This is a genomic window from Streptomyces sp. N35, from assembly GCF_016464295.1.
Lineage (GTDB): Bacteria > Actinomycetota > Actinomycetes > Streptomycetales > Streptomycetaceae > Streptomyces.
This window is the reverse complement of record NZ_JAEIMH010000001.1, coordinates 51,608-109,278: the sequence shown is the minus strand read 5'-3', so window position 1 is coordinate 109,278 and position 57,671 is coordinate 51,608. Positions and strand designations below refer to the sequence as shown.

Annotated in this window: 43 protein-coding genes and 2 pseudogenes (1 of these 45 cut by a window edge); 23 read left to right on the top strand and 22 right to left on the bottom strand. The window is 69.3% G+C overall.

What is annotated here, in order from left to right; all coding sequences use genetic code 11:
* From JAO81_RS00455 to JAO81_RS00435, 5 genes are all read right to left on the bottom strand, one after another.
* Window positions 1-53 carry the 5' portion of a GNAT family N-acetyltransferase gene (locus tag JAO81_RS00455; RefSeq protein WP_199545682.1) on the bottom strand. Its footprint begins 685 nt before the window's first position, so 53 of the gene's 738 nt are visible here — the first part of the coding sequence; it begins with the start codon at window positions 51-53; its stop codon lies off the left edge, out of view.
* 46 nt (window positions 54-99) lie between these two features.
* Window positions 100-4,065 carry a trypsin-like peptidase domain-containing protein gene (locus JAO81_RS00450; RefSeq protein WP_199545681.1) on the bottom strand — a complete coding sequence of 1,322 codons (3,966 nt, stop codon included), beginning with the start codon at window positions 4,063-4,065 and terminating at the stop codon, window positions 100-102.
* Between the two features lie 6 nt (window positions 4,066-4,071).
* Entirely contained in the window at window positions 4,072-4,410 is a 339-nt protein-coding gene (locus JAO81_RS00445; protein WP_199545680.1) for a trypco2 family protein, read from the bottom strand.
* Between the two features lie 102 nt (window positions 4,411-4,512).
* A complete protein-coding gene (locus JAO81_RS00440; protein WP_199545679.1) occupies window positions 4,513-6,474 on the bottom strand; it encodes a GMC family oxidoreductase N-terminal domain-containing protein in 1,962 nt (653 codons plus the stop codon).
* Between the two features lie 50 nt (window positions 6,475-6,524).
* Window positions 6,525-8,111: a long-chain-fatty-acid--CoA ligase gene (locus tag JAO81_RS00435; RefSeq protein WP_199545678.1), complete on the bottom strand. Its 1,587-nt coding sequence runs from the start codon at window positions 8,109-8,111 to the stop codon at window positions 6,525-6,527.
* A gap of 217 nt (window positions 8,112-8,328) precedes the next feature.
* On the opposite strand from JAO81_RS00435, the gene JAO81_RS00430 reads away from it, so the two are divergent.
* A complete protein-coding gene (locus JAO81_RS00430) occupies window positions 8,329-9,489 on the top strand; it encodes a TetR/AcrR family transcriptional regulator (protein ID WP_199545677.1) in 1,161 nt (386 codons plus the stop codon).
* 101 nt (window positions 9,490-9,590) lie between these two features.
* On the opposite strand, the gene JAO81_RS00425 is transcribed toward JAO81_RS00430, so the two are convergent.
* Window positions 9,591-10,799, bottom strand: coding sequence for an oxygenase MpaB family protein (locus JAO81_RS00425; protein ID WP_199545676.1), 1,209 nt, complete (start codon window positions 10,797-10,799; stop codon window positions 9,591-9,593).
* Window positions 10,800-11,061: 262 nt separating this feature from the next.
* Between JAO81_RS00425 and JAO81_RS00420 the strand changes: the two genes are divergently transcribed.
* The 6 genes from JAO81_RS00420 (at window position 11,062) to JAO81_RS00395 (ending at window position 18,405) form a co-directional block, all read left to right on the top strand.
* Window positions 11,062-11,592, top strand: coding sequence for a DUF4334 domain-containing protein (locus JAO81_RS00420; RefSeq protein WP_199545675.1), 531 nt, complete (start codon window positions 11,062-11,064; stop codon window positions 11,590-11,592).
* A complete protein-coding gene (locus tag JAO81_RS00415) occupies window positions 11,589-12,644 on the top strand; it encodes an alcohol dehydrogenase catalytic domain-containing protein (RefSeq protein WP_199545674.1) in 1,056 nt (351 codons plus the stop codon). The genes JAO81_RS00420 and JAO81_RS00415 overlap by 4 nt, the downstream gene beginning before the upstream one ends.
* A 50-nt stretch (window positions 12,645-12,694) precedes the next feature.
* Window positions 12,695-13,858, top strand: a complete 1,164-nt coding sequence (locus tag JAO81_RS00410; protein ID WP_199545673.1) for an acyl-CoA dehydrogenase family protein — start codon at window positions 12,695-12,697, stop codon at window positions 13,856-13,858.
* Window positions 13,859-13,909: 51 nt separating this feature from the next.
* A complete protein-coding gene (locus JAO81_RS00405) occupies window positions 13,910-15,118 on the top strand; it encodes an acetyl-CoA C-acetyltransferase (protein WP_199545672.1) in 1,209 nt (402 codons plus the stop codon).
* Between the two features lie 106 nt (window positions 15,119-15,224).
* The gene (locus tag JAO81_RS00400; RefSeq protein WP_199545671.1) at window positions 15,225-17,387 is read left to right on the top strand and encodes a 3-hydroxyacyl-CoA dehydrogenase NAD-binding domain-containing protein; all 2,163 of its coding nucleotides are present in this window, start codon (window positions 15,225-15,227) and stop codon (window positions 17,385-17,387) included.
* Window positions 17,380-18,405 (top strand): nitronate monooxygenase family protein, encoded by a 1,026-nt coding sequence (locus tag JAO81_RS00395; protein WP_199545670.1) that lies wholly within the window; start codon window positions 17,380-17,382, stop codon window positions 18,403-18,405. Before JAO81_RS00400 ends, JAO81_RS00395 begins: the two co-directional genes overlap by 8 nt.
* Window positions 18,406-18,415: 10 nt before the next feature.
* Here JAO81_RS00395 and JAO81_RS00390 read toward each other — a convergent pair whose 3' ends face one another.
* Complete coding sequence (locus JAO81_RS00390) at window positions 18,416-20,083, bottom strand: DHA2 family efflux MFS transporter permease subunit (protein ID WP_199545669.1); 1,668 nt, start codon at window positions 20,081-20,083, stop codon at window positions 18,416-18,418.
* A gap of 119 nt (window positions 20,084-20,202) precedes the next feature.
* Between JAO81_RS00390 and JAO81_RS00385 the strand changes: the two genes are divergently transcribed.
* Window positions 20,203-20,694 (top strand): MarR family transcriptional regulator, encoded by a 492-nt coding sequence (locus tag JAO81_RS00385; protein WP_307813087.1) that lies wholly within the window; start codon window positions 20,203-20,205, stop codon window positions 20,692-20,694.
* Window positions 20,695-20,730: 36 nt separating this feature from the next.
* On the opposite strand, the pseudogene JAO81_RS42080 reads toward JAO81_RS00385, so the two are convergent.
* From JAO81_RS42080 to JAO81_RS00370, 5 genes and pseudogenes are all read right to left on the bottom strand, one after another.
* Window positions 20,731-20,841: pseudogene (locus JAO81_RS42080) on the bottom strand (DNA-binding protein); the annotation flags it as partial.
* Window positions 20,825-21,016, bottom strand: a pseudogene (locus tag JAO81_RS43890) (hypothetical protein); the annotation flags it as partial. The pseudogenes JAO81_RS43890 and JAO81_RS42080, both read right to left, overlap by 17 nt.
* A 378-nt stretch (window positions 21,017-21,394) precedes the next feature.
* Entirely contained in the window at window positions 21,395-21,820 is a 426-nt protein-coding gene (locus JAO81_RS00380) for a hypothetical protein (protein WP_199545668.1), read from the bottom strand.
* Between the two features lie 78 nt (window positions 21,821-21,898).
* Window positions 21,899-28,318 carry an RHS repeat-associated core domain-containing protein gene (locus JAO81_RS00375; RefSeq protein WP_307813086.1) on the bottom strand — a complete coding sequence of 2,140 codons (6,420 nt, stop codon included), beginning with the start codon at window positions 28,316-28,318 and terminating at the stop codon, window positions 21,899-21,901.
* A gap of 260 nt (window positions 28,319-28,578) precedes the next feature.
* Window positions 28,579-32,250 carry a LamG domain-containing protein gene (locus tag JAO81_RS00370; RefSeq protein WP_233414728.1) on the bottom strand — a complete coding sequence of 1,224 codons (3,672 nt, stop codon included), beginning with the start codon at window positions 32,248-32,250 and terminating at the stop codon, window positions 28,579-28,581.
* Window positions 32,251-32,391: 141 nt separating this feature from the next.
* On the opposite strand from JAO81_RS00370, the gene JAO81_RS00365 reads away from it, so the two are divergent.
* Window positions 32,392-32,613, top strand: a complete 222-nt coding sequence (locus tag JAO81_RS00365; protein ID WP_199545665.1) for a hypothetical protein — start codon at window positions 32,392-32,394, stop codon at window positions 32,611-32,613.
* A 669-nt stretch (window positions 32,614-33,282) separates the two neighbouring features.
* Here the strand turns inward: JAO81_RS00365 and JAO81_RS42075 are convergent.
* On the bottom strand, window positions 33,283-33,597 hold the full coding sequence (locus JAO81_RS42075; RefSeq protein WP_307813085.1) for a tyrosine-type recombinase/integrase: 315 nt from the start codon (window positions 33,595-33,597) through the stop codon (window positions 33,283-33,285).
* A gap of 10 nt (window positions 33,598-33,607) precedes the next feature.
* Window positions 33,608-33,961 (bottom strand): hypothetical protein, encoded by a 354-nt coding sequence (locus tag JAO81_RS42070; RefSeq protein ID WP_233414766.1) that lies wholly within the window; start codon window positions 33,959-33,961, stop codon window positions 33,608-33,610.
* Between JAO81_RS42070 and JAO81_RS00355 the strand changes: the two genes are divergently transcribed.
* Window positions 33,885-34,463, top strand: a complete 579-nt coding sequence (locus JAO81_RS00355; RefSeq protein ID WP_233414727.1) for a DUF5753 domain-containing protein — start codon at window positions 33,885-33,887, stop codon at window positions 34,461-34,463. The genes JAO81_RS42070 and JAO81_RS00355 overlap by 77 nt on opposite strands.
* Window positions 34,464-34,473: 10 nt before the next feature.
* Window positions 34,474-34,719, top strand: a complete 246-nt coding sequence (locus JAO81_RS42065; protein ID WP_307813084.1) for a DUF397 domain-containing protein — start codon at window positions 34,474-34,476, stop codon at window positions 34,717-34,719.
* A 325-nt stretch (window positions 34,720-35,044) separates the two neighbouring features.
* On the opposite strand, the gene ychF is transcribed toward JAO81_RS42065, so the two are convergent.
* Window positions 35,045-36,133: a redox-regulated ATPase YchF gene (gene ychF / locus JAO81_RS00345; protein ID WP_199545663.1), complete on the bottom strand. Its 1,089-nt coding sequence runs from the start codon at window positions 36,131-36,133 to the stop codon at window positions 35,045-35,047.
* Window positions 36,134-36,379: 246 nt separating this feature from the next.
* On the opposite strand from ychF, the gene ppgK reads away from it, so the two are divergent.
* Together ppgK and JAO81_RS00335 are read left to right on the top strand one after the other, a co-directional pair.
* Complete coding sequence (gene ppgK / locus JAO81_RS00340; protein WP_199545662.1) at window positions 36,380-37,135, top strand: polyphosphate--glucose phosphotransferase; 756 nt, start codon at window positions 36,380-36,382, stop codon at window positions 37,133-37,135.
* Window positions 37,136-37,293: 158 nt separating this feature from the next.
* Window positions 37,294-37,950 carry a DUF6542 domain-containing protein gene (locus JAO81_RS00335; protein WP_199545661.1) on the top strand — a complete coding sequence of 219 codons (657 nt, stop codon included), beginning with the start codon at window positions 37,294-37,296 and terminating at the stop codon, window positions 37,948-37,950.
* Between the two features lie 4 nt (window positions 37,951-37,954).
* On the opposite strand, the gene JAO81_RS00330 is transcribed toward JAO81_RS00335, so the two are convergent.
* Window positions 37,955-38,938: a 4-hydroxy-3-methylbut-2-enyl diphosphate reductase gene (locus tag JAO81_RS00330; protein ID WP_199545660.1), complete on the bottom strand. Its 984-nt coding sequence runs from the start codon at window positions 38,936-38,938 to the stop codon at window positions 37,955-37,957.
* Between the two features lie 75 nt (window positions 38,939-39,013).
* On the opposite strand from JAO81_RS00330, the gene JAO81_RS00325 reads away from it, so the two are divergent.
* The 3 genes from JAO81_RS00325 to JAO81_RS00315 are packed head-to-tail and all read left to right on the top strand — an operon-like array spanning window position 39,014 to window position 41,976.
* Complete coding sequence (locus JAO81_RS00325; protein WP_233414726.1) at window positions 39,014-40,378, top strand: APC family permease; 1,365 nt, start codon at window positions 39,014-39,016, stop codon at window positions 40,376-40,378.
* A 51-nt stretch (window positions 40,379-40,429) separates the two neighbouring features.
* A complete protein-coding gene (xseA, locus tag JAO81_RS00320; RefSeq protein WP_199545658.1) occupies window positions 40,430-41,755 on the top strand; it encodes an exodeoxyribonuclease VII large subunit in 1,326 nt (441 codons plus the stop codon).
* Entirely contained in the window at window positions 41,752-41,976 is a 225-nt protein-coding gene (locus JAO81_RS00315) for an exodeoxyribonuclease VII small subunit (RefSeq protein ID WP_199545657.1), read from the top strand. Before xseA ends, JAO81_RS00315 begins: the two co-directional genes overlap by 4 nt.
* Window positions 41,977-42,111: 135 nt before the next feature.
* On the opposite strand, the gene JAO81_RS00310 is transcribed toward JAO81_RS00315, so the two are convergent.
* Together JAO81_RS00310 and JAO81_RS00305 are read right to left on the bottom strand one after the other, a co-directional pair.
* Entirely contained in the window at window positions 42,112-42,702 is a 591-nt protein-coding gene (locus JAO81_RS00310; protein ID WP_199545656.1) for a malonic semialdehyde reductase, read from the bottom strand.
* A 149-nt stretch (window positions 42,703-42,851) separates the two neighbouring features.
* On the bottom strand, window positions 42,852-43,400 hold the full coding sequence (locus JAO81_RS00305; RefSeq protein WP_233414725.1) for a DUF4245 domain-containing protein: 549 nt from the start codon (window positions 43,398-43,400) through the stop codon (window positions 42,852-42,854).
* A 144-nt stretch (window positions 43,401-43,544) separates the two neighbouring features.
* Between JAO81_RS00305 and glpX the strand changes: the two genes are divergently transcribed.
* Window positions 43,545-44,582 carry a class II fructose-bisphosphatase gene (gene glpX / locus JAO81_RS00300; protein WP_165335795.1) on the top strand — a complete coding sequence of 346 codons (1,038 nt, stop codon included), beginning with the start codon at window positions 43,545-43,547 and terminating at the stop codon, window positions 44,580-44,582.
* Between the two features lie 64 nt (window positions 44,583-44,646).
* Here the strand turns inward: glpX and JAO81_RS00295 are convergent, their stop codons facing one another.
* Window positions 44,647-45,027 carry a WhiB family transcriptional regulator gene (locus JAO81_RS00295; RefSeq protein WP_199545654.1) on the bottom strand — a complete coding sequence of 127 codons (381 nt, stop codon included), beginning with the start codon at window positions 45,025-45,027 and terminating at the stop codon, window positions 44,647-44,649.
* Window positions 45,028-45,155: 128 nt separating this feature from the next.
* Entirely contained in the window at window positions 45,156-45,872 is a 717-nt protein-coding gene (locus JAO81_RS00290; protein WP_307813083.1) for a DUF1707 domain-containing protein, read from the bottom strand.
* Between the two features lie 159 nt (window positions 45,873-46,031).
* Here JAO81_RS00290 and JAO81_RS00285 point away from each other — a divergent pair, with 159 nt between their 5' ends.
* The 3 genes from JAO81_RS00285 to JAO81_RS00275 all read left to right on the top strand — a co-directional run bounded on the left by JAO81_RS00285 (window position 46,032) and on the right by JAO81_RS00275 (window position 50,274).
* Window positions 46,032-47,699 carry a fumarate hydratase gene (locus JAO81_RS00285; protein WP_199545652.1) on the top strand — a complete coding sequence of 556 codons (1,668 nt, stop codon included), beginning with the start codon at window positions 46,032-46,034 and terminating at the stop codon, window positions 47,697-47,699.
* Between the two features lie 127 nt (window positions 47,700-47,826).
* Window positions 47,827-48,666, top strand: a complete 840-nt coding sequence (locus tag JAO81_RS00280) for a hypothetical protein (protein ID WP_199545651.1) — start codon at window positions 47,827-47,829, stop codon at window positions 48,664-48,666.
* 12 nt (window positions 48,667-48,678) lie between these two features.
* The gene (locus tag JAO81_RS00275) at window positions 48,679-50,274 is read left to right on the top strand and encodes a hypothetical protein (RefSeq protein WP_199545650.1); all 1,596 of its coding nucleotides are present in this window, start codon (window positions 48,679-48,681) and stop codon (window positions 50,272-50,274) included.
* A gap of 61 nt (window positions 50,275-50,335) precedes the next feature.
* On the opposite strand, the gene JAO81_RS00270 is transcribed toward JAO81_RS00275, so the two are convergent.
* Window positions 50,336-51,250 carry a serine protease gene (locus JAO81_RS00270; protein ID WP_199545649.1) on the bottom strand — a complete coding sequence of 305 codons (915 nt, stop codon included), beginning with the start codon at window positions 51,248-51,250 and terminating at the stop codon, window positions 50,336-50,338.
* Window positions 51,251-51,362: 112 nt separating this feature from the next.
* On the opposite strand from JAO81_RS00270, the gene JAO81_RS00265 reads away from it, so the two are divergent.
* From JAO81_RS00265 to JAO81_RS00255, 3 genes are all read left to right on the top strand, one after another.
* Entirely contained in the window at window positions 51,363-52,760 is a 1,398-nt protein-coding gene (locus JAO81_RS00265; RefSeq protein WP_199545648.1) for an aspartate ammonia-lyase, read from the top strand.
* 36 nt (window positions 52,761-52,796) lie between these two features.
* Window positions 52,797-53,474 carry a DUF402 domain-containing protein gene (locus JAO81_RS00260; protein WP_199545647.1) on the top strand — a complete coding sequence of 226 codons (678 nt, stop codon included), beginning with the start codon at window positions 52,797-52,799 and terminating at the stop codon, window positions 53,472-53,474.
* A gap of 182 nt (window positions 53,475-53,656) precedes the next feature.
* A complete protein-coding gene (locus JAO81_RS00255) occupies window positions 53,657-55,786 on the top strand; it encodes an ATP-binding SpoIIE family protein phosphatase (RefSeq protein ID WP_199545646.1) in 2,130 nt (709 codons plus the stop codon).
* A 147-nt stretch (window positions 55,787-55,933) separates the two neighbouring features.
* Here the strand turns inward: JAO81_RS00255 and JAO81_RS00250 are convergent, their stop codons facing one another.
* Window positions 55,934-57,463 (bottom strand): hypothetical protein, encoded by a 1,530-nt coding sequence (locus JAO81_RS00250; RefSeq protein WP_199545645.1) that lies wholly within the window; start codon window positions 57,461-57,463, stop codon window positions 55,934-55,936.
* Window positions 57,464-57,671 lie beyond the last annotated feature (208 nt).

Below are 57,671 nucleotides of genomic sequence, written 5' to 3'. Positions count from 1 at the left end.
GCGGAGTTCCTCGCCTGGCGCCGGGCGGCCGCCTCACCGATCGCACGGGTCATGGACAACTCACTTTCGCTCCGGCGGGTCGACGCCCCAACCTACTGATCACCCGTTCTCACCGAAACGGAATTCGGGGAACGGAGCATCCTGGACGGTCGCGTACCACGCGGCCTCCGCCTCCTGCCGGTTCGCCCGCGCGGCCAGGCCCAGGACCTGCCAGGCCTGAGCCTCCAAGGCGGACAGCCCCAACTGGCGCGCGTACACGATGCCCTGCACCACCGCGCGGACCGCGTCGCCCACCCGCCCGGCCAGCCGGTAGCACTCACCGAGCATCAGCAGCGGCGGGATCAGACCCCGTCCCCCGCCTTCCCGGGTGCGCCGGTACAGGGCGGTGGCGAGCCGGTACGCCGTCTCGGCGAGGTCCACCGCGGCCTTCGGCTGATCGTTCTCCGTGGCCAGCCCGATCAGGCCGGCGAGCTTGACCCCGAACGCGTCGAGCAAGTCGTTGCCGAGGTCGTCGACGAGCCCGTCGCACAGCCGCGCGAACTCCACCATCTCCTCGAGGACGTACTGCGGCTCGGACGACTCCTCCACCATGTTGAACTGCGTGTACAGGGCGCCCGCCATGTCCCGCCGCCACTCGACGCCGGTCCGGTCCTTGAACTCCCGTAGTACGGAGACGAGTTCGCGGGCATACGGCACGGCCTCGTCGAACCGTCCGGCCTCGGCGAGCCGCCTCAACGCGTCGTTCACGGCCCACAGCAGGTAGGAACGCTGCTCGTCGGACCGGTCCGACGCCTTGCCGGTCGCGCCCGCCGGCGCACGCCTCAGCTCGACCAGCACTTCGATCGCCGTCAGCGCACCGGCCGGGTCCCGTGCCGCGTCCAGGTGGTCGGCCAGCGTCGTCAACGCCCGTGAGAGGTAAGGCTCGTACAGCGGCCGGTCGATCTTGCAGAGGTTGCGGTACATGCTGACGGCTTCGTCCGCCTGCTTCAGATCGCGGGGCTCGCCGGTGCCACGGTCCATGATCATGTGTACGCCCTTCTCCGCACCGTCCGAGCCGGTGCCCGGCAGATGCGTGGTCGCCACGAGCGCCGGCAGATACACCCAGGGCTTGGACTCCCGCAGCTGCCCGTAGAGCCGGCTCACCAGCGTGGTCACCCGCGTCACTTGGCCCCAGTCGTCGTCGGAGGCCCTGATGCTGAGGGACATGTAGCTGCGCACCGCCGAGACGAAATGGTGGAGATGGGCCGCGGGGTTGGCGAGGGTGAGGGACTCGTAGACCTCGACCGCCTCGAACGCGGCCGCCATGGTTCCCGGGTCGCGCGCCACCGAGCGGAAGCCGACCAGGTTGTGCAGGGAGAGGCCCAGGCCCGGCAGATGGATGTCCGGGCGCACCGCGGCCAGTTCACGGCGGACGGCCACGACCCGTTCGCCCTCGGCCAGCGCCTCCTCGTGGCGGCCGGCGTGGTGCAGCGCCATCGCCAGGTTCGCCTGCCACCGAGCACGATCGGCACGCAGGTCAAAGGTTGCTTCCTGCTCCCCGGGGTGTTCGGCTTCGGTCGCGGCGATGATCCCGTCGTACGAGTCCACGACCCATTGGATGCGCTGCACCGCCTCCTCGGTCCTGCCCAGTTCCATCAACCGGAGCCCGAGCGTGCCGACTGCACGGAGCAGGTTCCACAGCGGAAGATCCTCGTCCTCGAGGGAGTTGAGGGTCTCGAAGGCCTGCTGGGCGCACCGGGCCGCGTCCTCCGTGCGCCCGTTCACCGCCAGTTCCACCGTCAACGCCTGGTACAGGGATGCCAGTTCGAGCCTGTGTTCCGCGCTGTCGGCCGGCAGCGCCTCCCGTAGTGCGACGGCCTCCTCCAGGTTGCGCAGGGAGAGCCCGCGGCGGCCCACGCCCTCCAGCCGCGCGCTCTCGTCCTGCAGCGCCTCGGCCAGCCGGCGCCGGTTCGCCTGCGATCCATCGGCGGCAGCGGCGCTGCGCCAGTGAGCTGTGATGTCCGCGGCGACCTCGGCGGCGAAGTGTGCGAGCCGCTGACTGTGGAGCGGTATCGCCTCGGCGATCCGGGCGAGTTCCTCCGTGCCGAAGCGTCCTCGGTCAAGCGCCGTCAGCGCGTCGAGCAGCGGCCCCGGATGCTCGGTCTCCGCGACGACCCGTACCGCCTCCGGAAGGTTCTCCCCCAGCGCGGGAACCAGCGCCCGGACGCGGTCGTCGACATCGCTCTGGTGGAGCCCGGCCCGAGCGAGCACGGTGAGTCCCCTGCGTATCTGCTGAGGCACACAGTGCGCGACCACGGTCCCGAGCAGGTCTGCGCCCCGTCTGAGCTCGTCCGCCACGAGGTACTCGGCGAGCAGGTCCGGCTGCAGTGAGCCCCAGTACGCCGCGGACTCGCCACTCGGCGCGGGATAGAGATCCTTGAGCCAGAGGCGGATGCGCAGCTGCTGGTCCTCGTCAGTGGCGGACAGGCCGGGCAGCGCGGCGAGCAGCCGCTCCGCCTGCGGTTCGTCGGCCGCGCCGTACAGCGCGGCCGCGGCCACGGCCCGCCGCTGGGTGCGCTCGTGCACCTGGATGCCCGCGGCCCTCGCCGCCTTGCTCCAGTACCGCTCCTCATGGTCCAGGATCACTTCCTCGGCCCGGCGGTCGCCGATATCGCGTGCGGGCTCGAGCAGGGCGGCGAGCGCCTCCATCTGGACGGCGAGCGCCGTGTCGTAGCGCTCGTGCCGCAGATCGGGTGGAGTCGGATCGGGGCGCCGCCAGTCGGGCAGTGCGGTCTCCAGGCGTACGGCGAAGTCCGTCCAGGCATCCTCGTAGAGCTGCCGTCTGCCCTGCGGTGAGCGCTCCAGCGGGGCGAGTTCCGCCACCTCGGCGGCGTGCACCGGATCGCCGGCCTGGCGACGGATCTGCTCCCACCAGTCGCCCGCCGAACGGGATATGAGGAGCAGCCTGAGGGGCGTTCCGTGCTGCGCCGAGGCCATGGCGTCGACGAGTTCCTCGATCTGCCCGGGCCGGTCGAGTCCGCTGCGCGGCCGGGTCTCGGCGTAGTCGACGACGAGGAGTGTGGGCCGGGCGGCCTGCTTGATCAGCGCGGCGACGGCGACGTTGTCCGCGGCGGTCGTCGCGTCCAGGAAGCCGCAGCTCCAGTCGGCGCCGAGGCGTGTGGTCAGCTCGAGGGCGAGGCGGGTCTTGCCCTGCCCGCCGGGCCCGGTGACCATGCGAAGGAGTGGGCTTGTCTCCTCTGCGCACCAGTTCACGAGCTGCCGCAGCTCGTCCTCGCGCCCATGGAAACGGGCCGCCTTGTTCTCGGCCTGCAGCAGCGAGACGGGCGAGAAGGAGCCGGTGCGACCACGCCTGCCACGGCCGAGGAACGGGCTGAACTCCACTGGTTCGACCGCCGGTTCGCCGTCGAGTGCGGCCCGGAAGCCCGGATCGGCGAGCAGGGTGTCGACCGGGCGGCAGATCAGCCGGCCGTCGCCCGCGGGCCCGGTGGCGAGGACGACCGCCGTCACCAGTCCGTGGCTCAGCACCGCCGCACCCGACATGCCCTGCCAGGAGGCCGGGCCCAGGGAGTGGTCAGGCCGTACGAAGAGGTAACCGGCCCGCCTGCCGGTGCCGGGAACGATGCTGCCCGGCATCCGCTCAAGGTCTCTGACCACGGTCCCGGGGGTCTCCGTCGCGTACGACTGGACGGCCGCGTACCCCGTGAACTCGCACCGTACATCGGTGGAGAGCGTGCTCAACCGCCCCCAGCGGACCCCTGGTTCGCGTCCTCTCAGCACCTCCGTCAGTGGTCGCTCCGTCTCCAGGAGGGCCACGTCGTCGGCATCGGTGCCTCCAGGTCCCGGCCGGACCACCTCGGCCTCGCACCAGTCCCCGCCGGCCGCCGAACGCACCTTGAGTCCCTTGCGGTTGCTTACGGCCCGAGGAGCTTCCTGGAAGATCCCGTCCGTCGCGCGCACCCCGTCGGCGACCACGTGCAGGGCGGTCAGGACATGGTTCGGGCCCACCAGATAGCCCGAGCCGTAGCCGCCCTCGCACCACACCTCCACGACTCGGCTGTCGATCACGGCCGCCTACCTGGGGAGCCCTGAAACCGAAGGGTCCAAAACGTGAGGTGGCCTGCCGCCGTTCTGCGTGTCCTTGGGCTTGAGCACGAGCCTGACGCGGTGCTCGCTGGCCGTGGAACTGCCGCGGCTTGCGCCCGCGCCGACCACCCACACCTTGACGCCGCCTTCGCGCCGGTCGTCCTCGGTCACCGTGACAGCGAACTCCAACTCGATGTCACCGAGCTCGAATTGGATCCGCTGCCCCACGGATCTCTCCATGGATTGCGCGAGTTGCTCACGTATCGCATCGACGACCGTAGTCAGCTCAAGTCCCGGCATGATGCCCCCGCCCTCGTTGCCGATCACCCGACGTTCGGATCCTGCCAGTCGGGGAGGAATCCTGTCCGCCAAGGACGAAGAATCACCTGCCGAGGTCGCGCGGCGGCCGGGCGGCGGGCCGGCCGTGGATCACCCCCGGCCGCCGAGCCGTTCCGCCAGCCTCGTCGCGTTCATATACGCAATCGCCTCGATGGAGATCATGGGATTCACCCCGGACGAGGTCGGGAAGCAGGACGCATCGGCGACCACGACATTGGGCACCTCCCAGGTCGCGCCGTCCGGGTCCGTGGCGCTGGTGGTGCGGTCGCCGCCCATGCGGGCCGTGCCCATGATGTGCAGTGCGGCGATCGCGCAGCGGCCGGGGCGGTAGCCGGTCCTGCGGCAGGCGGCGGTGAACTCCTCGTACGAGCCGCTGCGTTCGGGCTCGTACGCGGGGCCCGACTGGTGGGCCGAGTAGATACGGCGGGCGCCCGCGGCGGCGAGGATCCTGGTGGCGCCCTCGACTCCGGCGTGCAGGTGTGCGGTGTCGTACTCCGAGAGCCGGTAGTGCGGTACGGGTTCGCCGTCGCGTGCCACCTTGACCTGGCCGCTGTCGCGGTCGCGGGTGATGACGCCGACTCCTGCGGTGTGGCTCAGGTCCTTGAGCGCGCCGAGGTGGGCAAAGGCGCCGCGCCAGTTCATGAATCCCTGCAGGGCGGCGGGGTTGCCGGGTCCGGTCTCGTAGATGACTCCGTGGCCCTGGCCGTCGAGGTCGCTGTGCTCGCGGGAGTAGCGGGTCTGCAGGCCGCCCTCCCACGGGCGGATCTCCTCGTCGAAGACGCCCCAGACGGCGGTGGCGGGGTGCAGGCGCAGGTAGCGGCCGATGGTCTCGTCCTTGAAGCCCGAGCGGCGCAGCAGCGCGGGCGTCTGGATCGCGCCCGCGGCCACCACGACGGCGCGGGAGCGCACCGTGACGGAGTGCCCGGAGGACGTGACCCCGCGGACGCCGACGGCTCGGCCCTGCTTCAACTCGACTGTACGAACTGAGGTGTTGATGACCAGGCGGGCGCCGGCGGCCTCGGCGTCGGCGAGCCAGGTCTTGGTGACGGACTGCTTGGCGCCGAGCCGGCAGCCGTAGCCGCAGCGTCCGCAGTCGGTGCCCATGTCGCAGCCCACGACGTTGCGCGGCATCGCGTCCACGTGCCAGCCGAGGGCGCGCAGGCCCCGTTCCATCACGGCGTCGCGGGAGGAGGCGGTGGAGTGGTCGTTGTTCACGGACAGGCGGTCCATGACGGCCTCGATGGCCTGGGTGTACTCCTTCTCCGCGAACTGCCGGGCGCCGAGGCCCGCCCATTCCGCGCGGATCTCTGCGGGCGTGGGGAAGGACGTCGTCCAGTTCACGACCGTGCCGCCGCCGAGGCAGGACCCCGCGACGAGGGCGATCTGGCCCTCCGCGGTGGCCGCGGGACCGGAGGCGTACAGGTTGGTGAGGCCCGTTGCCTCGCCGCCGTCGAAGTCGGCGTCGTCGAAGTATCCACCGCGTTCGAGCACGACCACGTCGAGTCCGACGCCGGCGAGGACGGCGGCCGCGGTGCCTCCGCCGGCGCCGGAGCCGACCACGACGACATCGCAGTCGAGGGTGGTGTCGGCGGACGGTGAGAGGGGGTTGAGGCGGGGGCGGGGTGCGTCCTCACGCTTGCCCAGCGGGCCGGGATAGCCGATGGCCTCCCACACCGGCGAGGTGTCGGCCGTCCCCGGGGCCAGCAGATACGCCGAGGTCGCGAGGGAGCGCAGCGCCTGGAACAGCACGCGTTTGCGCTCCGACGGGGCGTCTCCCATGCGCAGCAGCAGTGCCTCGCGGTCCGCCGGCGACAGCTGCGAGAAGCGGCGCCCGCCGGTGCCGAGGAACAGTCCGGCAAGGCGTGAATCCCACAGGGAGAGCAGGGTGGCGACCTGCTTGCGGTCCTGGACGCGCGGCATGTTCCGTACGAGGGCCTCGGCGAGGGGCACCGCCCCGAGCGCGCTCGCGGACGGGATCTGCGCACCGTCCCCCGGGGCGAAGGTGTCGCAGATCGCGGTGAGCGCCGCCTGCTGGCGGGGGTCGAGCTGCATGGAACCGTCCTCGTAGGTGGGAGAGTTCGAAGGGATGGGGGTGCGCGTGGTCACACCCGGTTCTCGTCCTGGGTGCGCAGGGCGGGCTTGACGACCTTTCCGCCCGCGTTGCGCGGGAGCCCGGTCGTCGCCACAAGATCCTTGGGCATCTTGAAGGAAGCAAGCCTTCCGTCGAGAAAACCGGTCAACTCCGTGAGAGACAGGGCGGTTTGGGGTGCGAGCGTCACGTACGCGACCGGTATCTGCCCCCAGCGCTCGTCGGGTCGGCCGATGACCGCGACCTCGAGGACCGACGGGTGCGCGGCGATGGCGTTCTCCAGCTCGGCGCAGTAGATGTTCTCGCCGCCGCTGATGATCATGTCCTTCTTGCGGTCGACCACCCAGACGAAGCCCTCCTCGTCCATCCTGACCAGGTCACCGGAGTGGAACCAACCGCCCTCGAAGGCGTCCGCCGTCTCCTGCGGCTTGAGCCAGTAGCCCTTGGTCACCGTCGGACCGCGGTAAACGATCTCGCCGACCTCGCCCACGGGGACGTCATTCATCTCCGCGTCGACGATGCGGTACTGGATGGTCGGGATCGGCCGGCCGACCGAGCCGAGCTTGCGCAGGGAGTCCTTCCCGCGCAGCACACAGGTGATCGGCGAGGTCTCGGTCTGGCCGAACACGGCCACGTTCAGGGCGTCCGGGAAGGCCTCGCCCATCGCGCGCAGCGTCGTGTCACTGGCGGGCGCGGCTCCCCAGCTGATGACGCGCAGTTTCAAGTCCCGCTTGTCGATGTCGGGTTGGGCACAGAGCAGGTCCCACTGCTGGGGCACGTTGAACACCACGGTGGCGCCTTCGCGTTCGTACGCGTCGAGGACGGCCGCCGGGTCGAAGGCGCCGAGCGGGTGGATCACGACCGTGCCGCCGACCAGGATGTTCGCGACGATGGAGCCCAGGCCCGCGATGTGGAAGAAGGGTGCGGTCAGGAAGCCGACATCCGAGTCGTCGAAGACCTCCATCGCCCGGATGCAGGTGATCGCCTGCACCTGCATATTGCGATGGGAGAGCATCACGCCCTTGGGCTGCCCGGTGGTGCCCGAGGTGTACATGATCAGCGCCGTGGACTCCTCGGGGATGTCGGGGAGCTCGATCGGCTCCTGTGCGGCGAGGAAGTCCTCGTATGCGAACTCGCCGTCGTGAGCGCCCTGCTGGTCGCTCGGACCCTCCGGCTCCCCGCCGATCACGACGACCGTGCCGATCGACGCCGCCGCCGGGACCGCACGCAGCAGCGGGAGCAGGCGGGCGTCGACGATCACGGCGGACGGGGTGCAGTCGGCGAGGATGTAGCCGAGTTCGAGGGGTGCGAGCCGGAAGCTGAGCGGAACGGCCATCGCGCCGAGGCTGTTGGCGGCCACCACACTTTCCACAAACCACGGGTGATTGAGCGTCAGAAGCGCCACGCGGTCGCCCGTGCCGATACCGCGATCCGAGAGCGCTGCGGCCAACTTCAGTGAGCGGCGCGAGAGTTCGGACCACGTCGTGGTGTTCCCGAGGTGGCGCAGCGCGGGCTTGTCGGGGCGCATGGTCGCGTGGGTGGCCACCTGCGCCATCCAGTGGTGCCGGAAGGACCAGGCGGGAGCCGTAACGGTGGACATGCCACTCCTCGGGTTCCGGATGGGCGGACGGGGGTGGGGATCGGTGGCCATTGTGCCCGCGGCGGCACCGCCCAGGAAGCCCTTTGTTAATGGAAAATCACATCGGATGTGAACGGCCAGTCACGTGCGGATCACGGTGGCGAACGGCTACGGACCGCCCGGGGCCGTGTGATTGACTTGTGCGCATGGTCCTGTCTCTGCGTCCCTCGTCCTGCCGGTGACGGCCGAGCCGATCGCGGCCACGCGCCCGCGCAACCGCAAGCAGCTGATCGTCGAGGCGGCCGGCCGCGTGTTCAGCGAGCGCGGCTACCACGCGGCCTCCATGGAGGAGATCGCGGCCGCCGTGGGCATCACGGCCACGGCCCTGTACCGGCACTTCCCGAACAAGTACGCCCTGTTCGCCGAGTGTGCGAACGTCATGGTGGACCGGCTCGTCGCCACGCTCGACGAGCTGCCGCCCGAGGCGGACCTGGCGGAGGTGCTCGGCGCCGTCACGGGGGTCGCCGTGGAGCATCGCGCGTCGGGGGGCCTGTACCGCTGGGAGGCCCGCTACCTCGACGCCGAGGACCGGCAGGTCCTCAGGGGGAAGTTCGCCCGGGTCGTCGGGCGGGTCACCGAAGTCGTACGGCGTGAACACCCGGGGCCCGACGAGGAGTTGCGGGCCGTGGCCGCGCTCGGCGTGATCGGATCCGTCACCCAGCACCACAACTCCATCGCCCGGCGGCGGCTCGAGGAAGTGCTGCTCGCCTCCGCGCTGCGGGTCGCGGCGGGGGCCCCCGCGGCCGTGCGCACTCCCCGCCCGGTCGCGTTGCCCGCGCAGCCCGTGCCCCGTACGCGCAGGGCACAGATCCTGGCCGCCGCGATCCCGCTGTTCGCCCGCGACGGGTTCGCCAAGGTCACCAACGGGCAGCTCGCCCAGGCCGTGGGCCTCGCGCCGTCCGCGCTCTACCGTCACTACGCGACCAAGGTGGACATCCTGGTGGCGGCCTGTCTGCAGGCGGCGGGGCTGCTCGCGCAGGCGGTGGACCAGAGCCTCGACGAGGTGACCGATCCGCGCGACGCGGTCATCGCGCTGGCGTCGGCCTACGTGGGCTACAGCTTCGAGCACACCGAGCTCACCAGCGTCGCCGAGGCCGAGGTCGCCGGGCTGCCGGACGATCTGCGGCAGCCGCTGATCCTCGCGCAGCGCGAGCACATCGCCGTATGGGAGCAGCAACTGAAGCTGGCCCGGCCCGAGTTGGACCCGCGTCAGGCACGGGTCCTTGTGCACGCGGGGTTCGGGGTGGTCGTGGAGGCCGGACGGCGGCTGCACTGGCGGGACAGTCCCGGGCACCGGAGCAGCGTGACCCAGCTGGTCGTGCAGGCGCTGGGGCTGTAGTCGCCCGGACGACAGGACAGGGCCCTGGGTCTGCGGCCGCCGCCGCAGACCCAGGCCGCCGCCACAGACCCAGGGGGCCGCCACAGACCCAGAGCGCCGGCTCAGCCGCCGGGCCGGTTCGCGGCCGGGAGCGTGATCGGAGTCTGTGTCGCGGAGGTCCCGTTGTTCAGGTACAGCATCGAGATGCCGCGCAGCGCCCGGTCGAACAGGTAGCCGCTGCCGGGCAGCACACTCGACGTCCCCTCACGGAAAGCGACGTACAGCGGCCATTCGAGCCGGATCAGCGCGGCCTGCACCCAGTCACGGCGCAGGTTCAGCCAGTCGCCGATCTCGTTGCCGAGCAGATAGCGCACGAACTCGTTGACGAACCCGGTGGCAAGCCCCAGCGTCGGGTCGCTGACATAGCTGAGCAGCGTCTCGGCCAGGTCGTTGCCCTCGGTGGTGGGGGCCAGGTCCGGCCACAGCATCTGCTCGGCCTGGTCCACCGCGGCGGCCCAGGTCGCGGGGATGAACTGCTGCTGCACACCGAGCAGATGGAGTGCGACCTGCCAGGCGTGCAGATCCGCCTCCTTCTCCGCCGCGGAGAGCCGGATGCCCCACTTGAGCAGGTTGGTGTGCGCGTACGTGGCCACCGAGTGGAAGGTGCGCAGGATGTCGCCGTTGCTGATCGGCTTCGGCTGGTCCGCGCTCCGCATGAAGCCGGCCGAGGTCGGCAGCAGATTGCGGACGACGGAGTGCACGAGACGGGTCTTGTTGGCGGTGACGATGAAGTGCCCGGTCGGCTGCCAGGCCGTCTCCGAGTTGAGGTCGTAGCCGAAGGTGAACGTCTTGGCCGCGCGGTCCTTCATATCGGCGCCGCCCGCCGACCAGTAGACCGCTCTGGCCTCCCGCGGGATCACGGTGCTCATCATTCCGCTGCCCAGGCCCTGGGACACGAACAGATAGCTGGCCAGGCGCTTGTAGTAGCGCTCGGAAGCGGCGAGTTTGGCGGCGTCGGCCCAGGACGGCAGCCGGTTGACCTTCTGCAGGTAGCTGGTCAGATAGCCGGGCATGCCGGCCGGCAGCGGGTCCGCGTTGTCGACCCACGAACGCCAGACGGTGTTGACCGCCGGGATGACGCCGTCGGCGAGCAGCCGCGCGGCCACCTCGTCCGGCTCGGGGTCCCAGACCGTGAACGGGTCGGCTACCGCGTCGACACCGGCGAGCGATCCCGCGGACGACCAGGCCCACGCCTTGGGTGCGGAGGCCACACTCACCAGGCCGAGCGCCGCACCCATCGAAAGGGCGCGCCTCCTGCTGATATTCGTCATTCACTTACCCACTTCCAGGCAGGTCGGATCTCACCTTGATTCGCCGCTGAGGCTTGCGAGTTGGGGCGATCTACAAGGTTGTCCATGGGTGTGATTTTTGATTAACATAACGACGCGTGCCGCGGTCGGCAAGGCTTCTGCACGGCCCTCTGTATGACCCCTGCACGACCTCTGTGCGATCTCTGTACGACCTCTGCGCGGCGCCACTTGACGCTCGCCACGCCTCCGGCACTCCCCCGGCACCCCCTTTACGGAGCCCCGTATGAGCCAGGAGCAGGACCAGAACGACGCACCGTCCGTCCTCGACCGGTGGCGGACACTGCGGGCCGCGCCAGGCCCCCTCGACCCCGAGGAACTCGACGCCCTGTGGGCGGATCTCGCCGTGGTCGAGGCCGCGGACGTCCTCGGCTCGTGGCGGGGGTTCGCGTTCCCGACCGGCCATCCGCTCGAACGCCGCCTGGCCCGCAGCCGGTGGCACGGCAAGCGGTTCGCCGCCCTGGACGACGCCAAGCCGCTGATCTGCCGGGCCGAAGACGGCGGCCTCTACTCCGATACGGAGGCGGGCCAGGGCGAAGCCAGCCTCTGGAACGTGGAGTTCCGCGGTGAGGTGACGGCCACGATGGTGTACGACGGCATGCCGGTGCTCGACCACTTCAAGCGCGTGGACGAGCACACGCTGATGGGGGTCATGAACGGGAAGCCGGGGCTCGTCCTCTCGCAGGGACGGCACTTCTACTTCGGCCTGGAGCGCGAACCGGGCTCGGATGGCGGACCCGCCCCGGACCGCCGATGAAAACCTCCGCGCTCCTGTCCCGGGGCTCCGCCCCCACCGAACTCGTCACCGCCGAGCTCGACGACCCCCGCCCCGACGAGGTCATCGTCCGGATCGAGGCCGTCGGGGTCTGTCACACCGATCTCGTCACCCGCGAGGCGCTGGGGAACACCCCTGCCGTGCTCGGCCACGAGGGCTGCGGCATCGTCGAGCGGCTCGGCTCGTCCGTCACCTCCCTGCGTACGGGAGAGCGGGTCGTCATCTCCTTTGCGTCCTGCGGCAGGTGCGGCCAGTGCCGGGCCGGCCACCCGGCCCACTGCGGCTGGGCCACCGCGCTGAACGGGTCCGGGCGCCGCCTCGACGGCTCACCGACGATCCGAGTGGCGGGCGAGCCGGTGTACGGGGCGTTCTTCGGGCAGTCGTCGTTCGCCACGGCCGTGCTGGCCGACGCCCGCTCGTGCGTGCCGGTCGGTGACGTACCGCCGGAGGTCGCCGCGCCGTTCGGCTGCGGATTCCTGACGGGTGCGGGCGCGGTGCTCAACGTTCTGCGGCCGGGGCCCGACGACCGTCTCCTGGTGATCGGCGGGGGCGGCGTGGGCTCCGCCGCGGTGCTGACCGCCCTGTCGGAGGCGGTCGAGGTCGTCGTCGCCGAGCCCGTCGCCGCGCGGCGCGCACTCGCCGCCCGGTGCGGAGCCACGGCCGTCGCCTCGCTCGACGCAACGCTGCCGCCCCTCACCCACGCGCTCGACACCACGGGCCGCCCCGAGCTGATCCGCCGCGCCCTCGGACTCCTCCAGCCACGCGGCGTGCTGGCCCTTGTCGGGCTCGGACCCGCCGAACTCGCCCTCGAGGCAAGGGCGTTGCTGCTGCGCGGACTCCACGTGCGCGGCTGTGTCGAAGGGGACGCCGAACCGTCGGTCCTCGTACCGGAACTCCTCCAGCGCTACCGCCAGGGCCGGCTGCCCGTCGACCGCCTCGTGACCACGTACGCCCTGAGCGACTTCGACCGGGCGGTGGCCGACCAGCAGGCGGGCCGGACCTTGAAGCCGGTGCTGCTGCCGGACCGCGGCTGACCTTTCCCCTTCCTCTGACGAACCCGATCCGGATCAGGAGTGGTGTCCGAATGACCAGTGCGCTCTCTGCCCAGCGGTCCCTCTACGACGAGGAGCACGAACTCCTGAGGGACACCGTCCGCGCCTTCGCCGACAAGCACGCCGCGCCCCATGCCGAGCGGTGGCGGACCGAGGGCAAGGCCGACCGTGAGCTGTTCCTGGAGGCCGCCCGCGCGGGCCTCCTCGGCTTCAGCATCCCCGAGGAGTACGGGGGCGGCGGCATCACCGACTTCCGCTTCAACGCGGTCATCGGCGAGGAGTTCTCCCGCCATCCCGCCTCGGACGCGCTCGCCGGCGTGGGCCTGTCCAACGACATCGTCATCCCCTACTTCACCGATCTGACCGACGACGATCAGAAGGCCCGCTGGCTGCCCGGAATCGCCGCCGGTGAACTCATCGTGGCCGTCGCGATGACCGAACCCGGCACGGGCAGCGACCTGGCGGGTATCGCCACCACCGCCGTGCGGGACGGCGACGACTACGTGGTCAACGGCAGCAAGGTCTTCATCTCCAACGGCCAGAACGCCGACCTCGTCGTCACCGCCGTACGGACAGGGCCCGACCGGCACGCCGGACTCAGCCTCCTCGTCATCGAGGCCGACCGCCCCGGCTTCGCGCGCGGCCGCAATCTGGAGAAGGTCGGTCTGCACGCCCAGGACACCAGCGAGCTCTTCTTCCAGGACGTCCGGGTGCCGGCCGCCAACCTGCTCGGCGAGGAGGGCGCGGGCTTCAAGTCCCTGATGCGCAACCTCCCCCAGGAGCGCATCTCGATCGCCGCCAACGCCCTGGCCTCCATCGAGGGCGTCCTCGAACGCACTCTGGAGTACGTCAAGGAGCGCAAGGCCTTCGGCAAGCCGATCGGCTCGTTCCAGAACACCCGCTTCGAGCTGGCCGAGATGGTCACCACCGCCCGCGTCGGCCGCAGCCACCTCGACGACCTGCTCGCCCGGCACTCGCGCGGCGAACTGACTGCCGTGGACGCGGCGGCAGCGAAATTCTGGGCCACCGAGAGTTACGTCAACATCGTCGGCCGCTGTCTCCAACTCCACGGCGCCTACGGCTACATGCTCGAGTACCGCATCGCGCACGACTACCTCGACTCCCGCATCACCACCATCTACGGCGGCACCACCGAGATCATGAAGGAGATCGTCGGCCGCGACCTGGGCCTGTAGCCCTCTCCCGCGGAGCACCCACCCACGTCCCGTACCCAGAAAGGGGGCGTCGTGGCCGACGCCTACATCTACGACGCCGTACGCACGCCCCGCGGGAAGAACCGCGGCGGCGCACTCCACGGCACCAAGCCGGTCGACCTGGTCGTGGGCCTGATCCACGCGGTCCAGGAACGCAACCCTACGCTCGACCCGGGCCTGATCGACGACATCGTGCTCGGCGTCGTCTCTCCCGTGGGCGAGCAGGGCGGTGACCTCGCGCGCACCGCCGCGCTGGTCGCGGAGCTGCCCGAGACGGTGGCCGGCGTGCAGGTCAACCGGTTCTGCGCCTCCGGCCTCGAGGCGGTGAACCTCGCCGCGCAGAAGGTCGCTTCCGGCTTCGAGAGCCTGGTGCTCGCGGGCGGGGTCGAGTCGATGTCGCGGGTCCCGATCGGCTCGGACGGCGGAGCCTACGCCCAGGATCCGGCCACGGCGTACGACGCGTACTTCGTGCCCCAGGGCATCGGCGCCGACCTGATCGCGACCCTGGAGGGCTTCGGCCGCGAGGAGGTCGACGCGTACGCGGCCCGTTCGCAGGCGCGGGCCGAGACCGCGTGGCGCGAGGGCCGTTTCGGCAAGGCGGTCGTCCCCGTACGGGACATGAACGGCGTGCTGCTCCTCGACCAGGACGAGCACCGCAGGCCGTCCACCACGGCGGAGAGCCTCGCGTCGCTGCCGGCCGCCTTCGCCTCGGTGGGCGCGCAGGCGGGGTTCGACGCGGTGGCGCTGCAGAAGTACCACTGGCTGGAGCGGATCGACCACGTCCACCATGCGGGCAACAGCTCCGGCATCGTGGACGGCGCCGCGCTGACCCTGGTCGGCTCGGAGGCGGTCGGCGAGCGTCTCGGGCTCGTCCCGCGCGCCCGGATCGTCGCGACCGCCGTGACCGGTTCGGAGCCGACCGTCATGCTCACGGGGCCAACTCCCGCCACACGCAAGGTTCTTGAGCGTGCGGGCCTGAACGTCGACGACATCGACCTGTTCGAGCTCAACGAGGCCTTCGCGGCGGTCGTCATGAAGTGGCAGCGCGACCTCAAGGTCCCCGACGAGAAGGTCAACGTCAACGGCGGCGCGATCGCGCTCGGCCACCCCCTCGGCGCCACCGGCGCCATGATCCTGGGCACCGTGCTCGACGAGCTGGAGCGCACGGGCGGGCGCCGCGGTCTGGTGACGCTGTGCGTGGGGGCCGGCATGGGGATCGCCACCGTCATCAAGCGGGTGTGAGCCGCGTGCACCTCGCGCGTGAGTCGCCCCCGCGCGTGAGTCGCCCTCATCCGCGGCCGACAACTCCCGTATCCAAAGCCCTTGTTGCCCAAGGAGAGCCATCACCATGACCGCATCCGCCATCGCCTACGCGCGAGGAGGGGACGGCATCGTCACCCTCACGCTCGACGATCCGGACTCCGCCGCCAACACCATGAACGACGCCTTCATGGCCGGCCTGGAGGAGTGCGTCCCGCGCCTGGAGGCCGAGCGCGAGGACATCACCGGCGTACTGCTGCTGTCCGCCAAGAAGTCCTTCTTCGCCGGCGGCGATCTGAACCGGCTGCGGGCCGGCAGCGCCGACAAGGCGGCCGAGGAGACCGCGTACATCAACCGTATGAAGGCCTTGATGCGCCGCCTCGAACAACTGGGCCGGCCGGTCGTCGCGGTGGTGAACGGCAGCGCGCTCGGCGGCGGCCTGGAAGTCGCCCTGTGCGCCCACCACCGGATCGCCGCCGACACCCCCGGCAGCCGCATCGGCTTTCCCGAGGTCGGCCTCGGCCTGCTCCCCGGCGGCGGGGGCATCACCCGCACCGTCCGCATGTTCCGCCTGCACAAGGCGCTGTCCGAAGTGATCCTGCCCGCAAAGAAGTTCACTCCGCGGGCGGCACTCACCATCGGCCTCGTCGACGCACTCGTCGACGACCCCCAGGAGGCCGAGGCCCGGGCACGCGCCTGGATCGCCGAGCACCCCGAGGCCGTGCAGCCCTGGGACACCAAGGGCTTCAAGCTCCCGGGAGGCGACGTCCGCAGCCCGTCCGTCGCGTCGACGCTCCCCGCGCTCTCCGCTCTCCTGCGCAAGCAGACCAAGGGTGCTCCCCTGCCCGCGCCGCGTGCCGCGCTCGCCGCCGCCGTCGAGGGCGCGTACGTCGACTTCGACACGTCCTCGCTGATCGAAACCCGGTACCTGGTCAGCCTGTTGACGGGCAGGACCACCAAGAACATGATCAAGGCGTTCTTCTTCGACCAGCAGCAGATCGACTCCGGCGCGAGCCGCCCCGCCGGCTTCCCCCGCCACACGGCGCGCAAGGCCGGGGTCATCGGCGCGGGCATGATGGGCGCGGGCATCGCGTACGTCGCGGCCAAGGCCGGCCTCGACGTCGTACTCAAGGACGTCACCGCCGAAGCCGCCGAACGCGGCAAGGACTACGCGCGCCACCTGGAGGCGAAGGCCGTCGCGGCGAGCCGTACGACACCCTCCCGCTCGGAGGCCCTCCTCTCCCGCATCCTCCCCTCCACCACCCCCGCCGACTTCAAAGGCGTGGACCTGGTCATCGAGGCCGTCTTCGAATCGGCACCGCTCAAGCAGCAGGTCTTCCAGGAGATCCAGACCGTCGTGAAGCCGGACGCGATCCTCGGCTCCAACACCTCCACCCTCCCCATCACCTTGCTGGCCAAGGGAGTTGACCGTCCCGGCGATGTCATCGGCATCCACTTCTTCAGCCCGGTCGAGCGGATGCCCCTGGTCGAGATCGTCCGCGGCGAGCAGACCGCCGACGCGACCCTGGCCAAGGTCTTCGACTTCGTACGGCAGCTCGGCAAGACCCCGATCGTCGTCAACGACTCCCGCGGCTTCTTCACCTCGCGTGTGATCAGCCGTTTCATCGCCGAGGCCGTCGCGGCGGTCGGCGAGGGCGTGGAGCCGGCGACCGTCGAACAGGCCGCGCTCCAGGCCGGCTATCGGGCCGGCGCCCTCCAGCTCCTCGACGAACTCACCCTGTCGCTCACCCACGAGATCACCCTCGGGAACCGCGCCGCCGAGGAGGCCGAGGGCAGGACCTGGGTCGCCCACCCCTCGGAAGCCGTCGTGGACTGGATGGTCGGGCAGGGCAGGATCGGCCGGCGGGAGCGCGCGGGCTGGTACGAGTACGACGCGTCAGGCAAGCGGCTCGGCATCTGGCCGGGCGTACGCGAGAAGTACGCATCGGGCCAACGCCGTATACCGCTCGAGGACCTTCAGGAGCGGATGCTCTTCGCCGAGGCTCTCGACGCCATCGACTGCCTCGACAGCGGAGTGCTCACCAGCGTCGCCGATGCCAACGTCGGCTCCATCCAGGGCATCGGCTTCCCGGCCTGGACGGGCGGCGTCCTGCAGTACGTCAACCAGTACGAGGGCGGTCTGCCCGGCTTCGTCGCGCGCGCCCGCGAACTCGCCGCGGCGTACGGCGACCGCTTCCTGCCCCCGGCCTCGCTCCTGGCCCGCGCGGAACAGGGAGCCGTCTATGCCTGACGCCGCCACCGCCACCGCCTCCACCGCTCTGCGCACCCGGCTCACGGACCTGCTCGCCATCGAACACCCCATCGTCCAGGGCGGGATGATGTGGGTCGGCCGGGCCGAACTCGCCGCGGCCGTCTCGGAAGCCGGGGGCCTGGGCATCATCACGGCCCTCACCCAGCCCACCCCGGCCGGCCTGGTACGGGAGATCGAACGCACCCGCAAGTTCACGGACAAGCCCTTCGGCGTCAACCTCACGATCCTGCCGACGATCAATCCGCCCCCGTACGACGCGTACCGCCGCGCGATCGTCGACGCGGGTGTGACGATCGTCGAGACGGCGGGCTCGAGTCCCGAGCCGCATATGGACTTCTTCACCGACCACGGCGTACGCGTCATCCACAAGTGCACCAGCGTCCGGCACGCCGTCACAGCCGAACGGGTCGGCGTGGCGGCGGTCTCCATGAACGGCTTCGAGTGCGCCGGCCACCCCGGCGAGGACGACATCCCCGGCCTCGTCCTGATCCCCGCGGTCGCCGACCGCCTGACCATCCCGTTCCTCGCGTCGGGCGGCTTCTGCGACGGCCGCGGCCTCGCCGCCGCCCTCGCCCTCGGCGCGGACGGCGTGAACATGGGCACCCGCTTCCTCTGCTCGACGGAGGCCCCGGTCGCCGACACGGTGAAGCGGCGCATCGTCACCGCCACCGAACGCGACACCCACCTGATCTTCCGCGAACTGCGCAACACCGCCCGGGTGGCCCGTAATTCGGTCAGCGACGAGGTCGTCCGCATCCTGGCATCCGGCGGCACATTCCCCGACGTACAGGCGTTGGTGTCGGGTGCGCGGGGTCGCCGGGTGTTCGAGGAGGGGGACTTGGAGGCCGGGATCTGGTCGGTGGGGCTGGCGCAAGGGCTGATACGGGATATCGCGCCGGCCGGTGAGCTGGTGGGGCGGATCGTACGGGAAGCGCGGGCTGTGATCGCACGGTTGGGCGGCCTGCCGACCGGAGCCTCCGGCTCGGCCAACGGGTGACCACGCCGCGTCAGCCACGGCAGGACGGTTCGGCCCCGGCCTCGGCCTCTTCCTCTGCCTCTGCCTCTGCCTCTGCCCCTTCGCTCACGGCCTGCGCTTGCGCCTGTGGCGGCATGGCGGGGATCAGCAGGGAAGCGAGCAGGCCCAGAGCGACGAACCCCGCCGCGACGTAGCCGCCGATGGCGACACCCTCGGACATCGCCGAGCGGGCCGCATCGGCGACCGAGGCCGTCTGCGGGTTCCCGGCGAGCGGGCCGATCGCGGCGCCCGCGCTGTCGGTGACGGCGTGGCTGAACTTGTCGGCCGCGGCCCCGGACAGGCCGGAGGAGACCAGGCTGTCGTGCAGCTTGGAACTGAGGGTCGTGAAGAACACCGTGGTGAGCGCGGCGATGCCGAGGGCGGAGCCGAGTTGGCGGAAGGCGCTCTGAATGCCGGAGCCCTGACCACTGCTGTCGTCGGGGATGTCGGCGAGGACGACGTTGGTGACCTGGGCGGTGGCGAAGCCGACGCCGATGCCGTACAGGAAGAGCATCGCCGATACAGCCCACCACGAGGTGTCCGGGGCGGCCACCAGGGCGACGCCGGCCAGGCCGACGACTTCGAGCGCGAGGCCGATGCGCAGCTGGATCAGCGGCGAGATCTTGGCCGTCATCCCGAAACTGGCCCCGCTGGCGACGAAACTGCCGATGGCCACCGGCACCAGGGCGAGCCCTGCCTGCAGCGCGCTGTAGCCGAGCGTGAACTGCAGCCACAGCGGGAGCACCGCGACGATGCCGAACTCCCCGACACCGATGATCAGGGTGGCGATGTTGCCGTTGCGGAACGAGGCGATGGAGAACAGCCGTACGTCCATCATCGCCCTGGAGGCATCCCCGCCGCGCGTCAGCTGCGACTGGCGGCGTACGAACAGGCCAAGGGCGAGGGCGGCGAGGATCAGCGCGACCAGGACGGGCGAGGGCCCGCTGTCCCAGGTGAAGCCGAGGAACGTGAGCGGGTGGATGGTGGTCACCCAGCCGTAGATGCGGCCTTCGACGAGCCCGAAGGCGAGCAGTCCGAGACCGATGACGGACAGCACGGCGCCGAGCACGTCGATGCGGCCCTTGGTCCGCGGCGAGCGGGCCAGACAGCGCACCACGCCGAACGCGACCAGCACGGACAAGGGCACGTTGATGCCGAACGCCCAGCGCCACGAGACGTGTTCGGACAGCCAGCCGCCGAGCAGCGGACCCAGCGCGGCGGCGGCTCCGATGGTCGAGCCCCAGACCGCGAACGCCTGACCGCGGGCCTTGCCGGTGAAGTTGGCCTTCAGCAACGCAAGCGAGGTCGGCAGGATCATCGCCGCACCCGCGCCCTGCAGGAAGCGGGCCAGGATCAGCAGCTCACCGTTGGGCGCCAGGCCGGCGAGCACGCTGGTGGCGCCGAAGACCACGACACCCCAGGTGAAGATCTGGCGGGCGCCGAGCATGTCGGACAGTCGGCCGGTGAGCAGCAGCAGCGCGGCGAAGACGATCGCGTACGACTCCTGGATCCACTGCGCCTGCGAGGAGTTGACGCCCAGGTCCTCGACGACCGACGGCGTGATCACGTTGACGATCGTCGTGTCCACGACGATCAGTGCCACACCCAGGGCGATGGCGATCAGTCCGAGCCACCGCCTGGTGGCAGCCGAGTCCGGCATCTCAATACCTCCATGGTGAAGTAATTCCACGGTGAAGGTAGATCGAGGTGGGTAGATTGTCAAAGGCGATCTGCGGGTGCGGGTCCGGTGATGTTCACGCAGGGGAAGGACGGCTGCCGGTGACGGAGCAATCGGCGCTCGACGGCGCGACGGCGCGGCGCGAGCTCCTTGTGGAAGCCCTCAGGACCTACGGCGGGCACTATGCCGAGCTCAGCCGCAGCTTCGCCGCCCACCTCGGCCTGTACGCCACGGACGCGACCGCACTCCTCGAGATCATCGCGGCCGAGGAGCGGGGCACCCCGATCTCACCGGCCCGCCTCAGCAAGCGCATCCTGCTCTCGTCAGGCGCCACGACCGCACTGCTCAACCGCCTGGAAGGCGCCGGGCACATCGTCCGCAGCCGCGAGCACAGCGACCGCCGCGTGGTGACCCTGCGCAGCAGCAACCACATCCAGGAACGCGCCGACGAGTTCTTCCGCCCGCTTGCGGCCCCCATGGACGCCATCATCGGCCGCTACCCACCCGAACTGCTCGACCAGTTCAGGGACTTGCTGGGAGAGATGTGCGCCGCCATGGACACGCACCTCGCACAGGTGAATCAGGACACGTAAACGCCGTCGCGGCGCCGACGGTCCTCCGGAGGGAGATCACACCGCCACGAGTCGGCCCCGATCGCCGCAGAGCTTGACCATGTCGTCCATATCGGAGGTCAACATGACCACCGGGCGGTGTTGACGCAGCGCGGCCTCGGCGATCGCCCAGGTACTCGTCCAGAACCCGCCCGCGCAGCTCACACTCGACCGCCTCGGCGATGAACGCGGAGAACTCCCGCTTCCCCACCCGCGCGCGGATCGCCTCCGCGGTCCCCTCCGGCAGCGACAGGCTCACCCGCGTTGCCGGACCCTCGCCGATGCCGTACGTCGTCTCAGCCATGCATCCCAGCACGGGAAGCACAAAGGGCCCGACCCCGAAGAGTCGGACCCTCTTTGACCTGCATGCTTGCCAGATCAGCGACGTGATGACACGTCAGCCGCTACACGTTGAAGCGGAACATCGACGACTTGGCAGTCGCCTGCAGAAATGTTGTTTCGGGGCGACGGATCCAGCAAGGATCCAGAGACCTGGCGGGCATGCCCGCCAAATCAGCACTCGGACCGCCAGCCGTGTCTACAAACAGGGGTAGATCCCATCCAGAAGGGACGGACCTCGGCGGGCGTACATCGGCACAGTTCGTAGCCATACGTGACGGCGATCGCCTCACGGGGCACCGAAGGGTGCGCAGTCGCTGTGGTCACGCGCCGGCAACTGCATCTACCAATCGTCACCGATGTCGAAGTTCGAAGCGATCGGCATGCCACCCTCCTCGAAGACGATCAGCAGATAGCGGCCCAGGTCGTCGAGACGCGTATACAAGTGCTCCGCCATCTGCCAGTTCTCCAAGGTCTCCGACCGGGACCAGGGAGTCAGCATCGCGGGAACCTTCTCCCACGGAAAGCCCGGATTGTCGTCGTCGACGAACATGGTCACGAGCATCGCGTCGCTGTCGACGCTGTACCGATAACCACTCGCACCGTCCGGCTTACGGTGGCCACCCAAGGCGGGGACGCCCAGGATGTCCATTACGTCGCCCCAGAGCCGGTCAGCGAACTCCGCACAGTTCCAAGATTCCTCCGCCACCGGACCGACCCTGAAGTCGAAGTCCCGCTTTCCGCCGCCGTATTGCTCGAACGAAACCATGCTTCCAGTCTGCTTTCTGGTCAAGACCGTGCCGGGTGCCTGGGACCGGGCGTCCCAGGCACCCGGCTCCTACGGGCGCTACACGTCGTACTCGATCATGTAGCCCCTGCCGTAGATCACGATCTTCTGAACATTCCTGGCGCTTCTGGCGAACTGCCGAATGCCGTCCCTGGCGTCGTCCTCGTCCATACCGCCCGGCCGCAGGTCGATGACAGCCATGTCCACCTCCTGCTCCCGGTCGGCCTTCTTCAGATGGTTCCTGAGGCCGTCCGATCGCCGGCTGGTCATCGCCTTGAAGTCCGCGCGCTTGTCGTCGACCCAGGCGTCACCGGCATGCGGCGGGTCCTGTCGGTCGTTTCTCGACATCACGTCGTGCCCGTGGATGGCCAGCGTCAGCGCTATTTGGAACTCCGCGTCATCGTCGAAGCCGAAGAGGCTCTTCGCACTCTTGTTGGGGTACTTCCACGACTCGTCGATACGCTCCATGATCTCCTTGGCATCGGCCTCCGGGTCGCTGGCCAGCCAATCCGCGAGGTCACCGCCCAGGTTGGCGGCAGCACAGCCGTCCCGGGCACCCCGCTTGCAGCTGTCCTCGATCGCATCCTCGAGGGCCTCCTCCTTGTAGTCCGTCAAGTCGAACTTGCCGGCCAGGATCTGCTTGACCCGTTCCTTGCGCAGCTGAGCCGCAATCTGCGCGTTGGTGAAGAGGATCTCCTCCATGGACCGCCCCATCCGAGGGGATCCTGGGGCAGCGCTCCCGGACCTGCCATTGTTGTACACAGGCGCGGTTCCGCGGCTCTGCTGCTGCTTCTGGGCCGCCTTCTGCTCGCGCTCCTTCTTGGTGTCGGGAATGCCTCCGGTGCACGAGATCAGCCCTTGCAGACACTCGGGCACTGCCATGCCTGTGGGGTCGCTCAGGGTGGCCGGATTGTTGTTGGCGTAGCTGTAGCCGTTGAGCGACTGGTGCTGATCCAGGCTCAACAGGGGGTCAACGCTGATGAACTGGCCGGTGGAGGGGTCGTATTCACGTGCCCCGACGTGGGTCAGGCCGGTTCCGCTGTCGACGGACTTGCCGAGGAATCTCTTGCCGTCCGGCCAGGTACCGATGGCGGTGCCCCGGTCGGCGCCGAAGGGCGTGGTGTAACGCTTGCTGAGTTTCTGGGTGCTGTCACTGGTGACGGCGATTCCAGACGTCCCGTGGTGGTCCGCGGAGAGGAACGACAGAGTTTCCGTGCCGGACTTGTTGCTGCGTACCGCGATCGTGGATCCTGCCGCGGAGTAGCGGCGGTCAGCCCACTTCTTACCCGACTTGAGATGTACCTCCGTGGCGCCGAGGTACAGGACGGTCTCGCCGGCGGCCGCGGTGTCGCGGCGGATGAGGAGTTCTCCGTCGGCGTCGTACACATAGTTGGTGTCCGTACCGGCCTCGGTGAGTTTGGTCAGCTTGCCTTCCTGGTTCCACTTGAGCGACTGCTTCACCGTGGATCCGGCCTTCTCGGTCCGGGTATCGGTGTTGCCCGCGTCGTCGTAGGTGTACTGCGCCGTCGCGGTGTCGCAGGCACCAGCCGCGGTCGACGTGACGACCGCCTTGAGCCGGTGCTTGCGCGCGGAGTCGTAGCAGTAGGTGGAGGTGACCGGTGTCGCCGTGTTCTGCTTCTCGGACTTGCGCTGACCTGAGTCGGTGTAGGTGTAGCTCGTCCAGTAGGCCGCAGGGCCGCCCAGGTTGGTGACGGTGCGGCCGGCCGGCGCACAGTCCGCGGTCTTGGGCGTCCACCCGTCGGTCATCCGGCGCTGGCCGTCGTAGCTGAAGCACTGCTGGTCGGCACCGGCCCCCGTGTCGGCGCGGTCGAAGATCGACGTGACGTTGCCCGCCTGGTCGTAGCCGTACTGCAGATCCTGGATCGGGCCACGGGTCTGGTCGTCGGTGGACGAGGTGAGCAAGCGCCCCGTTCCCGGCTCGTAGGTGCGGGAGATGAACACCCGCTTCGCCGCGGCCGAGGTGCCCAGCTCCATCTGGTGGACCTGGCCCAGTGCCGAGTAGTCCACTCCGAGCAGGTAGCCGGAGATGCCAGACTGCTGCACGGGCAGGCCGGCGTCGTTGTAGAGGGTCTCTACGGTCTCTGCCGCAAGGCCGGCCGCCGCCGGTTCCTTGGTGTTGTTCAGCGTGCCGTCGAGGCGGTACGCCGTACCGAAGGTCGTGGTGGCAGTGACGGCACCTGAGGTGACCAGCGGGTCGTCGGACGGCAGCGTCAGTGTGGTGGAGGTGGGACGGCTCTGTGTGTCATAGGCCGTGACCTCCTTGGTGTAGGCCTTGCTGTTGGTCTGGTTGACTCCGTTCTCAAAGCGGGTGGACTTGACAGGAAGGCCCTTGAGCAGCCCGTCGAAGGTCCACTCGGCGAGCTTGTTCGCATCGGTACGGCTGGTGTGCCACAGACCTGTCTTACGGCCCAGTTCGTCGTAGCCGAAGTAGACCAACTGCCCCTTCGAGTCCTTGGTGTAGTCGACCTGGTCGAGCGTGGTCCATGCGGTGGTGACGGTGCCCTTGTCCGGATCGGTGGAGGAAACCTCCCGCCCGTACAGGTCGTATACGTGCGACCAGACAGAGCCGTCAGGGCCGGTGACCGTGAGCGGCTTCGCGTCCCGGGTATAGGTGTCGGCGACGCGGGTGTACGCATTGGTGAGCGCGGCGCCGTACTCCGTGTCGTTCGGGTACTGGCCGACGTAGGTCCGCGTCTCCGTCGTCCTGCCGAGCGCGTCCGTGATCACGCGGGTCGCGTTGCCGCCGTCAACCGCGGTGGTAGCGGTGGAGTCGCCCGTGTAAGTGGTCGCGGTGTCCCATTTCTTGGTACCCCACGACGACAGGGTCGTGATCACCGACCGGCCCGCGCCGTCGTACACCGTGTCGTTCTGTACAGGTGCCTGAGCGTAATCAACGCCCATGTAGGTGCTGTTGGGCGCCTTGGAGATGTCGAAGGCGTCGGACTGCGTTCTGACCGCAAGGCCGCGTGAGTCGTACCGCGTGTCGGTCAGGACACGTCCGCCGGTGGCCCCGGGGGTCTGGGTCTGAATCTGACGCAACAGTGAGTCGTAAAGTGTGTAGCTGGTGCTGTAACTGGTGCCGTCCGCCTTGAGCTTGGAGACCGAGGTCCAGGACGGTTTGGTCTGGCTCACGCCGTAGTCGAAGGTACCGCTGGCACTGTCGCCGCCGGACTTGGACCGGCCGGGCAGCCAGGTCGCGGTGACCCGGCCGAGTGCGTCCCGCGCGTACTCGGTGCGCTTGAGGTTGGCATCGAGCGTGTACGTGACCGAGCCGCGTGTCGCGTCGAAGTACGTGTAGTTCTTGTGGGTCTGTCCGTTGGAGGACAGCTTCGGGAGGGTGACGATGACGCCGGTCAGCGGTCCTGCCGCAGCCGGGTAGTAGGTGGTGGTGGTGACCCTGCCCTCGGCGTCGGTGACCGTCAGCGGGCGGCCGAGCTTGGCGGTGTCGGTGTCGAATTTCGTGGTAGCGACCGTCCGCCAGGCTCCGGCGCCGGGGTTCCGGTCGGCCGTGCCGTTCGCTGCCGGGTAGCCGGTGGGCATGCCCGTCCAGGTGGGCAGGCCCAGGACAGGGGTCTGGTCGGCGGTCCAGGCCGTCGCGGCCGGGTTGTCGAAGACGGTGGCCGCGTCGGAGAGCACGTCACCGCGAGTGGCGATCGAGGTGGGCAAGGTCAGCTTGTCGTCGGTGTCCGCGCAGGACTTACCGACCGTGCGGGTGCGTGAGACCAGAGAGGTCAGGCCCTTGGCCGCGTTGCGCGCGTACCAGGTCCGGGTGCAGGTCTCATCTCCCCCTGCACCCCACTCTCCGTGGTTCTCCGTCTGGGTGACCATGCCGTACGTGGGGTCGTACGTGTGCGAGGTGGCAGCCGTGCGCCACTTCTTCTGGGCGGTCAGCCACGTGTGCTGATACGTCCGCGCGGTGCGCACGAAGTGCGCCTTGGTGTGCGCATACGACTTCTGCTGGCTGGCGGTCTGCCGGTCCCACAGGTCGTTGACGCTGAACGAGATCGCGGTGTTCCCGTCGTACGTGATCTCCTGACGCAGTTGGCCGGCGTACTGCTCGTGGTCGGTCACCGCCGGCACGCTCGCGCCGGGCAGCGCCACGGGCGGGACGCTCGCGCTACGCGTGGAACCGTCCTTGCGCTTGTCGCCGTTCATGCCCAGGTGGAAGACCTTGACGGTCTTCGAGCGGGTTGCCCCTGCCTCTCCGGTGTACGCGGTGACCTTCTGATAGCCGCGCCAGACCGACCAGGTGCGCTCCTTCTCCTTGGTGAAGGGATCGTCGTTGTGGTGCCAACCCGGACCGTCATAGACGTAGCTGTTCTCGACGGCGGGATTCTTGCCCGTCGGGTCACTCGCTACGACCGAGGTCACCCGGTACTTGTGGAACCAGTCGAGTGCGGTGTCCCCACCGTTGATCTCCCAGTTGACCGGGTAGCACGACAGGTTGTTGTCGTCCTCGGCCGCCGGCATGGTGGTGCCGCGGACGCACTCCGGGTTGGAGAGCACGATCGTCGTGATCGCACCGGTCTCCGAGGTGATCGTGGACATCCTCGGCCGGGTCAACGGCAGGATGTTCGCCCCTCCTGGCTGTGTGCCGCCCGCAACGCGATTGGGACGCTGCTGGTAGGTGAAGCCGACCGGCGGCAACGAGATGGCGGTGCCGTCGAGTCCGGTGCGCTTGAGCGAAGTCAGGGTGAGGACCTGGTCCGAGCTGTTGCCGATGTCCTGCCCGTCGAAGAACTCCTGGGTCAGCGCGTACGCATCGACCGGCTTGAACGCATCGGGCTCAGCGGCCGTGGACCAGGCATGCGTCTCGATGCCGGTCATCCGCTTGCGGGTGAAGAACGACGGGCCGGTGGAGAGGCAGTCGGTCTCGGTGGCCGAGCAGATTCCGTCGAAGGGGACGTCGGGCCAGTTGTCCGCCGTGTCCTTGTTAAGGGTCTCGCAGGAAGCGGCGGTGCAGCGCTCCTTGTACGAGAACTCGACCTTCCCCGACGGATTGCCGGTGAACAGGCTCTCCACTCGCTGCCCATAACGGATCTCGGTGGGATGACCACCCCGGACGTACGAAGCGAGCTTCTTCTTGTCGCCGTTCTGCGCGTAGTGGTTGGTCTCCTTCGCGTACCAGTACGTCGAGGCGTTGCCGTGCACGTCCTGGACGAGGTCGAGGTTCCAGCGCCACGCCTGGGTCTTGGCACGCTCCGCGAAGGCGGTGCCCGACGAGTAGCCGGGCTCACCGCTGTCATCGCCGAATACCGGTACGGTCCAAGTGGAGTTCGTGCGCTGGGCGTCGGCACCGGGGAGCTTGTTCAGACCGAACGTGTACGTGGTGCCGTCACCGGTGATGACCTTCCAGTACTCGCCCTTGCCGTCCCCCTTGCCGTCCTTGATGTCATCACCGTCGTCACCGTTGTCCGCACCGGTGACATGGACGACCTGCGAGGCGTCGTCGTTCTTCAGACGCCACTTGCCGGTCGTGTCGTCCTTGACGAGTTCGGTGGAGGAGCCGTTCAGGACCAGTGAGGCGTTCTCGTACTTCCAGCACTGGTCGGACTTCTCGCTCTGGCCGTCGTCCTTGCAGCTGCCGTACTTGCGCTCTATGTACGACTCAGTGAGGGAGAACCCCTCACCGATCAGCGAGCCCTGGTTGTTGGTGTTGGCTGTCCGGCCGTCAATGCTGCCGGAGTCGTAGGCCAGGTTCAGCGGGGGAACCGGCCCCGCGACTGCCGGAGGCAGGGTGATGGGGTAGGACCAGGTGAACGAACCAGAGGACGCGCCCGCTTCCCACGTCGCGGAGGGGGTCAGCGCGGTCGCCTGGAAATCGCCGGCGCCGGTGGGGGACGTAGTGGTGGACAGCGCCGATACCGCCAGCACGGTTGGTGCCTCGGCGGTGGAGACGGTCGTCCGGGCTGTGATCTTCTCTGCCTGGGCGTCGTTGACCGACCCCACCGGCGTGGTGGTGCGGCAGGCCACCTTCTCGGGGGTGGTCAGCGCACAGGCCGGAAGCCTCACCAGACCGAGCCGAGTCGACCAGTTGCCGCCGATCATCGAGGCGAACGAGCTGTAGTCCACGGTGACTTCGGCGGCGCCCTGCTGCTCGGCCCCCACCGTGAACAGCACACCGGTGACTCCTGCCTGCTCTGCGGCCCGCTGGTCCAGGACTCGGATGTTCGCCGTCCCGGAAGCCACGGCACGCGCCTGCTTGCGGGTGGCCTCCTGCGGTTCGGCACTGACATCGACCAACGCCGAACTGTCGGGGTGCGCCGTGAGCGCGTCTCGCGACGTAGCGGCCTTGGGCCAATTTGCGCGGCGCTCGTTGCGGGCCTGCTCGATCAGGCGCTGGTTGGCGCCCTTGTCCCGCGCGACGCGGGACCGGGCTTCCTTCGCGCCCAGGCCCGACACCTTCTCGACCTTGCTGACCCGGCTGTCCGCGGCTTCGGGTGCGGTCGGGCCGCTCACGGCGACTGCCGGCGACGGCAGGGTTGCCGGGACGGCCAGGGCCAGAAACAGCGCGCTGACCACAGGCAGTCTGCGGAGGCGGCGCCGGTCTCCCGGCGGCCGTGATCTCAACAGGGTGTGCCAACTCTCCAAAAAGACAGGGTGGCGCGGCGGCCCGGAGACCGGGCCCCCGCGGAACGGATACGCAGATGTGTCCGGGCGCGGGCAGAGCTCGCCGCCACGCCCAGGTCGCTCACGCGACGTCGTGTGAGCAGGCCGGCTCAGTCGCCGACGACGGTGGACTTGTGGTGGGCGCTCTGGAGCGCACCCGCCCAGACCCGGATGCGGTCGACGCGGCCCGGCACATGGCTGGTCCATGCGCTGTTCAGCCAGCCCTTGCCAACAGCCACGCCGCCGGTGTTCGCCACGGCGGTGAACTCGGTGGGCTGCCCCTGGCGGTCAACCAGGAACAGGCTGACGGTGCCCAACTGCGCGTCGTACGAGCCGACCAGCCGAACCTCGGTGCCCAGTACCGCGGTCTCGTCGCTCTGCACCGAGGTGCCGCTGCCGTCAGCGGTCAGCCTTCCGAAGTGCCAGCGCCCCAGAGCCCAGGTCTCCGACAACGGCTCACCCGTCGTCTCGTCGATCACCGGGTCACCGTTGGCGTCGAGAACCTCGTGACCGGTCGGGTCGACCCCAGTCTTCTCGAACCACAGACCCCACGACGACCCGGTCGCCGTCCGCTGGCCCAGAATCTGGACCGCGTGGCCGTTCGGCTTGTTCACGAGGGCGGCGCCGTCGACCAGAGCATCCACGGCCACGCTGAAGGAGCCGGTCGCGTCGACGAGCGGAGTGTCAGTGAACTCCGCGCCACCGGTGCCGTTGAGGACGATCGACTCGCCGTTCAGGCTTGCGCCGGTGCCGAGGGTCATGGTCGCGTTGTAGTTCGAGGTGGTGTCCTTGACGGTGGTGCCCGACGCACCGGACGCACTGAGGTCCGCGACCAGTTCGAGGTGCGGCAGACCGTCACCGTCGGGACCGTCCGTCAGCCGTGCCTCGGTGGCGATCTCCTCCTCGGACTTGGCTGCCTGCCAGACCACCATCTCGTCGATCTCGCCGGGGAAGTGGTCGACGTACGTGCCCTTGTACTTCACCCGGCCCACCTGGAAGCCTCCGTTCGACGCCCAGTTGCTGGTGATGGTGTCGGTGCCCTGGAGCTTCCCGTTGACGTAGAGGGACATGATGTTCTTGTCGTGGTCGACGACCCCTGCGAGGTGTGTCCAGACCTTGGCGTGAGCCGTGGACTTGCTGTTCACCCGCTGGTTGTCGAGGGCAGTGGCAGCCACATCTGCGTCCGCGAGGCGCATGCACCACGTCTTCGTGCTCTCGCAGTAGCCGAGGAAGAACGGACTGTAGTAGGTGCCGTCCTGTCCAGCCACGGTGAAGTTGTGCCCAGTGGCGTCCAGCCTGACCCACGTGGACACGGAGTACGAGGCCGCCGTTTCCAGGACGGGTTTCGTGGAAGCGGCATAGGCCGAGTTCTCCAGCCACAACCCCTGGTCCTGACCGAGAACGGCGGGCGTGGTCTCGGTCGCCGGAGTCTTGACGATCTCGCCACGACGGCCGTTGGGAGTACGGGCGGCCCCGGACAGGGTCAGGTTGTTGCGCAAGACCGGGTCCGTGGTCGAACTGTCCACGGCCGCACCGCTTGTCTCGTCGAAGGTCCAGCGACCGATGGCCTTCGGCCCCTCACTGACCAGGAAGCGGACGATCTGCTCGTCGCCGCCCAGCGGGTACGCGGCGGACTTCGCCTGAACGTGAAGGAGTTTGGTGCCCGACGACAACGGGGTGATGGTCGCCCGGTAGGTGGCTCCGTTCATCCACGGCGACCAATCCGCATCCGTGGAAAGCCTGTAGCGGTAACCGGTGTTGGTGCTGGTCTCACCGGCACCCGGGCCGAAGAGGACGGTGCCTGCCTTGCCAGGCCCACCGCCGGCGGAGCAAGCACCACCGGACACGCATTCGCTGTAGACCGTCCAGGAACTGACAGTCGGCTTCTGAGGGGCCTTGCTGTCGACCAGGAAATAGCAGAAGGGGGAAGCCGAGCTGCCTAGGTAGCTGGCGTCGCTGTTGTAGAGGGACCGGGTGTAGGCGGCGTAGCGGTAGAGCTTGCCGTCGACGAGAGGCGTGTCCCAGTCCTTCGTCTGTGCAGGGAAGTTCTTCAAACTGCTGCTGTACGAGACATAGCCGGACGTCGGCTTGAGTGATCCTGTGGTCGGCTCCGGCGCATCCGACCACGCGGTTCCGTTCTTCACATCGAGGTCGAAGTAGGTGCGCAACCGCCCCTCCGCCTCGCCGCCGGACGCCGTCTCGGGTGTGGCCAGGAGGTCCGGCTTGGGGTCGGTGATGACGCTGGGCGACGACTCCGACTTGCTGCAGACACGACTCGCACCGGCCTTGAGACCGTAAGCACTCGGCACGGCGGGCAGGCTCACATAGCTCACCGTCAGTACCGCGTCGTCATCGAACCGCTTCCAGGAAACGGTGTCGCCCTCGTCCTTGGCCATCAGCATGAGCGTGAGCCGAGGGAACTTGCCAGCTGCGAAGGACTTGACGGTCGAGGTGAGATTCTCGTCCGTCTCCTCGGGGTTGTCGTTGAAGTTGATGGGTGCCTTGGGCTGGGACGGGGAACAGTTGGAGCCGCGGCCGGCTGACACGTGACGGTCGCCCATCTGGTCCAGCTTCGTGGGGCCCGGCCACTTGGTGGAGGAGGAGATGTTGTTGGTGCGCTCCAGATCGACCCACCGCGCATCGCACGAGAACGACCAGGTCTCCGTCACGGAGAACGTGGCGTCCAGGACGTGCTTGCCCTTGAGCTTGTCCGGCGCGAACTCGAAGTACATCCGGTTCACATAGCCGTTGCCGCAGTAGTACGACACACCGCCGATCACCGCTGTACCGCACTTGCCGACGCTCATGCCGTTGGTACCGCCGGAGAAGTTGTAGAACACGTCCCCGTCCGAGGACAGAACCGTACGCTCGGACTCGTTGAGCTCGACTGACGGATCGATGTAGAGCGGCAGTTCGGACTCGGCGGTCTGCGCGACGAGCTCGGCGTCCGGGGTCACCTTGACGGAGTCCTCGTCGAGATCGACATCCATCACGGCCGACTCGTCACCGGCACTGGGACCGCCCAGCGGTTCACCCTCCTGCGGAGGAGCAACCGCAACCGGGTCACCGGCATCAGCCGCACCGGCCCCCAAGGCCCGCGCTCCGCTGGCCTGGGGCGTCGGACCGGCGTCCGATCGGGCACCCGCAGAGTTCCACATCTGCGCACTCGGCGAGCGGAACACCACCTGGCCGTTGGCGTCGACCGCCTCCATGCTGCCCGCGGCACCCGACCGCACCGCCAGCCCGTCCGTGTCGAGTGCGTACTCAATGCTCCGCAAACCGGGATCGGCAGCGGCTTCGAGCGTCTCGACCTCCAGAACCTGCCGGAAGCCCTCGGTCGTCGCGGTCAAAATGAGGTTGACGTCAGGGCGCACGTTCTCGTAGACGGCACGTGGGCCGTCCAGCTTGGGTGCGGGCAGCTTGCCCGGCCAGCCCATGGTCACCGATCGGCCATGCTCGCCGATGGTCACCAGATCGCTGCCGGCGCCGCCACCCGAGAACACGACGTCCGCGGCCGAGGCCTTGGGGACGACCGAGCCGTCGGCACGCCTGATGAGTGTGGCGTCCGGGGTGGTCCAACCGCCATCGGAGGTGGCCACTCGAACCGGGACGATCGACTTCTTGAGCGTGAACGTCTCACCATCAGGATTGGCGAACACCGTTTCCCGCTCCGTACGTTCACCGATGACCTCCACCTGCTCGCCAGACGCTTCGGCCTGGGCGAGGGCGGACTCGGACGGAGTCTGCCCGGCGCTCTCAGCGGCACGCGCCGGTTCCGTCATGGGCGGCGTCGCCTGGAGAGCCAGCACAGTGATCGCCAGAGCCGTCAGCGAACCGCACACGCGGGAAATGCGCCCTCTTCGGGACTTCATGAAAGGCCCCCTGTGTACGCGACCTTCAGGCCGGTGGGCAGGGACTGGAGCGTGGACATACTGGAAGCCGTTTCGCGTGAAGCCGCCCGCGAGATCACCCTGGGCGGGGCATGGAGTGTCGTACGACGGGACAAGGCGACAGGGATGGACGGCGCCAACAATGCGAAGTCTTGCGTTCGTGCCCTACAGCCCGCACTCCAGCGGAAGATGGGCTACGACGTTGTCGCGCCCGGGCAGATTCAGAACATTCCACATCGCCCGGCATCCGACTGACGCGGGTAAGGCCCACAGGCCTCTCGGCCGGATTCGGGCAGCGGGAAACAGGGCTACCAGGCCGCCTCGGCACGCACAAATATCCCCCCACCCCACATGCTTTCCCCACCCCTGAGACACATGACCTTTACAGGTAGGGCGAGTTAACGCCGGAGCGAGTCCACGCGTCAATGTGGCGTGAGCCACAAAGAGCCACCCCGAACCCACTCTGAACAGGTACTTTTTCCATCCCTTGGGCAAGTCCACACCGTCCCCCGGGAGGGCTGGCGCGGGTGGAGTCAGCTAACCGAGGTGTAGCACGAGGGGATTGCGTGGACCCTGACCGCAAAGCGGTGGAACGCAGCCATCGACGCCGCGCCCAATTCGCCGCAGCGGAGTCTCCGGGCGTGAAGGAGTTGATCAACTCACCATTATTAGCATCGAATTGAGGGCCGATGAGGCCAACCGCTAGTCCCCAAAGGTCTGTTCATACCACGGGCAACACAGCGCAACCGCAGCCGCAACCAGCTCTGGGCGCGGGTCCACTCCATTCGAAGACCTCCTGGCAGCGCACTCCCTGCCCCAACCGTTCGTCGTTCCACCGCCGTAGCTGTCCTTGAACCAGGTATCCGGGGACCGGTATGAATCCGCTGCTTGTCGCCGACCGTCTACTGCACTGCTCGCGCGGCCCTACGTGCCTGCCACTCGCACGGGACGTAGCGCGTCCTGCATCACCATGCGGCAGCGGTCCCACGCCTGTGGCACGAGGCGCCCGTACGTGTCGACGGTGGTCTTGATCGATCTGTGGCCGAGCCAGCGGGAGACCTCATGGATCGGGATGCCGTTGGCGAGGGCGGTAGAGGCGAAGAAGTGGCGCAGGCTGTGCGGTGTGTATCTCGGCTTCCTCGCTGGGGTGTTGAGGTCTGCGGCGGTCAGGGTTTTGCGCCAGTGATAGCCGTAGGTGGAGGCGGTGGGCATGGTGTCCTTGCCGCGCTCACGCGGCACGACCGGCACCTCATGCCCGGCGCTTGGGTAGGTGCCCCAGCGCTTGAGGTGGGTGGAGATCTCGGCGGTCAGGAACGCCGGGGTCGGGATGTCCCGGTACCCCCCCTGCCCGGTGCTTGAGTGGCACGAAGCTGGCGCGGCAGTCCTGCCGGTGCGCCTTGGCGCTGACCTGCAGGCGGATCCGGATGAAGTCCTCGCGTACGCAGTCGAGGGAGAAGGCGAGGGTTTCGCTGATCCGTAGGCCCACCGCCGCCTGAAGGTAGACCGTCAGTCGGTACTGCGGCGCCATGTGCCTTGCGATCAGGTCGACTTCGGCCAGGTTGGGGAACGCGTCCTCGTCGAAGCGCCTGAGGGCAGGAATCACCGCACACATCCCTGGGCTCCTACAGATCCACGACCACGCCCGGGAGGTCTTCCGCCAAGTCGTCCCCGACCTGTCACCGCCCGAGGTAGAGCACCGACTCTCGTTCCGCATCAAGCGGCAAGTCGTGCTCTTCGGCGAACGGTCCGTCCCGTATGAGGCGATCATTCACGAGGCGGCGCTGCGTGTGCAGTTCGGCGGGGTCGCGGTCACCAAGCGCCAGTTGCAGCACATCCTGGAAATCAGCGAGCGGGACGACGTCCAGGTGCGAGTGATCCCGTTCTCGGCGGGCGCCCATCCGGGATCCGGGCAGTCGATCCTCTACGCCGAAGGACCGGTGCCCCAGCTCGACACCGTGCACCTCGATCAATCACATGGCGCCGCCCTCATCTCCGCAGAGGCCCAACTCGCCAAGTACCGCCTGCTCATGGCCCGCACGCAGGACAGGACCCTGCCCCCCAGCGCTTCGCGAGACCTGATCCACTCCATCGTCCACGACCTGTGAAGGAGCCGAAGTGCCCACCCATCACTGGCAGAAGTCGTCCTACTGCGGCGAAGGCGAAGCCTGCCTGCACGTCGCCGAGGCACCGAACGGCATCCTCTTGACCGAGTCCGCCAATCCCCAAGAGACCATAGTCAGCACCACCCCAGCTGCCTTCGCCACGCTCCTCACAGCGATCAAGCGGAACGTCATCGCCCCCACCCCCGGATCGAAATCACCTACGGTGACGACGATTTGGTCTTCCTGTTCGAGACATTAGCCCCCGACACCGTCGTCACCACGACACGCAAGAAGTGGGACGCCTTCGCACGCGGCGTCCTGGCCGGAGAGTTCGACCACTTCACGCGCGGCACACAGACCGCCGACGCTCCCCAACTGACTCGCCGTTCAGCCCACCCAGCCACCATCCAGCCGCGGTAAAGAGAACGACGCACGACGACGGATGATGACAGGTGATGACGATCCGTCAGTTCATCCAGTCAGCATCCAGCCACGGGTACGCGAACGGGGCCGCCCCGAAACCGAGCCGACCCCATCTGACCTGCGAACTTGACTAGTTCACCGGATTCGCGCTAACGCGTGGCCTATACATTGAAGCGGAACTCCACCACATCCCCGTCCTGCATCACATACTCCTTGCCCTCCATGCGCGCCTTCCCCTTGGCGCGGGCCTCGGCCACCGAACCCATTTCGACGAGGTCGTCGAAGGAGATGACCTCGGCCTTGATGAAGCCCTTCTGGAAGTCCGTGTGGATGACGCCGGCCGCCTCGGGGGCCGTGGCGCCCTGCGGGATGGTCCAGGCGCGGGACTCCTTGGGGCCTGCCGTGAGGTAGGTCTGGAGGCCCAGGGTGGCGAAGCCGACGCGGCCGAGGGTGGCGAGGCCGGGCTCTTCCTGACCCATGGACTGGAGGAGTTCGAGGGCCTCGTCGTCCTCGAGCTCGATGAGCTCGGACTCGATCTTGGCGTTGAGGAAGATCGCCTCGGCGGGGGCGACCAGGGCGCGCTGCTCGTTCTTGAAGTCCTCGTCGACCAGTTCGTCCTCGTCGACGTTGAAGACGTAGAGGAAGGGCTTGGTGGTGAGGAGGTGGAGCTCGTGCAGCAGGTCGCCCTGCTCGGTGCCCTTGGTGATGCCGGCGGAGAACAGCGTCTCGCCGGATTCGAGGATCTTCTGGGCCTTCTCGACCGCCGCCAGGACCAGGACCTTCTCCTTCTGGAGACGGGACTCCTTCTGGAGACGGGGGATCTGCTTCTCGACGGACTGGAGGTCGGCGAGGATCAGCTCGGTGTTGATCGTCTCGATGTCGTCCTTGGGCGAGACCTTGCCGTCGACGTGCACGACGTTCTCGTCCTTGAAAGCGCGGATGACCTGGCAGATCGCGTCGGACTCACGGATGTTCGCGAGGAACTTGTTGCCCAGGCCCTCGCCCTCCGAGGCGCCGCGCACGATGCCCGCGATGTCCACGAAGTCGACCGTCGCCGGCAGGATCTTCTGCGAACCGAAGATCTCGGCGAGCTTGGTGAGCCGCTCGTCGGGCACACCGACCACACCGACGTTGGGCTCGATCGTCGCGAACGGGTAGTTGGCCGCGAGGACGTCGTTCTTGGTCAGGGCGTTGAACAGGGTCGACTTGCCGACGTTGGGCAGACCGACGATTCCGATCGTGAGCGACACGTTTGACCGACTTCCCGTACGTACGTAATGGGTGATGAGTGAGGGCTACACAGGCAGCCCTCGCGGGCGGGCCGACACACCAGTTTAGGGCCGCCGCGGGGTGGGTGCGGTCCCGGCTGTCAAGGCGGGCGGTCCGGACGCTGCGGAACGGGCGGTCCGGGCGCCGGGACGGCCGTTCTCGGCGCTGGGACGGGCGTTCTCGGCGCTCCGGACGTGACCGTCCGTGGTCCGACGTAACGTGGAGGAATGGAGACAGAGATCTTCGGTGTGGACATCGGCGGGTCCGGGATCAAGGGCGCCCCGGTCGATCTGGCGCGCGGGGACCTGGCGCAGCCCCGGCACAAGGTCCTGACACCGCATCCGGCGACGCCCGAGGCCGTGGCCGGGTGCGTCAGAGAGGTCGTCGAGCATTTCGGCTGGTCGGGGCCGGTCGGTGTGACATTCCCCGGGGTCGTCACGGGCGGCTCCACGATTCGTACGGCCGCCAATGTGGACAAGGGCTGGGTCGACGTCGATGCGCGCGAGCTGCTGAGCGGGGCCATCGGGGGTCTGCCGGTGACCGTGCTCAATGACGCGGACGCGGCCGGTCTGGCCGAGATGCGGGTCGGCGCGGGCAAGGGCCGCGGCGGGACCGTGATGCTGCTGACATTCGGTACGGGGATCGGCAGCGCGCTCTTCGTCGACGGACGCCTCGTGCCCAATACGGAGCTGGGGCACCTGGAGCTGCACGGGCACGACGCCGAGAAGCGGGCGTCCACGAAGGCGCGTGACGACGAACAGCTGACCTGGGAGCACTGGGCCCGGCGGGTGCAGAAGTATCTGGCGCACCTGGAGATGCTGTTCTCGCCGGAGCTGTTCATCATCGGCGGCGGTGTGAGCCGGAAGTCCGCGAAGTTCCTGCCGTTGATCGAGGGGATCAAGGCGGAGCTGGTGCCGGCCGAGCTGCTCAACAACGCGGGGATCGTGGGCGCCGCCATGGCGGCGCACGAGGACCACGCCTAGACCACGAGGACCACGCCTTTAGACCACGAGGCCCCACGCCTGGACGACGAGGCCCACGCCCACGCCCAGGACGGGGTCATCCGAACGCAACGCCAAGCCGTGCCAAAAGCGCGTGTCCCATGCCCGTAATGCCGCGAAGGCCTGCCTACGTTGGATCGGTGGAGCAACACAGCACTCGGCCCGCCCGTGACACGCAGCCTCGCCCCGCCCCTCTGCCGCCCCAGGCGCAGGCCCCCGAGGCCATGCCAGGACCGCGGCGCGGCAGCGCTCTGCGGCCGGTGCCGGCCGGACCGCCCGCCGCCCGTGCGGTGCGCGGCGGAGTCCAGGCGGTACGCGGCGGAGTCCAGGTGGTGCGCCGGAGCTATCTCGCCGTGCGCACCATGCCGAACCCGCGCCTGACCGGGCTCGGGGCCGGGCTCGGGGCCACGGTGGTGCTGCTCTTCGTCGCCTGTGTGGACCGGCTGCTCTTCGACGGGTCGGTCGCGCTGTACGGCTGCTTCTTCCTGCTGGTCAGCGCGCTGGCCGCGTGCTGGGTACGGCCGGCGGACCTGGTGACCGCACCCGTCGCCGTACCGATCGCCTTCGCCCTGGGGCTGCTGCCCATCGCGGGCGGCAACGGCGGTCTCGGCGGTCAGCTGATGGGCCTGATCACGGCGCTCGCGCTCAACGCGGGCTGGCTCTACGGCGGCACGCTCGTCGCGGGCCTGATCTCGACGGTCCGCAAGATCCGCGACATGAACCGGCGGCGGGCCCTGCGCGCTGCCGCGCACCGCCCGCCGCACAGAAGGCCGGCACGCGAAGCGGGCCGACCCTAGAGCCCTAGAGCTCGCCGGCCTCCGCCCGCAGATCCCGCCGCAGCTCCTTGGGCAGCGAGAAGACGATGGATTCCTCGGCCGCCTTGACCGTCTCCACGTCCTCGTAGCCGCGCTGGGCCAGCCACTCCAGGACCTCGTCGACCAGGACCTCGGGAACGGAGGCGCCGGAGGTGACGCCGACCGTGGAGACGCCGTCCAGCCACTTCTCCTCGATCTCCGAAGCGAAGTCGACGAGATACGAGGCGGCAGCGCCGGCCTGCAGGGCGACCTCGACCAGGCGCTTGGAGTTGGACGAGTTGCGCGAGCCGACCACGATCACGAGGTCCGCTTCGGCGCCCATCTGCTTGACCGCGAGCTGACGGTTCTGCGTCGCGTAGCAGATGTCGTCCGACGGGGGCGAGATCAGACCGGGGAACTTGGTCTTCAGGGCGTCGACCGTCTCCATCGTCTCGTCGACGGAGAGCGTGGTCTGGGAGAGCCAGACGACCTTGGACGGGTCGCGGACCTCGACCTTCTCGACGTCCTTCGGGCCGTCGACCAGCTGGATGTGGTCCGGGGCCTCGCCGGAGGTGCCGATGACCTCTTCGTGGCCTTCGTGCCCGATCAGGAGGATGTCGTAGTCCTCGTCGGCGAACCGGATGGCTTCCTTGTGGACCTTGGTGACCAGCGGGCAGGTCGCGTCGATCGTGGCGAGGCGGCCGGTCCTGGCCTCCTCGTGGACGGTCGGGGCGACGCCGTGTGCGGAGAACATCACGATGTTGCCCGGCGGGACCTCCTCCGTCCGCTCGACGAAGATGGCGCCCTTCCGCTCCAGGGTCTGCACCACGTACTTGTTGTGCACGATCTCGTGGCGTACGTAGACCGGCGCCCCGTACTGCTCCAGGGCCTTCTCGACGGCGATCACGGCGCGGTCCACGCCCGCGCAATAGCCACGGGGAGCGGCGAGCAGGACACGTCGGGCGGGGCTCGTTGCAGTCATGTACCCCATCGTAAGGCCGTGCTCAACAGGTCAAAGATCCCCACCTTGGGGAGACTGGGGCTTGAGTTGACCAGGAGGCCCATGATGTCCGCAGAGCCCAGTCAGAACCCGCCCGGCGAGCACGATGGGCTGCGCCGGACTCTCGGCTTCCGGGACCTGGTCGTCTACGGCATGCTCTTCATCGCCCCGATGGCCCCCGTGGGTGTCTTCGGCGCCCTCGACGCCAAGTCGCACGGCGCGGTCGCGCTGGTCTACATCGTGGCGACGATCGCGATGGCCTTCACCGCGTACAGCTATGCGCAGATGGTGCGGGTCGTCCCGCAGGCGGGCTCGGTGTTCGCGTACGCGCGGGCGGCGCTCGGGCGCGGGCCCGGGTTCATCGCCGGTTGGATGGCGATGCTGGACTATCTGCTGATCCCGGCCGTGGCGTATCTGTTCTGCGGGATCGCGATGAACGCGCTGGTGCCGGATGTGTCGCGGTGGGTGTGGACCGCGCTCGCCGTGGTGGTCACGACAGCGCTGAACCTGACGGGCGTGCGGACCGCCGCGAAGGCCGGATTCCTGGTGCTCGCCATGGAGATCGTGGTGCTCCTTGTCTTCATGGTCTCGGCGGTCGTCGTGCTCGTACGCGACGGAGCCCAGCGCGACTGGCTGTCGCCGCTCACGGGCGACGGGACCTTCGCGCTCTCGGCCGTCCTGGGGGCCGTGTCGATCGCGGTGCTCTCGTATCTCGGCTTCGACGCGATCGCGTCGTTCGCCGAGGAGGTCACGGGCGGATCGGCGAAGGTGGCGCGGGCAGTCCTCTTCTGTCTGGCGCTCGCGGGTTTCCTTTTCATCGCGCAGACGTATCTGGTCGCGCTGCTCGAACCGATGTCTTCAGCGGAGCTCGCCGCGAACCCGGAGAAGCAGGGGTCCGCCTTCTACGACGCGGTGGACGTGTCGGTCGGCACCTGGCTGCACGATCTGGTGGCCGTCAGCAAGGCGATCGGTGCGGCCTTCGCGGCGCTGGCCGGACAGGCCGCGGCGGGGCGGCTGCTGTTCGCGATGGGCCGGGACCGGCGGCTGCCGAGACTTCTCTCCCGTACGGATTCCGGGGTGCCGCGGGTCGCGCTGTCGATCGCCGCGGTGATCACGCTGGTCGCGGCGGTGTGGGCGGCGTCGCGGGACGACGGGATGGACCATCTGGTCTCGGTCGTGGACATCGGCGCCCTGGTCGCCTTCACGATGCTGCACGCCTCGGTGATCGCCTGGTTCGGCGTCCGCAAGCTGGGCGGTGAGGTCAGCTGGTGGCGGCACTGGCTGGTGCCGGCGCTCGGCGCGGTGATCGCGATCGCGGTGATCGTGGAGGCCTCGCGGGCGGCACAGATCGTGGGGGCCTGCTGGCTGGTGGTCGGCCTTGTGGTGCTTGTGGTGCAGCGCGGGCGGCGGACCGAGGAGCCCGCGGCCTGACCCACGAGTTGACCGGCCGCGATGTCGGTGCGCGCCACTACCCTCCTACGCATGGCTCTCAACACATCCGCCGATGCGCCCCTGCCCGTGGGTGAGGTCTCGCGGCTCATCGGGGGGTGGATCGACCGGCTCGGCGCGGTGTGGGTCGAGGGGCAGATCACCCAGCTGTCGCGGCGGCCCGGCGCCGGCGTGGTGTTCCTGACGCTGCGCGATCCCTCGTACGACATCTCCGTCAGCGTCACCTGCTTCCGCGGCGTCTTCGACGCGGTGGCCGATGTGGTCTCCGAGGGCGCGCGGGTCGTGGTGCTCGCGAAGCCCGAGTGGTACGCGCCGCGGGGGCAGCTCTCCCTGCGGGCCACCGAGATAAAGCCGGTCGGCGTGGGTGAACTGCTCGCCAGACTGGAGCAGTTGAAGAAGGCACTGGCCTCGGAAGGGCTCTTCGCCTCCGAGCGCAAGCGGCGGCTGCCGTTCCTGCCGCAGATGATCGGCCTGGTCACCGGCCGGGCTTCGGCGGCCGAGCGGGATGTGCTGGAGAACGCGCGGCATCGCTGGCCGGCCGTCCGTTTCGAGGTACGGAACGTGGCCGTGCAGGGCGTGCACGCGGTGCCTCAGGTGGTGCAGGCGGTCAAGGAGCTCGACGAGCTCGACGCCGTGGACGTGATCATCGTGGCGCGCGGCGGCGGCAGCGTGGAGGATCTGCTGCCGTTCTCCGACGAGCAGCTCATCCGGGCTGTCGCGGCCTGCCGTACGCCGGTGGTCTCGGCGATCGGGCACGAACCTGACTCGCCGCTGCTCGACCTCGTGGCCGACCTCAGGGCCTCCACCCCGACGGACGCGGCGAAGAAGGTCGTCCCGGATGTCGGCGAGGAGCTCGACCGGGTGCAGTTGATGCGCGAGCGCGCGCGGCGGGCGGTCGACAATCTGCTCGACCGCGAGGAGCGCGGGCTCGCCGTCGCGATGTCCCGGCCCTCGATGGAGCATCCGCACCGGATGGTCGACGAGCGCGAGCAGCAGATCGATCAGCTCCTCGACCGCAGCCGGCGCACCCTGGGCCATCTGCTCGACCGCGCCGACTCCGAGCTCACCCACACCCGGGCCCGCGTGGTGGCCCTCTCCCCCGCGGCCACCCTGCAGCGCGGGTACGCGGTGCTGCAGCGCGGGGACGGTTCGGTGGTGCGGGCCGCGGGTGGGGTCGGCGCGGGCGAGGCGCTGCGGGCGCGGGTCGCCGACGGGGAGTTCACGGTCACGCGGACCGACGGCGGCGTACGGGACGGCGGCGTACGGGACGGCGACGTACGGGACGGCGACGTACAAGACAGCGACGGACACGACACCGGCGCGGACACTGGCACGAACGATGAGGAGAACGGGGCATGAGCGTGACGGAAGAGGCCCTGGGGTACGAACAGGCCCGCGACGAACTCGTCGACGTGGTCCGCAGGCTGGAGGCCGGCGGCGCGACGCTCGAGGAGTCGCTCGCCCTGTGGGAGCGCGGCGAGGAGCTCGCGAAGGTGTGCCGGCGGTGGCTGGACGGGGCACGGGCGCGGTTGGATGCGGCGCTGGCAGGCGAGCAAGGCTCCGAGGAGGACGAGGAGTAGGTCTCGGGCGCGTACGCGAAAGCCCCCGGTACCCCCGGGGTTCCTGAGGCCTCCTTTCCGCCCCCCCCAGCCCACCACACGCGAAACCCCCCGATGACAGACGGGGGGCTTTCGCGTATACGGAAGTGAGGCGGCTCAGACCGTCGTGATGACGTCCTCGTACGCCAGACGCGGGGAGCGCGGGAACCACGCGTCCTCGCCCGGCTTGCCGATGTTGACGACCATCACCGGGGTGTGGTCGTCGTCCAGGAACTCCTTCTGGACGCCCGCGAAGTCGAACCCGGTCATCGGTCCGGCGGCCAGACCCGCGGCGCGGACGCCGACGATGAAGTACGCGGCCTGCAGCGCGGCGTTCAGCAGCGCGGAGCCCTCACGGACCGGGCGCTCGGTGAAGAACAGGTCCGCGGCCTGCGGGAAGTGCGGAAGCAGCGCCGGGAGCTCCTGGTGGAACTCGTTGTCCGCGGCCAGGATCGCGACCAGCGGGGCGGCGGCGGTCTTCGGCTGGTTGCCCTCGGCCATGTGCTGGACCAGGCGCTCACGGGCCTCGGCGGAGCGGACCAGGGTGATGCGCAGCGGCGACTGGTTGAAGGCGGTCGGGCCGTACTTCACCAGGTCGTAGATCGCCTGGACCTGCTCCTCCGTCACCGGCTCGTCGGTGAACGTGTTGGCGGTGCGGGCCTCGCGGAAGAGGAGGTCCTGAGCGGCGGCGTCGAGTGCGAGGGTCATGCGAGGCAACCTTTTCGGGCGTACGGAGGTGGGGGGCGCCGGTTTGATCGATCATCGATCGGGCCGACGTCTACGACCATAAGCCCATGACGTTTAACTTTCAACCAAGAGTGGAACGGAGTGATCCGCTTCACAGACGGGGCCGGAAATCAGGCCTTGTCCGCGGGCGCGGGCCGCAGGGAGCCCGCGACCTCCGTCAGCCGCGCCAGGGAACCGCTGCCGGTGACGACCGTGGTCGCCCCGTCCTCCTGGAGCACGAGGGCGTCGTATTCGTCACCCTCGTACCGCTTCCAGTCCTTGCCGCCGATGCGCTCGGTCTTCCCGGTGTCCTTGGCGTCCTGGCTCTTGTCCGCGATGAACGGACCCGGCTTGCCCGTGGTCTGCTCGACCGCGACGTACTTGCCGTCCGGCCCGTGGAAGCCCAGGTGCCAGTGCTCGTCGTCGGCGCCGCGGTAGCGCACCGAGGTCGCCTTCCAGTCCTTGTCCAGGCCCTTGGGGGCCAGGACCGGGTACGACGCCGCGCGGGACGCCGTGGAGAGCTCGACCGTGTAGTCGACCGACTTGACCGGGGTCGCCGATTCGTCGTGCGGGATGAAGATGTAGATCACCGCGACGACGGCTCCGATGACCGCCATCGACAGGACCATGTCCCGGACCGTTTTCGTCTTGCCTGCGCTGCTGCCTGCCACGTCCCCCATGTTCGCAGGTGCGGTGGTACGCCCCGACAGGGCCCCGGGGTCCGCTCAGACGTGACCCCCTCTGCTCATTTTGTCGACCTGGCGATACAGTCCTGAGGTACACCCTCATCCGGCCGTCGCCGTTCCCAAGAGAGGTTCGCTCCGATGACCGAGCAGCAACACCACTTCCCTTCCGAGCTCGTGGTTCCCTCCGAAGCTCCCGATCGCAACCTCGCCCTGGAGCTCGTCCGGGTCACCGAAGCCGCGGCCATGGCCGCGGGCCGCTGGGTCGGACGCGGCGACAAGAACGGCGCGGACGGCGCGGCCGTGCGCGCCATGCGGACCCTGGTCTCGACCGTCTCGATGAACGGCGTGGTCGTCATCGGCGAGGGCGAGAAGGACGAAGCGCCGATGCTCTACAACGGCGAGCGGGTCGGTGACGGCACCGGCGCCGAGGTCGATATCGCCGTGGACCCGATCGACGGCACCACGCTGACCGCCAAGGGCATGCCGAACGCCGTGGCCGTCCTCGCCGCCGCGGACCGCGGCACGATGTTCGACCCGTCGGCCGTGTTCTACATGGACAAGCTGGTCACGGGTCCCGAGGCCGCCGACTACGTCGACATCGACGCTCCCGTGTCGGTGAACATCCGCCGTGTCGCGAAGGCCAAGAAGGCCTCGCCCGAGGACGTCACCGTGGTCATCCTGGACCGCCCCCGGCACGAGGGGATCATCAAGGAGATCCGCGAGACCGGCGCCCGGATCAAGCTGATCTCGGACGGCGACGTGGCCGGTTCGATCCTCGCGGTGCGCGAGGGCACGGGCGTCGATCTCCTGCTCGGCATCGGCGGTACGCCGGAAGGCATCATCTCGGCCTGCGCCATCAAGTGCCTCGGCGGTGTGATCCAGGGCAAGCTCTGGCCGAAGGACGACGCGGAGCGCCAGCGGGCGCTCGACGCCGGGCACGACCTGGACCGGGTCCTGTCCACCAATGACCTGGTCTCGGGCGAGAACGTCTTCTTCGTCGCGACCGGCATCACCGACGGTGAGCTCCTTCGCGGAGTGCGCTACCGCTCCGAGACGGCGACGACCTCGTCGCTCGTCATGCGCTCGAAGTCCGGCACGATCCGCCAGATCGACTCGGAGCACCGCCTGTCGAAGCTGCGCGCGTACAGCGCGGTGGACTTCGACCGCGCGCGGTAAGCACGTCCATACGGAACGGGGCGCCCCCGCGCACAAGGGGCGCCCCTTCCCGTAGGCGCGTGAACTACCCGGCCGCAGCTATCCGGTTGACCGAGTGGACCGACTTCTGGAGTTCCACGTCGCGGCGCCGGCGGCGGGCCAGGACCACGCGGCGTTCGGCGGCGGTGAGGCCGCCCCACACCCCGTACGGCTCGGGCTGGAGCAGGGCGTGCTCGCGGCACTCGACCATCACGGGGCAGCGGGCGCACACCCGTTTCGCCGCCTGTTCGCGCGAAAGGCGCGCGGCCGTGGGCTCCTTGGACGGGGCGAAGAACAGCCCTGCCTCGTCACGCCTGCACACCGCCTCGGTGTGCCAGGGGACTTCCGAATCTCGCGTCGGCACCCTCTGAGTCGGGATCGCAGGGATCGCGGTGACCGGAAGGGACTGATGCGGAGGGTGCAGCACGGTCTACTCCTGACGACGGATTCGCAAGCGAGTGACGATGCAGCAGCCCTACCCGCTGTGCGCGGGCCTATGCACTGAGTTCCGATGCCGTCCGGTCAGGGAGACGTCGGTTTCCGGTCAGCGAGACGTCAGTTGAGGTGCTTGCGCACATGCCGGGCCACCGAGCGCCCCACGTACTTGTGCAGGTCCTCGATGAACTTGCCGCGCTTGGGCCTGGCCTCGATGTTGCCGAGCACCGCATAGCCGTCGACGAAGACCACGGGGGCGTCGGAGTCGCCGGCGTCCAGGGCCTCGACCTCGAAGTTGCCGAAGACGCCGCTGCCGCTGCCGCGCAGCGAGACGTTCTCCGGTACGCGGACCTCCACGTTGCCGAAGACGGAGACGGCCTTGATGACCACCTGCCGGTACTCGAAGATCGCCTCGGTGAGGTCGATCTCGACGTTGCCGAAGACCGCGTAAGCATGGGTCCTGCGGCCCACGCGCCAGCGGCCCTTGCGGGTGGTGGAGCTGAAGACCGCGACGAGGTTCTCGTCGGCGGTGGTGGGCACGGCGCCCGGGGTCGGCTGGTCGCCGACGGGGGCGGCGGGGCGCGACTGATGCGCGCCGGGCAGGTCCGCGACATACGGCTCCAGCTCGGCCACGGTCTTGGCCTGATACACCCCGTCGATCCGCTCGGAGTGCTCCTCCGCGGTGAGCCGGCCCTCGGCGAGCGCGGCCGCGAGGATCTCGGCGGTACGGTCGCGGTCCGCGTCCGAGGCGCGCAGGCCCACGGGTGCGGGCGGGGCGTCGGCGACGGCCGGCTCGGTGAGGTCCGGCTTCGGCTTGGGGTGCTTTTCGAGGTCCACACACAGCAGCATACGAAACGCGATAGATCGCGACTACCCCGTGAACCCGCCAACTGAGCCTTACCTCACAAGTTCAGGGGCGGTCCCGGGTCCTACCCTTAAGGGTGCTTGCCAACAGGACGTCAAGCGCTGACTGCCGAAGTAGAGGAATGGCCCAGGATGCCGGAGTTCGCGTACACCGATCTGCTGCCCACCGGTGAGGACACCACCCCGTACCGCCTGGTGACCTCGGAGGGTGTCTCGACCGTCGAGGGGCCGGACGGCCGGACCTTCCTCAAGGTCGAGCCGGAGGCGCTGCGCAAGCTCGCCGAAGAGGCGATCCACGACATCCAGCACTACCTGCGGCCCGCGCACCTCGCCCAGCTGCGCCGGATCATCGACGACCCCGAGGCGAGCGGCAACGACAAGTTCGTCGCGCTCGACCTGCTCAAGAACGCCAACATCGCGGCCGCCGGCGTGCTGCCCATGTGCCAGGACACCGGCACGGCGATCGTCATGGGCAAGCGCGGCCAGAACGTGCTGACCGAGGGCGGTGACGAGGCGGCCCTGTCGCGCGGCATCTACGACGCGTACCAGAACCTGAACCTGCGCTACTCGCAGATGGCCCCGGTCACCATGTGGGAGGAGAAGAACACCGGCTCCAACCTCCCGGCGCAGATCGAGCTCTATGCGACCGACGGCGGCGCGTACAAGTTCCTCTTCATGGCCAAGGGCGGCGGCTCGGCCAACAAGTCCTTCCTCTACCAGGAGACGAAGGCCGTCCTGAACGAGTCCTCCATGATGAAGTTCCTCGAGGAGAAGATCCGCTCGCTCGGCACGGCCGCCTGCCCGCCGTACCACCTGGCGATCGTCGTCGGCGGCACGAGCGCCGAGCACGCCCTGAAGACCGCCAAGTACGCCTCCGCGCACTACCTGGACGAACTGCCCTCCGAGGGCTCGGAGTTGGGGCACGGATTCCGGGACAAGGACCTGGAGGAGAAGGTCTTCGAGCTGACGCAGAAGCTCGGGATCGGCGCCCAGTTCGGCGGCAAGTACTTCTGCCACGACGTACGCGTGGTGCGCCTGCCGCGGCACGGCGCGTCCTGCCCGGTCGCGATCGCGGTGTCCTGCTCGGCGGACCGCCAGGCGCAGGCGAAGATCACGGCCGAGGGCGTGTTCCTGGAGGAGCTGGAGAAGGACCCGGCGCGCTTCCTGCCGGACACGACGGATGAGCACCTCGAAGAGGGCGACGTCGTCAAGATCGACCTCAACCAGCCGATGGACGAGATCCTCGCCGAGCTCACCAAGTACCCGGTCAAGACCCGGCTCTCGCTGACCGGCCCGCTGGTCGTGGCGCGCGACATCGCGCACGCCAAGATCAAGGAGCGGCTCGACGCGGGCGAGGAGATGCCGCAGTACCTCAAGGACCACCCGGTGTACTACGCCGGTCCGGCCAAGACGCCCGAGGGCTACGCCTCCGGTTCGTTCGGGCCGACCACGGCCGGGCGTATGGACTCCTACGTGGAGCAGTTCCAGGCCGCGGGCGGCTCCAAGGTGATGCTCGCCAAGGGCAACCGGTCCAAGCAGGTCACCGACGCGTGCGACGCCCACGGCGGCTTCTACCTCGGCTCGATCGGCGGTCCGGCCGCACGTCTGGCGCAGGACTGCATCAAGAAGGTCGAGGTCGTCGAGTACGAGGAGCTCGGCATGGAAGCCGTATGGAAGATCGAGGTCGAGGACTTCCCGGCGTTCATCGTGGTGGACGACAAGGGGCATGACTTCTTCCAGGAGCCGGCCGGACCGCCGACGATCCTGAACATTCCGGTGCGGGCGGCCGCCCAGGGCTGATCACCCGGACGGACACGAACAGGTCACCCTCCGCACTCTTCCGATTGCGGAGGGTGACTGCGTATCCAAGGGTGGGAACCACCGTGATCATCGGGCGCCCCGTGCCCGTACGGAAGGACCCCGCCCCATGCACCGGAAGCAGTTCCTGACCGTCGCACTGTCCGCCGCTCTGTGCGGAACGCTCGCACTCGGCTCGGCCGTGTCCGCCGCGCCCAAGGACCCCTCACCGGCCAGTACGGGGTCGGGCCAGGAGCCGCCGCAGCTCCCGCCGCTGCCGTCGCTGACCACTCCCCCGCCGGCCGCTCCCGCCGCCACCCCGAGCCCGGCCGCCAACCCGTGGTTCATGCCACCGTCGCCGTCCGGTGACCCGTTCGCGTGGCTCAAGCCGAAGCCCAGCACATCCGCGCAGCCCAACGCGAGCGGCGAGCCGAAGCCCAGCCCCACCGGGCCGGAGTTCGATCCCGCGTACGACATGGCGGGCAAGCGCAAGAAGCTCGCGGCCACCTGGAAGACCATCGGAAAGTTCGGCAACGGCTCGGGTGATGTCGCGGACTTCGCCGGTACGGTGCTCGCCGGCGAGAAGGACCCGAAGATCCTCGCCGCGGCCGAGCTGAAGGCCAACGCGAGCCTCGACAACCTGCTCGGCGGCTTCGCGGGCGGGCCTCCGGGATCCGACCGGGCCAAGGCGTACCGCGTCCTGGAAGGGACGATCCAGGCGCTCAAGGCCGAGAACAGGGCGATCAGGGAGGCCGGTCAGCGCGGCGACCTGGCGGGGCTCGCGATCCACGCGGGCTTCTCGATGATGCACATGTCGTTCCTCGCCGCCGATGTCTTCGTCAACATCGCGTTCGGTGTGGTCGCGCAGGTGCTGCCGTTCGACATCCCCGAGTTCAAGTTCACGCCGCCTCCGGTGCCGACCTCCACGGCGACGCCTGCCCAGGGTCCCGGCAGCGGCAGCGGCCGATGACGGTGGTCTGAGATGAGCATCGAGGACCCCACCCCCTCACCCGGCGGACCGGACCCGGGCATCGATCCCCCGGCGCCGGGAGCGGAATCAATGACGCCCGGTACGGAGCCCACACCGTCCGCCGCCACGGCTGCCGCGGCCGCGGCGGCCACGGCCCAGGCGACGGCGGGCATGGAGGAGGAGGCGCGCCGGCGCGCCGACGGCCCGGGCGGGGACGGCAAGGGCGGCGGGGGCGACGGGGACAGCGGCAGTGGCGGGGACGACGAGGAGGAGCCCGAGACCCCCGCCACCGGAATCTGGCCGTACCGCCTGGAGCGGGCCAACTGGGTGCTGCTCGCTCTGACCGCGATCGCCACGGTCATCACCGCGATCCGGTACTTCGGCGAGGACGTGGACGCGGGCCACACCCAGCGCGACAACTGGGCGCCGGTGCTGATCTGCGCCGTCCTGTTCGCCCTCAGCCTCGCGGCGGCGCTCCTTCGGCCGTTCCTGCTCACCACCAAGCGCTGTGTGCTGATGTCGCTCGCCGCCACCGCGGTCTTCATCGTGGGCACGGTGACGATCTGGCAGGTCGTCAACAACGACAAGAACATCAACACGATCGTCGGCACCGCCGTGCAGTCGGACGCGGACACGAAGCGGGTGCTCGGGCAGTACTTCGGTCCGAAGGTGATGAGCGGTCTGAAGCTGATCCCGACCGGACTGTTCATCCAGGGCGCGAAGTTCACGGGTCCGCAGGAGGTCGAGGTCAACGGCTATGTGTGGCAGCGCTACACCAAGGACATCCCGGAGACCAGCCGCGCGGTGACCTTCCCCGAGGCGCCCGACGGCTACTCGATGGACGAGGTCTACAAGGTGGACCTGCCGAACGGGCAGCAGGTGCGCGGCTGGCACTTCAACCTGACCCTGCGGCAGAAGTTCAGCTACGGCAAGTACCCGCTGGACAAGCAGAACATCTGGCTCAGGATGTGGACGGTCAGCGCCTTCGAGCCCGAGATGATCGTGCCGGACTTCTCCTCGTACCCGCCCTGGAAGTACGACCGTCTCGGCCTCGACCAGTCGATCGTTTCCGAGGGGTGGAGCCCGTACTACACGGCGTACAGCTATCAGGAGCACGAGTACTCGATGACCTATGGCGTACGGCCCTTCTCGGGGCCCAACGTCAAGGCGCCGGACATGTACTTCAACATCGGGGTCGCGCGCAGTTACGCGGGACCGATGACCGGCAAGCTGCTCCAGTCGCTGTTCATCGCCGCGATCATGTTCCTGGCGCTCTTCGTGTACACGAAGGACGACCGGCGCAATCCGCGGTTCGGCTTCTCGACGTGGACGGCGATCTCGTTCGCGGTGTCGCTGCTGCTCGTGGTGGTGGTCGACCAGACGCAGATCCGGGAGATCGTCGGCGACACCTCGCTCAGCTATATGGAGTTCTTCGCGATCGCCCAGTACGTGGTGATCATGGGCATCTTCGCCAACGCCATCATTCTGGGTACGGAGACCAAGATCCGGGCCCTTGAATGGCGGGACAATCTGCTGCCGACGCTCCTGTCCTGGCGGTTGCTGATCGGGTTGTTCTTCCTGTTCACGGTGATCGTGTCCGCCAATTAGGCGGGCCGGGGGGCCGGGGCTTCGCCCCCGGCCCCCGCCTCCGGACTTCGTTCGGATCGCCTCAAACGCCGGCGCGGCTGACGTCCTCGAACAGCGCCCGGGCCTTCGCGGTGAACACCGCGCCCCAGGCCGAGTTCTCGAAGGCCGGCTCCTTGGGGCGGGAGCTGGTGACCGCGACTTGTACGTCCTCGCCCTCGGGGGTGCGGGCGTACCAGGGGCCGCCGCTGGCGCCGTGGGTCAGGCGGCACGGGGAGAGCTGTTCGCCGCCCTTGAGGCGCTCGTCGGTGAGGGCCGTGGTGGGGCCCGAGCAGTACTGCAGGGACTCGCCGTCGTACGGCTTGTCGACGGGGTAGCCGAGCGCCGTCTTCTCGCCCGCGACCGGCTCGAAGACCGCGCGCCGGGCGCCGGTGACCTCCTCGACGCGGCGGCCCTGCTCGTCGGGCCCGAGGAACAGGAACGCGAAGTCCACCTCGTGGTCCTCGGCCGTCTGCCAGTCGCCGTCGATCCCGCCGGACTTCGCCACGTAACTGCCGTGCGGCTTCGCGCCCTTGTCGTACGCGGGCACGAAGAGCATCCGCTTCATCCAGCCGCCCGCGGCCTTGAGGTGCACACAGTGCGCGGCCGTGGCGATCACGCTGCGGTTGGCGGATTTCACGACGGCCGCGGTGCAGGAGGCGTCGCGGTCGGGGCCGCCCTCCTCCTTGGGCCGGATCGTCAGGAAGAGCTTGCCGACGTTGCGGACGGGCTCGGCGCCGAGGGTCCAGGGGACGCCGTCGGGGCGGTCGCCGCCGGGGGCGTGGCGGGAGGCCTCCCGCATACGGTCCGCGGTCCAGTACGCGCGGATGGCGGCGTCGGAGGCGTCGGGGGCGTAGACGGCGGGGGCCGCGGGGGCCTGAGCGGCGGGGCCGGATGGGCCCTGTGGAGTGAACGCAGTCGCAAGGAGTGCTCCGACGACTACGGAGAGTATTCCGATCATGTCTCGAACATAAGGCGGAGGACAGATCATGGCTCGTCATAGAGGGCCGCTGCGGGAATAGGGGGTACCCGGGCGATGCTCTCGGTTACAGAGACGACCGGAAGGCAGGGCGATGGCGCACGACGCGGACGAGTACCGGATCGAGCACGACTCCATGGGTGAGGTGCGGGTCCCCGCATACGCCAAGTGGCGCGCGCAGACGCAGCGCGCGGTGGAGAACTTCCCGGTCTCCGGACAGCGCATCGAGCGCGCCCACATCCGTGCGCTCGCGCAGATCAAGGGCGCGGCGGCCAAGGTGAACGCCTCGCTCGGCGTCGTCGACAAGGACATCGCGGAGGCCATCGAGTCCGCCGCGGCCGAGGTCGCGGACGGGCGCTGGGACGAGCACTTCCCCGTGGACGTCTTCCAGACCGGCTCCGGCACCTCGTCCAACATGAACACCAACGAGGTCATCGCGACCCTGGCGACCGAGCGCCTCGGCCGTGACGTGCACCCCAACGACCACGTGAACGCCTCACAGTCGTCCAACGACGTCTTCCCGTCCTCGATCCACATCGCCGCGACCGAGGCGGTGACGCGGGACCTGATGCCCGCCCTGGAACACCTGGCCGCCTCCCTGGAGCGCAAGGCCGGGGAATTCGCCGAGGTCGTGAAGTCCGGGCGTACGCATCTGATGGACGCCACACCGGTGACCCTGGGCCAGGAGTTCGGCGGGTACGCGGCCCAAGTCCGTTACGGCGTCGAGCGGTTGAAGGCCTCGCTCCCCCGGCTCGCGGAGCTGCCGCTCGGCGGTACCGCGGTCGGCACGGGCATCAACACGCCCGTGGGCTTCTCGGCCGCGGTGATCGCCGAGGTCGCCGACGCGACCGGGCTTCCGCTGACCGAGGCGCGCGATCACTTCGAGGCGCAGGGCGCGCGGGACGGTCTGGTCGAGACCTCCGGTCAGCTGAAGACCATCGCGGTCGGCCTCACCAAGATCGCGAACGATCTGCGCTGGATGGCCTCGGGCCCGCGTACCGGGCTCGCGGAGATCAACCTGCCGGATCTGCAGCCGGGTTCGTCGATCATGCCGGGCAAGGTCAACCCCGTGATCCCCGAGGCCGTCCTGATGGTCGCGGCCCAGGTGCAGGGCAATGACGTGACGGTCTCGGTGGCGGGCGCCGCCGGGAACTTCGAGCTCAATGTGATGCTGCCGGTGCTCGCCAAGAACGTCCTGGAGTCGGTACGGCTGCTCGCCAACGCCTCCCGGCTGCTCGCCGACCGCACCGTCGACGGGATCACCGCCAACGCCGAGCGGGCGCGGGAGTACGCCGAGTCCTCGCCGTCGGTCGTCACGCCGCTCAACAAGTACATCGGGTACGAGGAGGCGGCGAAGGTGGCGAAGAAGTCGCTCGCCGAGCGGAAGACGATCCGGGAGGTAGTGCACGAATCCGGGTATGTCGAGCAGGGGTTGCTGACGGAGGCGCAACTGGACGAGGCGCTGGATGTGCTCCGTATGACACGCCCATGACGCCTCCGCGCTGATCCCGCCACCTAATATCTGGTCATGAACGAGCACGGCAGGACCGCAGACGGAGTGGAGCGCTGGGCGCCCGGGAGCCACATTCTGTGGCGCTACCGCGAGAACGGCGGCGATCAGATCCACATCTGCCGTCCCGTGACGGTCGTGACCGACACCGCCGACCTGCTCGCCGTGTGGATGGCGCCCGGGACCGAATGCGTACGGCCGGTGCTCGCCGACGGGACGCCCGTGCACCACGAGCCGCTGGCCACCCGCTACACGAAGCCGCGCGCCGTGGTGCGCGACCGGTGGCACGGCGCCGGGGTCCTCAAGCTCGCGCGTCCGGGGGCGCCCTGGTCGGTCTGGCTGTTCTGGGAACAGGGCTGGCGGTTCAAGAACTTCTACGTCAACCTCGAGGAGCCGCTGGCCCGTTGGTCGGGCGGCGTCGACTCCGAGGACCATTTCCTCGACATCTCCGTACAGCCCGATCACAGCTGGCACTGGCGGGACGAGGACGAGTTCGCCGAGGCCCAGCGGGCCGGTCTGATGGACGCGGGGCAGGCACGCGCGGTGCGTGAGGCGGGGCGTGCGGCCATCGAGGTCGTACGGGCCTGGGGTTCCCCGTTCTGCGACGGCTGGCCTCGGTGGCGGCCGGATCCGGCCTGGCGCAGACCGGTTCTGCCCGAGGACTGGGATCGTACGCCCGCGCGTGTGTCCACATGAGACCCTTGATGCGCCCCCAGGGAGCAAACGTAGGATCGTCCTCCGGAAGTAGGAACTCACAGGGCTTGCGCACCACTTGACGGAGTGTCACTGAGATTCGGCAGGGACGTGGACATAGGGCACGCGCGCGGCTCGATCGGCGGGGCCGGACGCGGCGCCCCGGACGGACGGATTCGACACGCGTGACGGAGCACCCCACCTCCCACGACGGCGGCCACGCGAAGGCCGCCGGAGCGACCGGCCCCGCGGAACCTCGCGGGGCGGTGCTGCATTCCCCGGACACCCCTGCGGCCATGGCATTACCCGCTCAGGGCGAGCCGTCGGGGGCCGAGCACGCGCAGGTCCCGGAGGGGCAGGCGCCCTCGGAGGCGCGCCCCGGAGCGCGGCCCGGGTCCCAGTCGGACACGTCCTCGGGCACAGGCCCGGGTGCGGGTGCCGGCACGTCCTCCGGCGCCTCCTCCGGTACGTCCCCCGGTGCGTCCTCAGGCCGTACGAAGAGGGGGTCCAAGTCGTCCGCGCGCCGCGCCGCCGACCAGGACGCTCCGCACGGCAACTCCGGCAACTCCGGTGGCGTTCCCGGCGCACGCGGTGGTGGCGACAAGGCGCGCCGCGAGGGCGACCGGCTGCGGTTCGTGGGCGCGGCGACGCGCAGGATCGCCCGGGGCATGGACCTCGACGAGATCGTGATGGGTCTGTGCCGGGCCACCGTGCCGACGTTCTCCGACGTGATCCTCGTCTATCTGCGCGATCCGCTGCCCGTCGGCGAGGAGCGTCCCGTCGGGCCCGTGGTGCTGCGGCTGCGCCGCACCGACCGGATACCCGACTCCCCCGAGGATACGGAAGACTCCGTAACCGACGGCGTACTGCAGCCCGTGCTCCAGTTGCAGCCGGACGCGGGACCGGCCGCCGAACTGTGCGAGGTGCAGGCCGGCGGGGCGCTCGCCGAGGTGCTGCGCGGGGTGCGGCCGGTGTTCGGGGAGTCCGCGACCTCGCGGGCCGCGCTGACCGAACTGCTCGGTGAGGACCGGCCGTTGCCGGTCGCGCGCCGGGTGATCCTCGCCCCGCTCAGGGGGCGCCGGCGGGTGATCGGGGCGGCGGTGTTCCTGCGGCGGCCCGAGCGGGCCGCGTTCGAAGGGGACGATCTGCTGGTCGCGGCGCAGCTCGCGACGCACACCGCGCTCGGGATCGACAAGGCGGTCCTGTACGGGCGCGAGGCGTATATCGCCGATGAGCTGCAGCGCACGATGCTGCCGGAGACGCTGCCGCAGCCGACGGGTGTGAAGCTCGCGAGCCGCTATCTGCCGGCCGCCGAGACGGCCCGGGTGGGCGGCGACTGGTACGACGCGATTCCCCTGCCGGGCAGCCGGGTTGCGCTCGTGGTCGGCGACGTGATGGGTCACTCGATGACCAGCGCGGCCATCATGGGGCAGCTGCGCACGACTGCGCAGACGCTCGCGGGGCTCGATCTGCCGCCGCAGGAAGTCCTGCACCACCTCGACGAACAGGCCCAGCGGCTCGGCTCCGACCGGATGGCGACCTGCCTGTACGCGGTGTACGACCCGGTCGCGCACCGCATCACCATCGCCAACGCGGGGCATCCGCCGCCGGTGCTGCTGCACATCGGTGGGCGTGCGGAGGTGCTCCGGGTGCCCGCGGGGGCGCCGATCGGGGTCGGCGGGGTCGACTTCGAGGCCGTGGAGCTCGACGCTCCCGCCGGGGCGACGCTGCTCCTGTACACGGACGGGCTCGTCGAGTCCCGGCTGCGGGATGTGTGGACCGGGATCGAGCAGCTGCGGGAACGCCTTGCCGCGACCGCCCAGTTGACGGGCTCGGACCACTCGCCGCCGCTCGAGGCGCTGTGCGACGACGTGCTCGACATGCTCGGTCCCGGTGACCGTGACGACGACATCGCGCTGCTCGCGGCCCGCTTCGACGGGATCGCGCCCAGCGATGTCGCGTACTGGTACCTGGAGCCCGAGGACTCCGCGCCCTCGCGTGCTCGGCGCCTCGCGCGGCGGGCCCTGGAGCGGTGGGGGCTCGAATCGCATACGGATGCGGTCGAGTTGCTGGTGAGCGAGGTGGTCACCAATGCGGTGCGGTATGCGTCCCGGCCGATAACGCTCCGGCTCCTGCGGACCGACGTGCTGCGGTGCGAAGTCGTGGACGACGTACCGCAGTTGCCGCGGCTGCGGCAGGCGCGGGCCACGGATGAGGGTGGGCGGGGGCTTTACCTGGTCAACCGGATGGCCCGCCGTTGGGGGGCTACCCGGTTGTCCACCGGGAAGGTGGTGTGGTTCGAGCTGAATCGGTGAGGGCCGGTTCGGTGTCGGGTCCGGGTCCGGGTCCGGGTCCGGTGTCGAGTGCGGTGTCGAGTGCGGGCCGGTGGGGGTGCGGGTCGTTGCGCCTGCGGCGGGCTTTTCTCCCCGACCCGCCCCTTCCCGAAACCGGGGGCTGACTGCTCACAGCAACGTCAGCTGCAGCGTTGCCTTGTACTCCCCCGGTGGGACGTAGCCCGGGAGTGTGAGGGAGAGTTCGGCGTCGGCCTTGAACTTGCCGCCGGTCATCGGGGTGCGCATGTGGTGGCCCATCGTGCACAAGGACGTCGCCTGCGCGCCGAGCGGACCCGGAGTGCCCGCGACCGGGCGGCCGACGCTGCCCGTCTGTGCGGTGCAGGACGGGGACCAGGTGACCGAGCCGGCCGGGATGGTGCCACCGTTGCCGTTGGTCAGGTTCGTGAGGGTCGCCGTCAGGGACCAGCCGATGTTGCGGCCGCGGCCGTCCGAGACCGTGATGGTGTTCAACGCGGCGGTTGCAGCCGATAGTCGGCCCAGTTCGAGCGGTCCGAAGTCGACGGCGTTCCCGGACTGGGACATCGCCAGCGGTCCCGGGGTGATGTAGGTGGCCAGGTGCTGCTGCCCCTGAGCGCCGCCGGACCCGTGCCCCGGTGACGGAGTGCGGTCGGTACCCGGAGAGGCCGGGGAGGCCGGGGACGACGGGTCGGCTGCCGGATCGCCGTCGCCTGAATCACCCGTGCCGCCCGTGCCGCCGGGGAAGGAGTCCGCCGGCCGGGACGGGTCCTCGCCCGGGTCGTCAGGGGCCGGCTGCCCGTCCCCTACGCCGAGGGGGACGCTCGCTTCCCGCGCCCCGTCGAAGATCGTCAGCCGGTGGTCGCCGGCCGGCACCACGTCCCGGCCGGCGAGGGTGACCGTTCCGGAGAGCCGCCCGTCGGGGGCCACTTCGAGCGCGGTACGGGCGAACTTGGCCGGGCTGCACCCCGTACCGTCCTCACCGCACAGCAGCGCACGCGGCGGGGCGCCCGGCGCCCAGCGCGTCCCGCCCCCCCCGACCACGGCGCGGGGCAACGCGGAGCGGCCGGCCGCCGTGAGGCCGGCGGCGGGGCGGGGTTCGCCTTTGACGTCGACCGTGCCGATCGCGTCCGCCCCGGACCGTACGGCGCAAGGGGTCTCGAAGTCCCGGTCGAGCACGTGCGTGACGGTGAGGGTCCGGGTGGGTGTGAGCCGCACCGGTCCGCGGGCGTCCAGCGGCATCATGAAGTCACCTTCGTACGAAGGGACTTGGATGCGCTCGGGGGCGAGGGGCACGTCGACGGGGGTCCGCTTGCCGAAGACGGTGACCGTGCCGTCCGCGCCGCCGGAGAGCGCGAACTCGATGCCCGCCGTGAAGGGCGCGTCGTCCAGCTCCAGCGGGCTGGTCGCGGGGCTCGGGCCGAGGTCCACCTCGACATGGACGGTGCCGCCGGGGGCGACCTCGGCGGGGCCGATCCTGACCGTGATCTTCTGCCGGCCGCTCTTGCCCCCCTGACCGGCGGGGAGTCGGCACTCGACGGTCGGTTCGGTGGTGACGCTCCGGGCGCCGGACACCTCGGGGCTCGGCGATTCGGCCGCTCCCGCCGCACCCGTCGAGAGCAGCAGGCCGAAGACGGTGGCCGCGGCGAGGCGGCGCGGGATCACAGGTCTTCGCACCGGCATCAGGGGCCCCCTTCGTCCGCGTCGGCCGCCCTGCGCACATCCCGTACACAACCGGCACACACATCTGACGCACATTCAGATGTGCGGGGGCGGAGAAGTCAAGGCAGGTGGAGACGTTACCGCCGGGAACCTCGACCGCCGCACGGACAGGTGGGGTTGTACGCGCGAAGGCGGTGCGGAGGCGCGGGGGGGCCGGCCGCCCTCCGGC

What these genes read in the sequence shown, in the direction of transcription:
- JAO81_RS00440 (WP_199545679.1), bottom strand. Translation starts at nt 6,474, where the DNA reads ATGCAGCTCGACCCCCGCCAGCAGGCGGCGCTCACCGCGATCTGCGAC.
- JAO81_RS00435 (WP_199545678.1), bottom strand. Translation starts at nt 8,111, where the DNA reads ATGTCCACCGTTACGGCTCCCGCCTGGTCCTTCCGGCACCACTGGATG.
- JAO81_RS00425 (WP_199545676.1), bottom strand. Translation starts at nt 10,799, where the DNA reads ATGACGAATATCAGCAGGAGGCGCGCCCTTTCGATGGGTGCGGCGCTC.
- JAO81_RS00420 (WP_199545675.1), top strand. Translation starts at nt 11,062, where the DNA reads ATGAGCCAGGAGCAGGACCAGAACGACGCACCGTCCGTCCTCGACCGG.
- JAO81_RS00415 (WP_199545674.1), top strand. Translation starts at nt 11,589, where the DNA reads ATGAAAACCTCCGCGCTCCTGTCCCGGGGCTCCGCCCCCACCGAACTC.
- JAO81_RS00410 (WP_199545673.1), top strand. Translation starts at nt 12,695, where the DNA reads ATGACCAGTGCGCTCTCTGCCCAGCGGTCCCTCTACGACGAGGAGCAC.
- JAO81_RS00400 (WP_199545671.1), top strand. Translation starts at nt 15,225, where the DNA reads ATGACCGCATCCGCCATCGCCTACGCGCGAGGAGGGGACGGCATCGTC.
- JAO81_RS00395 (WP_199545670.1), top strand. Translation starts at nt 17,380, where the DNA reads ATGCCTGACGCCGCCACCGCCACCGCCTCCACCGCTCTGCGCACCCGG.
- JAO81_RS00390 (WP_199545669.1), bottom strand. Translation starts at nt 20,083, where the DNA reads ATGCCGGACTCGGCTGCCACCAGGCGGTGGCTCGGACTGATCGCCATC.
- JAO81_RS00380 (WP_199545668.1), bottom strand. Translation starts at nt 21,820, where the DNA reads ATGGTTTCGTTCGAGCAATACGGCGGCGGAAAGCGGGACTTCGACTTC.
- JAO81_RS00370 (WP_233414728.1), bottom strand. Translation starts at nt 32,250, where the DNA reads ATGACGGAACCGGCGCGTGCCGCTGAGAGCGCCGGGCAGACTCCGTCC.
- JAO81_RS00355 (WP_233414727.1), top strand. Translation starts at nt 33,885, where the DNA reads ATGTGCCTTGCGATCAGGTCGACTTCGGCCAGGTTGGGGAACGCGTCC.
- ppgK (WP_199545662.1), top strand. Translation starts at nt 36,380, where the DNA reads ATGGAGACAGAGATCTTCGGTGTGGACATCGGCGGGTCCGGGATCAAG.
- JAO81_RS00330 (WP_199545660.1), bottom strand. Translation starts at nt 38,938, where the DNA reads ATGGGGTACATGACTGCAACGAGCCCCGCCCGACGTGTCCTGCTCGCC.
- JAO81_RS00325 (WP_233414726.1), top strand. Translation starts at nt 39,014, where the DNA reads ATGTCCGCAGAGCCCAGTCAGAACCCGCCCGGCGAGCACGATGGGCTG.
- xseA (WP_199545658.1), top strand. Translation starts at nt 40,430, where the DNA reads ATGGCTCTCAACACATCCGCCGATGCGCCCCTGCCCGTGGGTGAGGTC.
- JAO81_RS00315 (WP_199545657.1), top strand. Translation starts at nt 41,752, where the DNA reads ATGAGCGTGACGGAAGAGGCCCTGGGGTACGAACAGGCCCGCGACGAA.
- JAO81_RS00310 (WP_199545656.1), bottom strand. Translation starts at nt 42,702, where the DNA reads ATGACCCTCGCACTCGACGCCGCCGCTCAGGACCTCCTCTTCCGCGAG.
- JAO81_RS00305 (WP_233414725.1), bottom strand. Translation starts at nt 43,400, where the DNA reads ATGGGGGACGTGGCAGGCAGCAGCGCAGGCAAGACGAAAACGGTCCGG.
- glpX (WP_165335795.1), top strand. Translation starts at nt 43,545, where the DNA reads ATGACCGAGCAGCAACACCACTTCCCTTCCGAGCTCGTGGTTCCCTCC.
- JAO81_RS00285 (WP_199545652.1), top strand. Translation starts at nt 46,032, where the DNA reads ATGCCGGAGTTCGCGTACACCGATCTGCTGCCCACCGGTGAGGACACC.
- JAO81_RS00280 (WP_199545651.1), top strand. Translation starts at nt 47,827, where the DNA reads ATGCACCGGAAGCAGTTCCTGACCGTCGCACTGTCCGCCGCTCTGTGC.
- JAO81_RS00275 (WP_199545650.1), top strand. Translation starts at nt 48,679, where the DNA reads ATGAGCATCGAGGACCCCACCCCCTCACCCGGCGGACCGGACCCGGGC.
- JAO81_RS00270 (WP_199545649.1), bottom strand. Translation starts at nt 51,250, where the DNA reads ATGATCGGAATACTCTCCGTAGTCGTCGGAGCACTCCTTGCGACTGCG.
- JAO81_RS00265 (WP_199545648.1), top strand. Translation starts at nt 51,363, where the DNA reads ATGGCGCACGACGCGGACGAGTACCGGATCGAGCACGACTCCATGGGT.
- JAO81_RS00260 (WP_199545647.1), top strand. Translation starts at nt 52,797, where the DNA reads ATGAACGAGCACGGCAGGACCGCAGACGGAGTGGAGCGCTGGGCGCCC.
- JAO81_RS00250 (WP_199545645.1), bottom strand. Translation starts at nt 57,463, where the DNA reads ATGCCGGTGCGAAGACCTGTGATCCCGCGCCGCCTCGCCGCGGCCACC.